Origin of the sequence: Pseudomonas reactans (assembly GCF_013387025.1) — a bacterium.
GTDB lineage: Bacteria > Pseudomonadota > Gammaproteobacteria > Pseudomonadales > Pseudomonadaceae > Aquipseudomonas > Aquipseudomonas reactans.
In genome coordinates this window covers 1-57,671 of the sequence record NZ_JACAQP010000020.1, presented here as the reverse complement: position 1 = coordinate 57,671, position 57,671 = coordinate 1, and the positions used below count along the sequence as shown (strand labels likewise).

Below are 57,671 nucleotides of genomic sequence, written 5' to 3'. Positions count from 1 at the left end.
GCACGCTCGTCAGGTTGCCGGTCTGTATCACGATGGTCTTGGCGAACATGTCGGCCAGGCGGCGGCCGATGCTGGCCAGAATGGTCGGGCGTTTAGCGGTGTTGCTTGCGTCCATGCGGTGTTGCTCCAGCTTTAAGAGGGAAAATTGGTGTCTACAAAGTTTCTGGCAAAGTCTTCGGCAATTATCGGCACGCCGGCCTGGGCGAATTTTTCCGAATTTGTGCGCCACACGGCTCGGATTTTTTCCTCCAGCGAGGGCGGAAACTCCATCTGAGAGGCGACCACATCAGACCAACTGCCCTGCGTCCCATACAGTTCGTGCAACTTGGGTTCGAGTGCCGTCAAATCGGCGCGTTGCTGGTCGGACAGCGCACCAATGGCCGACAGGACGTAGCATTCAAGAAGACGGAGAAAGGGCTTTCCTGCATATCGATTCATCATCAAAAACGCTCAATGAACATTGAAAAAATCAAAAGGACAAACCGACTGCCTATCCAAGCCCAGCCAGCTTCAAGCGTTTACGGCTGCTTTGAGTCAGCGCAAATTTGCTCCCACCCTTTTTCAATCACACCCGTGTACTTGCCGCACGATGCCCCTTTTAACTGAGACTCCATAAAATCGCGTTCCGGCTCGACCCACAGCAGGCCAACCAGATAGGCCGCACCCGCCGCAAGCATCAGCAGCGCCACTGTCCGAGTCAACATAAACCGGAGCGTGGATGTGGCAGTGCGAGACCGTTCATACACAAACGCGAACAACAGGCCAATGCCGCACCACACAAAGGCGCCGGCCGCCACGCCCAGCATCGACGAACTGCGATCAAGATAGAGCCAGGCCACCATGAATGCGCTGGCGCTGCCGCACATCACCAGCAGGCACAGCCACTGCACAACCCGGCACGCCCCACTCGAAAGGCTCATGGGAACGTCGTCCCGATACGCGCCCGCTCATTTGAGAACCAGATGCCCGTCACCTTGCCCACCACGTCCTTAACCGCGACCTGGCCCATGAAGCGGCTGTCGTTGCTGCTCCAGCGGTTGTCGCCCAGCAAAAAGAGGTGCCCCGGCTCGACCGTGACCGGTGCCATTTCAAGGGATTCAGGCCCTTTTACACGGTCGGCCGGTGCGTGAAACAACCCGAGGTTTTCGCCGTTGTGGATCAGTTCACCGTTCACCAGGGCTAACGTATCCCCGGCAACACCGGCCACGCGCTTGACCGCTTCAGTGCCATTCCAGCGGTACACCACGATATCCCCCACCCTGGGCGGACCGGCCCGCAGGTCCGTCAGGATGTAGTCGCCAATGGACAGCGTCGGCACCATCGATCCGGATGGGATGTAGTAGTTTTTGAACCCCAGTACGGGCACCGGCAATACATCGAGCATCAGTACCGCAATCACCATCACCCCGACGTAAAGAACGTGGAAACGCTTGCGTGGCACATTGGGCGGTCCGTTGTAGCGACGCGCCAGCACGGCGGACAGGATGGCTGAGCCCAGCTTGACGGTGATCAAGAAGGCGAATAGCCCATGCAGCCCAATGGGGGTAGCGACCAGCCCCAGCGCCCCCAGCAACGCGATACCGCCGTACAGCAATATGGCGACCCCGATACCCCACTTGATACGGCCGACATACACCAGGCCCCAACCGGCCACCAGGCAGGACATGAGGAAGGCCAGGAGCGGGAATTTTGCGGATTTCATTGATCATCCTTGTGAGGGTAAAAAGTATCTATAAAACAAGAAAATCCGCGGTTCAACGAACGTTAGACAACCACAGGACAACACCTAGAATAAAGCCAGCCCCAGCCATTTTCAGATAAAGCGGCATATTCTCCTTGATAAGCATGGCGACGTCCTCGCCACCACTCAACCAATACCCGGCAACCTGAAAAAACACACACATGAACAATAGGCCGAACGCACCGGCGCAAGGAAGATATACAGCGGGCCACCAAGGTTCATTTCTTCTCACTACCGTCTCTTTCCTTCCTGAATACGCCAGAATAAGGGACAGATTTATTTAAAATAAATAACCCGCCCCTTTACACTCCCTGATCAGTCGACAAATAGAAACTGCCCACTACCTTGGTCAAGCAAATGACCTTTTAAACACAACTCATTTAATAACGATGACACTTGGCCTTCATCCATGCTTACCCCGCACGATTCAAAAAAATGAAGTAATCGCCAATTATCGATTATTTTCGGCTCATCAAAGCGTTTATGAACATCCACGACCCAATGGGGTTTACGCGACACTCTTTCAAAACGAATGCCTGCACCATGCCTGAGAAATTGCCATTGATCACCCTCAACAAGCATGCCTCCCCTCTTCGGGAAGTCGAGGAGCCAGGTAGAATCTTTTGCATTGGGGTACAGTTCGGCGAACGCAAGAACCAACTGACTCTGAAGCGTTGCAAAGAGAAACGCATAATCCATATTAGTTGGCCTCATAAATTAGTACCTCACCCGAGCTTCAGCAGCTTCTCGCATGAGCTGATCAGCCAATTCAGCAATCCGGTCTAATTTATCAATGTAAAAAATATAGTCTTCGTCTGAGTAAAAACACGCAGACCGGTTGTTTCCCGCTGAATAATGTGCAACGGGATATCCGGCAGTATAACTCTAGGACGGCGAGCCATATAAACCCCAAATAAATAAGAGCTTACAGCTTAGCCGCCCATCACCCGGCCAACAAAATCGAATAATTACAAAAAATAATTAATATTTTAAAAGAGCAATTCTGCTGAACTCTAAAAAGCGCAAAACCGTGGTCTGACCTATATTTTTACTATTTTTTAATTTCAACGCCGCCCAGTTTCGTATTTAAGCAAACCTTGCTCCTCACGCGCCTGTAAATAATTAGCCATACGCTGCGCTTCGACTCCATCAGAAAGGCTAAGTGCAAGTAGGTTTTCTGAAGACCATTCCATTAATGGGTCCATTGCCTCAATCTCTAGCATCAATGCTTCGCGTGTAGTCTTATCGTGGGCACCAAACCACACCCTGAAAGTGGTTTGCCCAGCATGCTGAATAACTCGCTGGACTACAAAGTCAACATCCGTTTCCACTTCGTCGCCTAAAGCGATGTCTTGAGCAAAAAATGGAATACAGCAAAGGATGAATCTGTGGGCGGCTGTTTTTTGACCCCATAATTGCTCCCACTCGTTATTTCCATCCTTGGTCCCAAGGTGAGCGACAAATATGAAATTGGCACGATCACGCCAAACAGGCGCTTGATGAACAGCTTCATATTCTCCGGGCTGATACTTCATATATATTCTCTACTCATTTTTACCAGTGTGAAGGAGGCCATTCACCACGATACCCTGGCGGAGGATTGACAGGAAAATCTCGTGCGCCCTTTGAAGCGTTACAGTGCGGGCACGCCATTTGAGCATTTTCGAGTGTAGCATCTCCCCCTCTAGCCTTTGGAATCGCATGATCAACTTGGGTTCCAGTTCCATCAATACGACAGTACACGCATGTTGAACGTGGATTCTCTGCTTTGGCAGCATCCTTTACAGCTTGTGGGAAGGCCTTACCTGCTGTTTCACCACCGGCAGCGCCAGCTTTGATTTGAGGCACTGCATCTTTCGCCCCAGGCTCCTTTACCGGATGGGCATACGGCATGCCGGCCTCAGCATCCGGCGAGACAGTCGAGGTATATGGCGCCTTTCCTGTGCCCGTCCCTTTTGTCCCACCTAGCGCTTTGCCCAAAGCAATGGCTGCGGCGAACTTTAGAACTTCCTCCCTGCTGGCGCCATTATCGACAAGATTGATCACCCCCGGTACATCTACGGGAGCCAAGTTTGAACCAATTAATCCATCCAGCTGAGCACGCGTAACAATCTTCTCGTCGCTGAGTCCTTGACGCTTCCACTCGGCGATCTTCTCACTAGCCCTAATCGCATCGACGTAAGGATTGCCGATCACTCCCGCCGGCGCCCAATCCGCGCCTGAAAGCGAATATATATCAAGAAAGCCTGCGCCCTCTCCATTGCGCTGCCCTTCTTTCACACCTTCCAGCATGGCGATGGAATAGTCGGCTACAAAAACGTTGTACTCATCCCGTGTCAGCTTCCCTATCTGGTAAAGGCCCAGGAGTTTTTTCCCTGCTTCATTTTCTTGATTGCGGTATTCATTACGAATGTCGCGCTCGCAAGCACCATCACCCGCACAACCCTTGTAGCGTTTTTGCAGATCATCAATGCTGCCTATGTCCGCTTCCTTGAGCTTCTCATAGAGTTCAAGGCTGGCTTTATCCAGCTTTTTTACCCCGTACTTGTTCGCCAACAAGTTATTTTCAACCGCATTCTTCCCAACCTGCGCGGCTGCCACCGCATTTAGCGCGTCCTTGCCAACCAACGATCCGGAGAGCCCAGCCGCCAAGGTCGAGAGACTGGAAATTGTCTGCTTTTGCGCTTCGGACAGGTTTTCGTTACTGACTCCGCCATACAAACTTTCTTTAATCAGCTGTGCGGTTTTCTCCGCAGCCACAGCCCCGGCTGCCCCTGCCAGCGCGGAGTTACCACCGGCCCGCGCCAGCACCGCACCCAGCACCGCATGAGCCATCAGGTTGGCATAAGGGTCGCCTTCAGTTTTCAGTTTGATCTCTTGTGCCAGATACGGCGCTGCCGCCCCCGCCAGAGCACCACCTACGCTGCCCCCCATCGCCGCTTGCACCACGGCAGTCACCGCCTGACTGGCCTTCTGGAAGCTGCTGCCAACGCCGTAATCCTGTTGGGCACGCTGGCTGACTTGTTCCGGTGTCGGGTTGGAGATACCGTCTTCAATCAGCTTCTGCCGCGTAGCTTTGCTGACGTCGCTGTCTGGGTCGTTGGCGGCCTTGATCCGCGCCGCAGCAATCGCATCGCCAATGCCCTTGGTCAGCTCCATCGAACTCTTGATCAGGTCCATGCGTTCCTGCATGGCCTTTTCATCAGGCTTGTCGAGGCGCTGGTTGGCGTTGGCCGTGTCACGGTTAAGGCCGACCAGGTCACCCGCGCCCTCAGGGTTACGCACCACGATCGTGCCTTCGCTGACAGCACTGCGCGTATAGCTGTGGTCCGAATCGTTCAGCGACATGCCATACAAGGCACCCGGCGTGAGGGTACTCGCGCCGCTACTGTAGGAACCGGAGACGCTGACGCCGGCCGATTGGCTCTTGATCTCGCTCTTGTTCTTGATGTCACTGACCAGCAACCGATCGGTGAGCAGCAGGTTCCTGTCGGCCGCAGCCTCGCTGGCAATCACCGCACCTTGCAGGGTGGTGTTTTTGGCCACATCGATGGTGTAGCCACCCTTGCCAGCAAAGAAGCCGCTCTGGTCGGTAACCGCCTGGTAGTCGCTGTTCATCTTCGACGCCGCCAGGTTCGCGGACGCGGTTACCGGGGAGCCATAACAGATCGGCGGAATGCAGATGCTCGCACCGAAGCCCGCGCTGTTCTGCTTGCTCTTGGACGTTTCGGTGTCTTGGCGCGACAGGATGTTGAGGTTGCCGCCGATGTTGGCATCGATACGGTCAGCACGTACCTGCGCGCCGATCAGGCTGGTGTCCTGGCCGCTGCGCAGTACCAGCGAGCCGGTGTCCAACGTGGTGTTGACCTGGGTAACCGAGCCTCCAGAGCCAAGGTTCTTGGCGGTTTGTGCACCGAGGTCGATGGTGAAACCGTTTTGCTCACCGATGTTGAAGCTGGCACCGATAGCGGTCCGGTTGCGCGAACCGTCGTTTTTGCGGTCGGTGGTGTTCTGTGCGCTTTGCATCAGGATGTTGTTTTTCGCGGACAGCAACGTGCTGTCGGCTTTCAACGTGCTGCCGGTAATCGTCAAGTCACCCACAGTGCCCGGCGCATCGCCCGCAGCGATGATCGACAGTTTGCCCCCGGCGTTGAGGTTGCTCTGGTGAGCGGTCTGCGCGGTGTATTCGCTGCTGTTTTTGGTGCGGGTGTTAGCCAGTTCGGTGCCGATCTTGATGAACGAACCGTTGCCGGCGGAGCCACCGGTTTTGTCTTTGAAACCGGTACTTTGTTTAGCGAGATCGCCCGCCTGGTTATTGAGGTTGTACATCGACAACGCCGCCTGGGCGATCTTCACGGCCTTGAGCCGCGGGTCGTCGGAGCTGCGCGCCGCCTCGGCTGCGTCGCGGATGCTGTTGGCGGTGTCGACCACGGTGCCCGCGATCACTCGGCCTACCGCGAGGCTCTTGGAACTGTCCTTACTGGTCTGACTGGCCGTCTCCACACCCGAGGTGACGGTGACATTGGCACCACTCAACTCCATGTTCTTGGTGCTCACCAGATCACTGGCCACCACCTTCAACTCACGCCCAGCGGTCAACGACACATTGCCCGCACTCGAACCAATGGTGCTACCGGTCAAGGTCATTTCATTGGCGGTGCCGTTGTGCTTGGAGCTGTTGATGTACAGCTTCTGGTTGCCGGTCATGTCGTCCAGACCGAGCTTGTTGCCGGTCAACACACCGGTGAGGTCGCGATTTTTTTCCTTGTGCATGTCGGTGCGGGCGAAGGTGTTCTGCGCCGCGTCGATGGTCAGGTCGCGGCCGGCCTGGACGGCGAGGTCGCCGGTGCTGACCAGGTTGGAACCGGTGACGGTGGCGTCGCGCTTGGCGGCGACGGTGACGGTTTCGCCGGAGACCATGCTGCCCAGGGCGGTGGTGCGTTTTTCGTCGACTTTGTCCTGGACCTTGCTCGACTTGAGCCCACCCCAGCTGCTTTTGCTTTCCTTGCGTTCGTGGCGGGCGCTGTCGGCGTTACTGACGGCGAGGATGTTCACGTCCTGGCCGGCCACCAGTTGGGTGGCACCTTTTTCGGCAGTGACGGCACTGCCGGCCAGCAGCAGGTTTTCACCGGCCACGACGGTGCTGTTTTTGCCGGCGCTGACGAGGCTGCCGACGTTGTTCACGGCGTCGGTTTCGTCGAGGCGGAATTTTTTGCCCTGGGCCGTTTTCTTGGTCTTGCTGTAGAAGCTGTAGTCCTGGTTGGCAGCGGCTTTGAGGTCGAGGTTTTTTCCGGACACCAGGTACGCCTCGTTGCCGGCATTCACCTGGCTGGCGACCAGTTGCAGGTTCTGCCCGGCACTCAGGGTGGCGTCGCCGCCGGCCTTGATCACGCTGGACACTTGCTGCGCGTGGTCCTCGATGCTTTTGACCTTTTTTGTGTTGACCGTGGAGTGCTGCTCGTTGGCCGCCGCAATGGCGCTGAGGTCGCGGATGGCAATCAGGTTGACGTCGCGCTTGGCTTCAACCTGGCTGGCCACGGCGCTGATGTCGCGCCCGCCAATCACATGCAGGTCGCGGCCGGCGTCGACCACGGAGCCTTGCTGGGCAATGGTGGTGAAGCTCGAGCGGTTGCCGATGGCGCCGCTGTCGAGGGTTTTCGAGGCGGTGATGTTGACGTCGCCCACGGCCTTGACCGTGGTGTCGGCACCGCTCTTGAGCACGCCGCCGACGCTGTTGAAATTGCCCCCGGCTTGTAAAGTCAAATCGTTGGCCGATTCGATACGCGCGGCGCTGTCGACGAAGTCACTGCGTTCGGTGCGGTAGCTGCTGGCGCTTTCGTGGGTGGTGACGCTGCGTTCGTTGAGCAGGTCGGCGCCAGCGGCGAGGTTGACGTTGCCCGCGCTGATCACACCGCCCGCGCGGTTGCTCAAGTTGTTGCCGCTGAGCAGGTCGAGGCGCCCACCGGCTTCCATCAACCCACTGTTGGTGAGGTTGCCGCCGACGTTTGCCAGCAGGCTGCCAGTCGCGCGCAGGGTACCCGCGTTATTGAGGTTTTTGCCGGTGATCAGGTTGACGTCGCTGCCGGAAATCAACGCGCCATTGGGCGCCAGGCGGTTGCCGGCCTGAGCGAGGTACAGCACCGGCACCAGCACTTGTTGCCCGGCCACAGTGGCGTTTTCCAGCCACACAATGTCGTGGGTCAGGGCCGCGACCTGCTCGGCGGTGAGACTCACACCCACCGCCAGGTTCAGCGCGCTTTTGCTGCCGATGGCGTTGTCCATCAGGTGCTTGAACAGGTCGGCATCGCTGGTCTGGCCGTCGATGAAACGCTGACCGGTGCGGGCAAGCACCGCTTGCTGGATCAGGCGCTGTTCGTAGAAACCGTCACCCAGACGGCGCTGCGCCGTGTCAGGGTCGTAGCCGAGTTTGGTGAGCATGTAGTCCGAGCTCAAGAACTGACGCATGTCGGTGAGCAGCGGGTTGGTTTCAATCAGGTACTTGTGCGGGTTGGCTGCGAACTGGCTGGTCGGCAGGCCGTTCACGCCCTTGCCGTCGTTGAGGTGAAACAACCCGTTCTCACCGGTCGGCAAGTTGAAGCCGGGCAGGCCCAGTGGGTTGACCTGTTGCTGGGCAACGTCCGGCGGCAGTTGGGGGTTGAGGCTGATCTCGGTCGAGAAGCCCGGCGCATTGGAGTTGGCGCCGCTGCCGACGTAGGTGTAGCCACGCTTCACGACGCGGTTATCGATGCCTTCCTGGGCGCTTACGGCTACTGCGCCACCGGCCTGGATGACTGCGGCGTAGCTTTGGTCCGGGACCATCAGTTGGGTCGTTTTGCGCAGGGCGGTTTTTTCACTCTCCATTTTGCCGATGAACGCGGCCATGGCGGCTTCAACCCCGTCCATGTTCTTGCCCGCTGAATAACGCGCAGTGAACGCCGCCGCCTCGCGGTACCAGCCCGCCGGCTTGCGCTCGCGCTCAGAGCTAAAGACACGATCGTATTGCGTGTCGTGGGTCACCAGACCGACGTTGGTCAGTTGGTCGACACGCACGGTCATGTCGCCGCCTGTGGCGATGCTACTGCTGCTGTTGAGTAACGTGCCGCCGGTGAGCTGCATGTTGGCGCCGGAAGTGATGCTGGCGCCGGCCGTGGCGTTGGTGACGATGAAGTGGTCACGCTGGGTGATCTGGAACGGCCGGTTCTGCTTGCCACCTTCACAGTCTCCACCGGTCACGCCATCGATACAGGCGACGGGTGTAATGGAAGCGCTGTAGATGCCCGACTCGGTGGTGAGCACGGTGCGGATGTTATCGATCGTGCTGGCCGCCAGGGCCAGGTTGCGTTCACTTTCGATAGTGCCCGAGCTGTTGATGATGCTGGAAGCCAGCCCGCCCTGACCGTCGCGATCAACGCGCAGGTTGCCCATGGCGTAGATGCTGGCAGCGAGGTTTTTCAGGCGATCGACCCGCAGGTTCATGTCGCCGCCGCTGAAGATCAGGCCATGATCATTGAGCAGGTTGCCCACGGACAGATCGAGGCTGCCTTGGCTGGCGACGGTGCCGCCAACCGTCCAGTCCAGGCCTTTGCCGACCACTGCACGGGTGCCGAGCAGCTTGCCGGTGGCGGTCTGGTTCAGGTTGTCGACATTGACGGTCAGGCGTCCGGCCTGGATCGCGGTGCTGTTGGTCCAGCGGGTTTTGTCGAGGGTCAGGTCGCCGTGGGTCACCAGGCTGCCGCCAACGTCGTCAAGGCTGATGCCGCTGAGATCGAGCACGCCAGTGCCCACGTGCAGTACCTTGCCGCCGGTGTTCTGGAAGGTGCCGGCGGCAAGGCTCAACTGGTCGTTGGCGGTTTCCAGGCTGCCGCTGTTGTTCAGCAAGCCGCCGATGGCGTAGCGGGTTTTACCCACCTGGCCCAATGCACGCATCTGGCCGCTGTTGGTCAGGCTGGCGGTGTCGACCTCCAGGGTCGTGGCGCTTTCGATCAAGCCACGGTTGGTCAGGGCGCCTTGCAGCTTCAGATCAATCTGATTGGCCGCGATCTCACCGCCGTTATCCACATTCAGGCCGCTGAGGCGAATGCGATCACGGGCCAACAGCGCGCCGCTGCCGTTGCTGAAATCGGTGGCGTCGATCAGCGCATCGCCGGCTTTGGCAGCGATGCGCCCGCCGTTGTTTGCGAGGGTGCCGGCGGTGATCGTCACACCGGCCTTTTCACTGTGGATCAGCCCGTTGCCGCCGTTTTGCAGCAAGCCGGTGGTGGTAAGCGCCAGGCCATCGTTGGCGGCCAGCGTCCCGCTGCTCTGGTTATCGACACTGTTGGCGAACAGGGTCAACAGGCCCTGGCTGGCGAGCTTGCCGCCCTGGTTATCCACATGGACGGCGCGTTGAACCAGCAACGGGCCGACGCTCGCCAGCTTGCCGTTGCGGTTGATCAGATCACCAAGCAAATCCACGGTGATGGAGCTTGCGCCCGTGAGGTTACCGGCGCTGTTGTCCAGGCGATTGCCGTAAAGCGCAAAGGCGCCGGTGCTGTCGATGATGCCGCCCTGGCTGTTGTCCAGCAGGCCGCTGACGTTGAGGGTTTGTGCGCCGTCGCTGAGCAGTTGGCCTTTGTTGCGGTTATCGACGCGGGCGGCGGTAACGCTCAGCGCCTGCTTGGCACTCATCGTGGCGCCCTGGTTATCCAGTGTTTGCGCGGCGGTGGCGGTGAGGGTGCGATTGGCGATCACCCGACCGGTGTTGGTGATGTTCTGGCTGTCGAGCGTGACGTCGCCACCGGCATTGCGCGTGTTATCGGCGTTGACGCCGGCTTCGATGATGCCGCTGTTGGTCAACTGGCCGTTGCTGGCCAGGGTGATGCTGTCACGGGCGGCCAGGGTCTTGCGGTTCTTCAGCTCACCCTTGGTCTGCGCCTTGAGCGTGGTGCCGGCGTAGACCGGGCCCTTGGTCTCCAGGCTCGCCGCCTTGATATCCACTGCGCCGCTGGATGCGGCCTGAGCCATGCTCAAGTGGCCGTTGGCGTCCAGTTGGATGTCGCCGCCACTGGCTGCCAGCGTACCGTCAAGCTTCACGCCCACGCCGGCTTCGGTGCCCACCAGCTTGATGGCGCCCGCGTACATGCCGCCGAGCGCCGACGAGTCGATTGCCAATTCCGGTTTGGCGCTGCCGTCATCGGCGCGTACGGTGGTTTTCAGGCTTTGCGCATCGACGTCATTGCGCCCGGCGATCACGGTGAGTTCGCGCGCATTGATCTGCGCGTTGATCTTGGCCGAGCGGGTGATGATCTCGAAACGGTCGACGTTGCTGGCGTTCAGGCCCTTGCCGTCGATGGTCACGGCACCGCCATCCACCTGGTAATGGTCCAGGCGACCGACTTTATCGATGACCGGCTTGCCGGTGGTCAGCGTGACGTTGGGGGTGTTGATAAACCCGCAGCCGTTGCAGCTGATGCCATACGGGTTGGCCACGATGACCTTGGCCGACTGCCCCGCCACTTCGGTATAGCCACGCAACTGGCTGGGGCTGCCGCCGTTGACTTCGTTGAGGATGACGTTCGCCGCGCCGCCCTTGAGGTTCGGGTTGCCGATGATGATGCCGCCCAGTTGTGTGTTCTGCAGCGCACCCGTGGCGTTGTTGAGGATCACGCCATTGGGGCCGACGTTGTAGTCCTTGAACTGGTTATGGGACAGGCCGCTGCCATTGGGCGTGGCGATGTTCACCACCGGAACGCCGTTGCCGGCCTGGCCGAGCGTGGTGCCTGGGCCGCTGACCACGATGCCGTCGGCATTGGCCAGCAGCGGCTGCCAGAACAGCGCGTTGGCCAGGACCAGCGCAAGTCCACGTTGAGTCAGGCTTTTCAGGGCGGCAGCAGGGCGAACATCCATATTCTTAAATCTCAAGGCAGCGGCGTTGAATTACAGGAAGAAATCCAGGCGGAAATAGATCGGCGCTTCGCGCTCGGTCACAACGCCAGGTCGCTCCAGGGAATGGGCAAAGGTCACGCTGGTGCTGACGTATTTGCCGCGGGCGAACAGCTCGACGGAATTACTCGATACCCGTCCGTGCTCGTCATCGTTGTAGCGATCGTTGCGAATCACGCCCTGGTCATAACCGACGCTGGCGCCGTATTCGGCGAAGGCCGGGCGCATCCAGTCCAGGGTGACCGGTCGCGCCCAGCGCACTTCGTTGCGCCAGTAGCCACCGCTGTCGCCGTTCAGTTGCTGGTCCTTGAAACCGCGTACCGAGTAGGAACCACCCAGGCTCATGCGTTGCGGTGAATACAGGACGTCTTCACTGCGTTGCCCAGTGGCAAGGCTGGAAAAACTCAACGACTCACCCCACAACGTGAAGGGTTGCAGGTAGCTCATCGTGGCGGTGTATTTGCGATAGCGCGGCGTCGCCGTGAGGTTGCCCTGGGCGTCCCGCTCTTGCCGATTGCTTTGCGCATCAAACGCACCGATACCGTTTTGCATGCCCACATCCAGGTTGACGAAGGCACTGCCGATCCGCCGCCCGTGGGTGATGCCGACCTGGAACTCGCTGAGACGGTTGCTGCTGGTCGGCAGGCGTGCGTCGAGCACGTAGTTGTTGGTGCGCAGGTGCGTCAGGCCAACGTTGACCGAGGTCTTGCTCACATCGTCGCGATGGATCACACGTTCGGCGCGCAGTTGGTGGTTCTGGCTGTCGCCGTTTTGCTTGAATTTGAAGTCATCGACCCTGCCGAAGGTGCGGTATTCACTCTCGCTGTAGCTGTAGCTGAAGTTCCACCAGCCCCACGGCAGGTTGTAATAGAACATGCTGCTTTTCGAGGTTTTCTGGTGGTCGCTGATGGCGTCGTGTCCACCGCGCAGGATCAGTTGATCGGCCAGTCCCAGTGGGCTGTCCCATTCCAGGCCCGCGCCCCATTGCTGTTCGCCAGTACTTTTCTGACCATCGTTGTTACGCGACAGGCTGGCGCGCCAGGGCTTTTGCGGCACGTTCTTGACCACGACCTCACTGCCGCCGATCTGGCGGCCAGGGGTCAATTCCATCTGTGCCTGTTTGGAGGGCAAGCGGCTGAGTTGGTCCACCAATTGTTCGACTTCGCGCAGGTTGAGTGCTTCCCCCACCTTGCCGGGAAACGCCATGGCCAGTTCGCGGTCGGTCACGCTGCTGCCCTCGGCGCCCTTCAAGGCTTCGAGCTTGCCTTCGACCACGAGTACTTGCAGATGACCGCTGGAAAGATCCTGTTGCGGCAGGTACGCGCGGCTGGTGACCCGGCCCTTGGCGATGTAATAGTCGGTGATGACCTTGAGCAATTCATTGAGCTGCGCCACGCCCAGGCACTGGCCGATGTAGGGTTTGAGCAAGCGTGTGCGGTCGGCTGCGGACAGGCTGTCGGCGCCCTTGAGTTCGATGTCCTGGATGGGAAAGCAACGGGTATCGGCCGGCAGCGCCGGCGCTTGGGGTTGGGTGCCTTTGCCGGGCAGGTCCTGGAGTTCCTCCAGGCGCCGGCGCTGCTCTTCGAGGAGGCGGTTCTGGCGGTCGCGGATCAGGTCCTGGTCTCCAGGCGTAGGGGCGGCCGTGGCGCTGTTCAGACTCAAATAAGCGAGCAGGAAAGTGCACAGCAGATACCGAGTCCGTGGCAATAACAAAGACATGTTCGATCCATCGAAAATCAAGGGCCGGCAAACTAACACCGAACTTCCGACAACTCAAAAATAAAAGTTAGTTGGACATTCGTACTAGTTACTCATGCAAGCACTTGATTAATAACAACTAAAAATAATCAAAGAGATATAACGCCTTTCACCGGAAATATTATTCCGACCAGCGGCAGCACTCTTGATCGCGATTCGTCGGACAACGTTTAAATTGCCATTAGTTGGCCATCAAGTTATTGCCGAGATAGGTTAGTACAGGGAAAAGCAGAAAAGTTCGCGGAAGTTTTGTGAATTGGATCCCATTTGTCGGGATTAAACCGGATCGTTCCCACATTGCATGGGAACGATCTTCCAACACTGTCTCAGCTGGCGTCTTTGTTCTGGTCTTTGCCAGGCACCAAGGTCAGCCCGGGTTTTTCCACATCGCGGGAAACATGGGATTTGACCTGCGCCACACCGCCTTCCTCATCGTTGTGGATCACCAGTACCCCAGGCCGACGCAGTTGCTCCAGGTCACCTTCACCCAGGCTGAAGCTCTCGCTCAGATTCTTATCGGTGAGCGCATTGGCCTCGGCGCGACGCTGGGCAAATTTGCGCCCTTTGCGTTGCTGATAGCGCGCCCAGGTGACCAGGATCACAGCGTTGAACAATGCAATCCACAGGTACACCTGCAAGGTATTGAGCGCGGCAAAGATCGGCGCTTCGATACGCGGTCCACCGTGGGTCTCCAGCATCGAATTGATCCCACGTGCCAGCAGCCAGATCAACCCGGCCCAGGCCATCAGGGTCAGCAGCACATCGATGATCCACATCACCATCCGTTGGCGGGTTCTGACCAGTTTCATGGTCACGCCTCCTCTTCAGTAGGTTTGATGCCGCGATCCGGGCTGACCCAGCGCGCGCGCTTCTGGTGCTGGTTGAACAGCACCTTGGGAAAACTGACCAGGGTGGTGAACAGGCTGACCAGCCAGAACACCATCGGATACCACACCGTCCAGAACAGGGTCTTCCACAGATCCTTCTCGTAGCGGCGGTCGATCATGATGCTCACGGCGAACTGCACCAGGCACACCATGGCCAGCACCAGGCCGGTAAACGCTGGCGGAACCAGGGAGTCCACCGTGATCGCCGCAGGCAACACCATGAACTTGCCGAGCACGTAGAAGATCACCGACAACAGGAAAGTAAACGCCCAGCCGGTGGACAGGCAGTATTCGAACAACAGCGGCCACAGGTAGCGATGACGCCATTGCCAGATACCACGGATATTCTTGAACAGCACTTCCGCCCCACCCTGGGCCCAGCGCAGGCGCTGTTTCCACAGGCCGCCGACGGTTTCAGGCATCAGGATCCAGCACAGGGCACGGGGCTCGTAGAAAATGCTCCAGTGGTCGAGCTGCAGCTTCCAACTGACATCGATGTCCTCGGTGATCATGTCGGTGCTCCAGTAGTCGATGCGGTCCAGCGCCTTTTTACGGAACGCGACCACCACACCTGATACCGTGAAGATCCGGCCAAACACTCGCTGCGTGCGCTTGATCAAGCCGATGATCGAAGAAAACTCACCGACCTGCACACGGCCGATCAAGGTCGAGCGTGTGCGGATGCGCGGGTTGCCGGTCACCGCTCCCAGGCGCGGGTTATCCAGCATCGGCGCAACCATATAAGCCGCCGCGTTTTTATCCAGCAACGCGTCGCCGTCGATGCACACCAGGAATTCACTGCGCGCCGCCACGGCGCCCATGCGCAAAGCCACTGCCTTGCCTTGGTTCTGCGCCAGGTGCAGCACGCGCAGCCGCGGGTTCTCCAGCGCCAGGGCGTCGAGTACCTCGGCGGTATTGTCCTTGGAGCCGTCGTTTACCGCGATCACTTCGATGTTCGGGTAGAGCTGACCCAGTGCCGCATGGATGGTATCGGCGGCATTGTCCCCTTCGTTGTAGCAAGGGATGATGATCGAGATCAGCGGGTTACCGGCCAGCTCGGGGGCCGGCGTGTCCTCTTTCCAGGGCCAATGGCGCTCCCAGTGCAGCCAGAAATACAGGCCGCCCGCGATCCACAGCGCCGACATGAACAGCGGATAGAAAAACACAAAGTCCATCAGGAACTGCCCGGTGACCAGGAAGATCAGGCCCAGGGGCACACCCAATACCAATGCCAGCACGAATAAAGCCAGGATTCTATCGAACATGGTCAAGGGTTCCATTGGTTGGAAAGGGCCGGACGCACTGTCTTCAGGTCCGGGGAGTTTTCCAGGAAGTTGTCCGGGTAGTAGCCAAAACTCGTGACACCCTGGCGCTTGAGTACGCCCATCCATTCAGCCATCTGCTTGGCGTCGATGTCCGGTGCGGCCTTGGTGCGCCAGTCTTTGGCTTGCAGTTCGAACACGGTGCGCTCCATGGCACCGGGGCGCGCCTTGACCGTGGCGACCAGCTTCTCCAGCCAGGCGTTGGAATTGCTGTACTCCTGGCCTTCCATCAGCGGCATGGCCATGGGTGCAGTCCAGTCGTAGGTCTGCAGGAAATCATCGAGGTTCTGCGCAAACCAGGCTTCGCTGCCGGGGTTGAGCATCGGCTCGGCGAAGATATTGCGCGCCGTCATCAACTGCGGCCCACCGATGGCGCGGACCTTGGCGGTCAGCTCCTTGGTGAAGTCGATCAGGTAGCGGCTCTTGAAGCGGGTCCAGCGCTGCATCACGGCCGGATCGGCACGCAGCGCCTCAATGGTGTTCGGCAGGCCAGCAGCGGCATAGGCCTTGAGCGCGGCGGGGCTGGCATCTTCGAAATCGTTGAACACCGCATCGTCGTGGTACAGCACACCGTCGATGGCATTGTTGCGCGCCAGGTCCTCGTAGATCTCACCGATGATCTTGCGCACCTGCGGGTCGAACGGCGAGAGGCGCTTGTATTGGTCTGGGTCGAGGCCAACCTTGCCGGTTTCCGGGTCCCAGCGCGTTACGCGTGGCAGCTTGGGGTCGAGGGCAAAACTGAGTACCGGCATCCAGGCGTACACCGCAGCATGGGCACGGGTGTGCAACTGCCACGAGACGCGGTTGAACAGGTCGGCGCGTACCGGCAAGTGGCGGTTGGGGAAGTACACCGAATGCACCAGGCCGTCCCCCTTGGGATCGGCGAAGGCTTGCAGGAACACAGTGCCCGCACCCATATCCACCACGCGCTGCACAAGCTGGTCGAGGTTGCGTGCCTGTTGAGCCGGATCCGGGTCGTAGACGTTATCCAGGTCCACATGCAACACGCGCATCGGCGCCTTGGTTTGTACCGCGACCATGCTGTTGGCGAAATGCTCGCCATCCGGGTCGGAGGCCACCAGGAAGCGCGGGCTGTTCATCAAGTCGCTGGAGCTGTCGAGGCCATCTTCCAGCGTCAGGGCCATCTGGTAACCCTGCTCGCCAATGATCGCCAGCGAGGTGCCTTTGGCGGCACCGTAAGGCCATACCCACACCCGTGGTTTCTTGCCGGTGACGCTTTGGATCTTGTTGGAGATCGCCACCACATCGGCACGCATCCGCGCATCGAATTGCGCCTGGCTTTCATAACGCCCGGTGGCCGGATCAAAACGCAGCGAGGTCGCTGCCGGCTCCAGGTTGCCCTGGGGGTTGGCCAGGATGCCTTTGTGGTTGTTGTCGGTGTGCGCGGCGATTTCCACCAGGCCTGACTGGGACACTTCACGGATCTGCTGCCAGGTCAGGAACTCGCCACGCGGCCGTGGCTGGCCGGCGAAGTCCACCGGCTGGTTCATCGGCGTGTCGATCCAGTAGCCCACCGGCGCCAGCAAGGCCGGCCAGTGATAGGCACGCAGGATCGGCATCACGCGGGTGTAGAAGCTCGAATAGCCGTCGTCGAAACTGAGCATGATCGCTTTGGGCGGCAACTCAGGCCCGCCGTTGCGCGCCGCCAGGATCTGATCGACGCTGACCGCCTTGTAGCCGTTCTCGCGCAGCCAGGCCAACTGCTCGATCAAACGTTCGGTACGCACCGCCACCACCGCCTGATCGGGGTCGCGATCCTCGACGTCGTGGTAGGCAATGCCCAGGAAATGGTTTTTCGGCCACGGCGCTTCGTTGGCCGGGGTCGGCCGCTCGGCGGGTGGAGTGAAAGGCGCGGGTTGCTGGGCACAGGCACTGGCCAGCATTACGCCCAGAATCAACAAGCATCGGCTGAGGACGGTCATGGTCAGGCTCTTCTAGAAACGGTAAGTGAGGTCGACGAGCAGACGCAGATCGCGTTCGCGATCGCCGTCGTAAGGTCGGCTGATCAGGCTCAGGTTGGCGCCGGCTTCCAGGACATCGTTCCAGCGATAGCGTTGGCCGTAGCCCACCAGACCGATGCCACCCGTGGAATAATCCTGCTGGCTATACGTACCCGCACCGACCTGGAACTGCTGACTCCACTGGGTCTCGTAGCGGTGATAGAGCACATGATTGATGTTGAGGACAGGCAACACGGTGAAATCCGACTTCGGGTTGAAGTAGACCGTGTCTTCCTTGCTGTTGCGGCTGGCGCCGACTTCCAGGCCCAGGTCCACTTGCACCTTCGGCGAGCTGTAGAGGCCTTCGCGGCCGCTGAGCAAGGCTTCGAAGCGGTCGTTGCCGTCACTGAAATGGGACGGGCTGAGGGTCAGTTTCCACTCGCGGCTTTCGTTGGCGCGCCAGCGGATGAAACCGCTGCCGCCGTTGGCCGTGATCCCGTCATTCAAGGCCCGTAATGGGGTGGTGGACAGCAGGTAGCCAAGGCTGCCGCCGTATTGCCAGTTGTCGTTGATGTCACGGGCAATCGACACGGCGGCGCCTTGTTTGGAGCCATCGCCGTAGGAGTGGTTGGAGACCTCGGCTTCAATGGTCATGTCGCGGGTCCGACGCTCTACGCCGACCACTTGCCAACGGTGATGGCCAGTGCCCTCTTCAAAGTCGGCAGTGGCATAACCGGCACCGGCGAACACACGCCAGTCTTCGTCGATGGGCGGCGTGTAGATCCGGCTTTCAATGCCCCAGTCGCGGCTACCCGAGACGGCACCGGCATCACCGTTGTTGCCGCCGCCGAAGCTTTTGCCGGTATAGGCTTCGACCCGCAGCTCGGCCATGTCGTGCACATCACGCAGGCGTTTGAGGCGCTGTACCTGGCGGTTGTCCGGGTTACGGGCGACCACATCGTCGGTGAGAATGTCGAGTTGACGCCATTCCTGCAGGTCCAGGGCCGTGAAGCCTTGGGACATCTCCAGGCCGATGTCACGCGGGCTCTGCGCTTCGGTTTCCTTGAGCGAACGTTCGGCGCGGCGTGGCCAGTCGCGGGCGCGGTACATTTCCGCTTGCGCCAGGCGCAAGCCGATGCTGCCAGGCGCCTTGCCGACCAGTTCTTCCAGGGCCTTTTCGCTGGATGGCAGGTCGGAACCATAGGTGCCGGCCTGGGCGGCCAATTGTTGGGCGTCCATCCATTCATCGTTAGGGTTGCCGATTGGCAGCCCCTTGAGTTCAACCCGGGGTTTCTGGCTGTCGGCCAAATTCTTGGCGACCGCCCGCGCCTCATCCACCTGATCGTTCTCGAGCAAGGCGTAGAACAAAGCGGTGCTGTCTTCAACGCGGTCGCCCACGTCCGCATCGGGTGCGCTCAGCGCTTGGCGATACAACGGCGCCGCCTTTTCCGGCAGGCGCTGGTCGAGGTAGGACGCGGCCACCCAACGCACGGCATAGGTGGGCAACTGCACACCTTCGGCCTGGAGGGTTTCGTACTCGCGGATCACCTCGGCAGTACGCGCCCGCGCCTTGAGCGCACCCAGGCGGTCGATGCGCCAACGCACCACGTCGTCTTTGGCCGTAGGGTCCGGGGTCCAACGGGCAAGGAGCTGGTCGTAGCCCTGTAAGGCGCGATCGGCGATGACATAACGCTCTTTCTCGGTACGCGTGGCGAACTCGGCCATGCGCACGCGTTCGGCGGCCAGGTCACCTTCGAGGCGACGCTGGGTCACCGGGTCGACAAGACCGGGACGCTGGGCGGACAGCCGCAGTGCAGGCTCGGGCAGACGTGCTTTTTGCAAGGCAACAACGTATTCGCGAGCCACTTCCGGCTTGTCACCGGCGCGGGTAAACGCCTGGTCGAACTCAAACAGCGCGTCGTACTGCAAGCCCGCGCGGGTCAGCGCATAACCCAGTGCCATACGTCGGTTGGGATCATCCGGTTTGGCGGCCACCAGCGCGCGAGCGCGTTGCACCGCTTCGCTGGCTTTGCCGCCGTCAGCCTGGGTAAGGGCCAGGCCCAGTTGCAGGTCGACATTGTTCGGCTCACGCAGCAGCGCCTTGCGATAGACCGCCTCGGCCTGCGCCCACTGCTTCTGATTGCGATAAGTCCGCGCGACTGTAGCCAGCGCCTGGGCGGTCAAGTTGCGATTCTGTCCCTGTGCCTCGTACACCTTGAGCACTTCGGCATCCTGGCCGGCCCAACCGGCGATCACCAGGTGATCGCTGATCTGGCCTGGCGTCTGGCGCTCGGCCGGCAGTTGGCGCAGTTGAGTCAGGGCGGGTGTGAAGTTGCCGTTGCGCGCCTGGATGATCAGGGCGTCATAAGCCGGGTCGGCCATGGCGAAGGTGGGCATCAGCAACTGGCTGCACAAGGTTACCCCGATGAGCAGCCGTAACCGGCCTGAGGCACTGAGTGGGAGGTTTCGCAGCATATCGTGAGCTTCCTTACACACGGAAAGCTGTAACGATAGGTGGTCCTGAGCAATTTGCATCAGGGTGTCGGCGTCTCGTGACCCGACCTAGCTTTCCTGTATGAACTATCTCCGAAGCCTGTAGGAAAAAGGACAACTCATAACAATTGTTCAGAATTGAACGCCAAATCTGAAAAACCAATGGGGGAGCAGGTTTGCCTGCGATAAAGGGTGGCTAACCGACATGAGTGTCGACCTTTTGACCTTTATCGCGGGCAACCCCGCTCCCCCATTAATTATTTCTGGGCGATGGCAAAATCTTTACTGCGCGCCGCTGACCGCACCGACTTTGGACATCACGAAGCCGATGAATTGCTCGACGGTCATCTTCTGGCCGTTGAACGTCACTTCATTGTTGGCGTAATGCAGCTTGGACACCACGTCGCTGCCGACCAGGGTTGCCAGTTGCGTGCCGACGGCCATGCCGCTGACCATCTCGCTGGCCATCTGGGATTGCTGCTCGATGGCTTTAGGGTCGGTCACACCACCGACCTGCGCTTGCAGGGCGGCAACGTCAGCGATCATTGGCTTGGACAGGGTCAGGTTGGCGTCCAGCAGCGAGACCATTTGCTTGCCCAACTCTATCGGAGGCAGCTCCATAGAGGTCGGCTTGGCCAGGTCCAGTACCAGGTTGAATTTGCTTTCACCGTGGGTGGTTTTCAGCGACAGGTTTTCCAGCGCCAGATGCGGCTTGGCGGCCAGCAATTGGTTGACGTTGGCTTCTGCCAGGGTCTGCTCGGCTTCGGTCAGTTGCAGCTCAGGCACCGGTTGACCGGCTGCGGCAGCGGCTTGCACCGGCTGCATCTTGTCCTGATACAGCTTGGTCAGCACCAGGCCCGACGGTACGTCGATGTTCTTCAAGCTCAGGGCCATGGCGGCAGAGCCGACCGGTTTGCCCTGATAGCCGATCTCGTCGATCTTGTAGTCGACGCGGCCGGACATGTTGTTGTCTTTGACTTCGCTGGTGTCTTTCTGCTCAAAGCCCTTGAGGGTCAGCACGGCTTTCTGCGGACCGAAGGTGAGCTTGGTATCGGTCAGCTCAACGGTGTTCTGCCCGGTGTAGAAGCCGAAGGTGGATTTTTCCAGGTTGCTGGCCACGGTCAGGCCGGCGAACTCGGCATTGAACGGCGCGCCATTGGCGTCGACTACGTCGAGCTTGAGGCTGTTCATGTAGCCATCCACCTTGACCTTCTTGCCTTCGGCAGTGCTGTCAAAGTCCAGGTTCAAGCCAGAGAAGTTCACCGAGGACGTCACGTCCTTGAACTCCAGCGGCAGCAATTCGAGGTTGCCGGTGACCGAACGGCTGTAGCCGATATTGGCCACGCCTTTGAGCGGCGACACGTCTTTGGCAGCGGCGAACCATTTTTCGGTGGTGGCGTTCTTTTCCAGTTCGAAATGACTGGTGGCCATGACCGGCAGCCACTTCAGCGACACCAGACGCGAGAAGGGCAGCGGGCCGTGTTCGATATGGTCGACAAACAGCAGCTCGGGGTTCGGGTTCTGCTCGCCGAAGAACGAGCCCTGGCCCTTGAGGCGGTAGTGCGCGGTGCTGCTGAACAGGCCACGATCCAAGGACACCAGCTCCAGGTTAACGGTGCCATCGACGCCGGCCATCGAGCGCTGCAGTTCCTTGTTGGCGTCCTGCACCGCCGTTTGCAGCACGGGCTCCAGTTGCTTACCGGTGTACCAGGCACCGCCTGCACTGACGATGCCGACGGCGACAACAAAACCCAAAAGAACAACGGCTGGCTTATTCATGAAGTGACCTGATCAAATCCTGTGAGAAGTGGGCTGTCTTCCTTGAACCCCGTGGGGGATTGGCTCAAGCCCGCCGAAAACGGGGGAAGATTAGCACTGGCGGCCGCGAACGGCCCAGCTTTTCAGAGGGATCAGTTCAGTACTAGTTCAGGAATACTCCAGCTCGATTTCATCCAACTGATGGTCGAAACTCTTCAGGCGGGCCGTCCAGGTGTACACCAGCACCTCAAATTCGCGGTGTATCACGGCATTGCCGGGGGTGTCGGCCTTGGGGTCGCAGAAGTCCAGTTGGTAGCGCTCGCGGGCCATTTGCGTGGCCACATCGGACAGTTCCCGCGCGTTATTCAGCCAGTGCCTACCGTCCGCGACCTGTTGATCGAGCGCCACGCACTGCTTCTTCAGGACTTCGAGGCTTTTTTCCAGGGGCGTGCCGGTCAGGTCGCCCATGACTTCCTGGAAAGTGCGCCCCGGTTGCCAGTAGCTGCCCCAGAAGTAGCGGTCGAACACGGTCTCGACCCGGCGCAACGCAACCTTGGTGTCCCAGATCGCCACGCGGGTCTTGCCTTGTTCGAGGAGTCTTTTCTTCACCCGCTGGTTCTGGTAGGACGCCCAGGCCACGACGCCGATGGACAGGGTGCCGATCACCAGGCAGGCGCTGTCGAGGAACACCATCGCCTTGTCGAGTTGGTGAGCCAGCATGACGCCGTAGAAGTAGGTGGCCGATAACAACACCAGTGCAAAACACACGCACCAGAAAGCGGGAGCATAAGGGTTTTTCATTATTGGAATCCCCATGAGCAAACGCGAACGTTGACCGGCGGGCCATCACGGGAGCCCGCCAGTCAAAGCATAGCTATTTGCTCAGGGTTTGCTGGCCGACGCGGGTTGCGTTCGTCCGCTTTCCCAACCGCCGCCCAGCGCCAGGAACAGATCGATCTGGCTCATGGCGACCTGGGTGTTGGCGGCGGCCAGTTGCGCGCGCATGCTGGTGTGGGTGCCGGTGGCTTGCAGATCGGCCAGGAACGAAGCGCGACCGGCCTGGTAGAAGCGGTGCGTCTGGTCGGCGGCTTCTTCGGACGAGGCTTCGGCTTCGGCCAGCGCATCGCGCCGCTGCAGCAACGCGGTGTACTGCGCCAGCCCGGTCTGGGTCTCGCGAATGGCGTTGAGCACCACCCCATCGAAGTGCGCCAGGGCGCCCTGGGTCGCGGCTTCGGCTTCATGGATACGGGCCCGGGCGCCGTTGGTCGGCACCGTCCAACTGATCAGCGGGCCAAAGCCCCAGCGGTTGGTGGCGGGCTCACCAAGGTTGTCCAGGATACCCACCGTGCCGACTGTGGCACCGATGCTGATGTCCGGGTACAGCGCGCCGGTGGCCACACCGATCCGCGCCGTGGCGGCAGCCAGTTGGCGCTCGGCCTGGCGCACATCGGGACGGCGCTTGAGCAAGGCGGCGCCATCGCCCACCGGCAACAGTTGGGCGATGTGCGGTAACTCGGCGCAGCTACTGGTGCCGGCGGGCAACTGGTCCACCGGTTTGGCCAGCAACATCGACAAGCGAAACAGCCCGGCCTGGCGCGCGGCGTCATAACGCGGCATATCGGCGCGCAACGATTTGAATTGGGTTTGCGAGCGGGTGACCTGGGTTTCGTCGCCACGGCCGGCGTCGCGCAGGCGCTGGGTCAGGCGTGTGCCTTCGGCTTGCAGGTCGAGCGAATGCTGGGCGATAGCCTTTTCTTCGTTGGCGGCGCACACCTGGGTGTAGGAACGCACCACGTCGGCCACCAACGTAATACGCGCAATGTCAGCGGCGGCTTGCGCGGCATCGGCACTGGCCTGGGCGCTTTCGATGCCGCGTTGCAGGGTACCGAACAGGTCGAACTGATACGAGGTGCTGATACCGACACTGCCGATGTTGGCGACCGGCACTTTATCCGCGAGCAAGAACGCTTCGCCCGACTCCTGCAAACGCTGGGCCTCAGCCTTGGCGCCAGCGCTCCAACCGCCTGCGGATTCAGCTTCCTGGGTCTGGAAGCGCGCGCGTTGCAGATTGGCGGCGGCCACGCGCAGATCCGTGTTGGAGGCCATCGCCTGGCGCACCAGCTCATCCAGGCGCGGGTCTTTGTACAACCGCCACCAATCCGCCGGCACCGGCGCGGACACCGCGTTGCTGCCCTCACCGGCGATCGCCCCTTGCAGGTCGCCACGATTGACCGCGGCTTTATCCGGCAGCGAGTAATTCGGGCCCACCGCCTGGCAGGCCGACAGCAACACACCCAGCGCGACGGTGGCCAACAACTGCTTCATGGCTGGGCTCCGTCTTTGACCTTATCGCCGATGATCGAGACGGTGGCCGTACGCCCGGCGATCATGCGGAAGTCCGCCGGCACATCATCAAAGGCGATACGCACCGGAATCCGCTGGGCCAGGCGCACCCAGCTGAACGCCGGGTTGACGTTGGGCAACAGGTTGGAGCCGCTGCTGCGGTCGCGGTCTTCGATACCGGCGACGATGCTCTGCACATGGCCGCGCAGGCGGGCGTTGTCTCCGATCACACGGATGTCCACCGCCATGCCGACGTGGATGCCGTCGAGCTTGGTCTCTTCGAAATAACCATCGATATGGAAAGAATTGCTGTCCACCACCGACAACACCGGGCGCCCGGCGGTGACGAACTCCTGGGTACGCGGTGCGCGGTCGTTGACGTAGCCGTCCACGGGGCTGCGGACTACCGAGCGGTCGAGGTTGAGCTGGGCGGAGTCCACCGTCACCTGGGCTTCGGCCAGGGCCGATTGGGCACGGGCCACGCGTGACTGGCTTTCTTCCAGTTGCTCGCTGGGCACCAGGTTGCCGAGACCACGGTTACGTTTGTACTCGCGCTGAGCCTGGGCCAGGGTTTCCTGGCGATCGGCGACGGCGGCCTGGGCTTGGCGCAGCGCCAGCTTGAAGCGGTCCTGGTCGACGGCAAAGAGCACTTGGCCCTTGGTCACCAACTGGTTGTCGCGCACGTCCACGCGCTGGATCAGCCCGGATACGTCCGGCGCGATCTGCACGATGTCGGCACGGATGTGGCCGTCACGGGTCCAGGGGGCAAACATGTAGTACATGACCATGCGCCACACCACGACGACCGCAAACGTCACGATCAACAGCGTGAGGACTACACGGCCGATGGTCAAAAAAGGTTTTTTCATGTCATCAGGTATCGACTGAGTGAGTCCACCGCGCCCAGCAACAGCGCGTAGAGCCCCACATTGAACAATGCCCGGTGCCAGACCAGGCGATAAAAGTGGAGCCGGGTCAACAACCCGTGCACCACCAGGAACAACACGTACGTAATGCCCATCAGTACCAGCAGCGTGGGCAGGAATACCCCGCTGATATCCAGATCACCGATCATAAAGGCGCTCCATCAGGCAGCGGCGCTTCCATCTCGGTGCCGCCAATAAATTCCACGCCCGGCAGCAGCGACAGGCGCAAGCCCGCCAGCGCATGCAAAAGATGCAGGCGGGTGTCGTCTTCGTCTTGCAGGCCTTGGCCGTTGAGGGCGCGGCGCGTGCGGTCCAGGGTCATCAGCAGACCGCTCGGCGCGGGCAAGCGTTCACCGGCCTTGAGGCACGCCTTGAAGTAACCGCCCACGCCCTCGACCACTTGGTTGAGCAGCACCCGTGGCACGCCGAGGATGCGCGGCGAGTAGGCCAGCAGGTCGAGCAGGTTCAGCGCCACGCGCAAATCGCGCAGGGCGGTGCCGGTGTCCTGGTTGATCAGGGCCAGGCGCGGCAGGTGCTGCATCAGGCGGTCGAGCATTTGCGCGGCCATGTGCCGGTGTTCGGCCAGGGTCGCGGGCTCGGTGAGGCTGACGATGTCGCGCCAGCTGAAACGCGTCAGGCGCTTGGCCGCCAGTTCGGCGCCGAAGGGCCGCGCAATCAGCGTCCACACAAAGGCGAACAGCAACCCCACCGGCCCCGCCAGGTTGACGTTGGCGAAGTTGAGGAAGTCGGCGTCATAGGCGCCCTGGATGCTGATGAACGACGAGGTGTTCACCAGCGTCAGCAACATGCCCAGGTAAAAACGCGGCTGCACGGTGAGCGTGCCGATGCAGATAAACGGCACGGCAAACGCCAGCACCAGCATCGGGAAGTCATGCAGGTTGGGCAGCACCAAAAACAGGTAGAGACTGGCGAACAGCACCGACATGGCGGTCCAGAAAAAGAACCGGTAGATCTGCGGCGCCGGGTCATCCATCGAGGCAAAGAAGCTGCAGGCGACGGCGGCCAGGATTACGGCGCTGCCGCCGTCGGTCCAACCGAGCAGGATCCACAGCACCGAGGCAACGATAATCGCGGTGACCGTTGAAAACGCCGAGTAGAACATCAGCCCACGGTCGAGGAACGGCGTGAGCCGGCCCAGGCGCCAATGACGGTAGACGGCGCGCCAGGTGTCCTGGCTTTCGCACTGGATGGCGGCTTGCAGGCTGCGGCAGTCTTGCCACAGGTCGATCCACTCTGCGAGACGGTAGAGCGCGTTGGAGAACAGCAGCGTGTGCCGGTCGTCCAGCGCTTCGCCCTGGGGTTGAGCGGCGTCGACCTTGTCACGCAGCACGCGCCAGCGTTCCAGAGGCGCTTGCTCGGTGGTGCTTTCCAGCCAGGCGTTGGCTTCGTCCAACAAAGGCTTGAGCTGATCAAGAAACTCCGGTGCGCGATGCTCGATGGCGTACACGGCATCATCCAGTGCATCGATGACCGGCAAGAGGTGAATCATGCGCCCGCGCAGTTCCTTGGTATTGCGTACCGTCTGCGGCCGTGCGCCTTCGTGGGGCAACTGGCCAATCATCAACTCCAGGGTGTTGAAGGTGGCGACCATGCCGCCGCGCAGGGTGCTGATTTCTTCAGGCTCAACCTGGCGCGTCAGAAAGCGTTGGCTGTAGACCTGAGCATCGGCAAACCACTTGGCCACCGAGCCATCGAACACCGGCATCAGGCGGCGCGGCCAGAACATCGCGCCCACCACCGCTGCGACGGCGATGCCGAGGAAGATTTCTTCGGTACGCGCCTCGGCCACATCCCACACCGCCAGCGGGTTATCTACAACGGGCAAGGCGATCAGCGGCAAGGTGTACCCGGCCAGCATCAACGCATAGTTGTTGGCGGTGCGCAGGTGCATGGACAGAAACAACAACGTGCCCGTCCACAAGGCAATCACCACCACCAGCATGTAGGGCGACTGCACGAACATCGGCACAAACAGCACCGCCGCCGCAGCGCCCATGAAGGTGCCGATGGCGCGGTACAGCGCTTTGGAACTGGTAGGGCCGACAAACGGGCTGGAGACGATATACACCGTGGCCATCGCCCAGTACGGACGCGGCATTTGCATGAGCATGGCGATATACAACGCGATCATCGACGCCGCGAAGGTACGTACCCCGTAGAACCAATCACGGGCAGGCGGGAAACCGGTAAAAAATCCGTTCAAAGCGACGCCGCCTCGAAGGCGCGCAGCACACGCAGCGCGGCTTCCATGTCGCTGTGGGGAATATCGGCCAGCACTTCCTTGCGCAGGCGCACCAACTGCACTTCCACCGCTTGCACCAGCTCGCGGCCGCGCTCGGTCAGGCTCAAGGCCTTGGCGCGACGATCATGGACGTCTTCGGTGCGGCACACATAGCCGTCGGTACACAGCCGGTCGAGCAAGCGCACCAGCGACGGGCTTTCCATCCCCGACGCCTGGGCGACCTTGACCTGGTGCACACCATCGCCCAGGCGGCCGATCATCAACAACGGCACGGCGCAGGCTTCGGAGATGCCATAGCTCACCAGCGTGGTCTGGCAGATTTTGCGCCAGTTACGTGCGCCCACCACCATGCTGCTGCTGAGGTTCATCTGGAGTTGTTCGAGGGATTGAGGCACTGGATAGTTCGCATACAGTTAGTTTGCTAACTATCAATATGGTGGATGGATCCAAATGCGTCAAGTTTTGAAACAATTTAGCGGATGGGTGGTGGGCGGTTGGGGTAAGTAAAGCGGGTTTGGGGACGGATGCAGCATTTTCTGACGCTGCAAAATGCCTGCGAGGCAGTGGTCGAGTCGAGATAGAGGCCGACTGGCACTTCGCAATCGCAAGCAGCCAGCGCCCACAGTTCGATCAATTTAGGTTTCAGGACTGCTGTACGCCTGGCCGTCCAGGCGGTGTTGGATTTCGCCCAACATTTCCAAGCGCCCTATTACTCCCCGATTAACCTCAGGGTCTCGTCCTCAATAAACTCAAACACCTCCTCCGCCACGCTGTACTGAAACTGCTTGCGCCGATGCTTCGAAACCTTGCCCTCGTTATCCAGGCACATCATCACCAGCTTCGACAGATCACTGCCGCGCACGTCATAACGCTGGTTCACGGCCTTGATCACGCGGTCGTAGCGGTCGAGGAATTCGGTTTCTTCACGCAGTTCCACTTCCAAGGCGCGTCGAGCCATTTGCAGGGTGAATTCGACACAACGCGTGGCGTCCCAGTAGCGGTAAATCGAGGGGTGGCCGATGAACTCGAAGGCCATTTCGTCGCCATCCAGCCAAGTCACGTTCCAGAATTCCCGCGTGGGCTGGGAGAACGCCTTGAGCGCTTCCAGATAGCCCGCCTCTTCGTGTTTCATCGCAACGGAAACAGGCAACAACAGCCCGTTCTCCAGCGCGCCGTAGTGGCAGAGTGTCTGGTGGATCAGGAAGCGGGACAGGCGCCCGTTACCGTCCATGAATGGATGCAGGAACACAAAGCCGAAAGCCGTGACGGCAGCCGCCACCAATGGGTCAACCTCTCTGACAGGCTGATTGGCGAATGCCATCAACTCTTCCATCAGGTCCCGACAGAGTGCCGGAGCAGGCGGCACATAGCTGACACCCGCTGCGCCACGCAAGCCGTTGTGCAGGTGGTTTTGTTCATGGCGGAATGCGACGGCTTTGTCGAACGGATTGGAAACGGTGCTGTTTTGCAGCTCGACCAAGTAGTCCTCTGTCAGCAGCCGCCCTTCGTGGGCCTGACGTAAAAGCTGGACAAAACGTCGTGATTTTTCTTCGCTGGGCTGTTCTTTTTCGATAGCGAACGAATCGCGGGTTTCGTGGAGATAGGCCCACTGGATCGCGCGGTCCATCATTTCTGGAGGCAGGGTTGCCATGAAAGATCTGGCGCGACCCAACACATCAAGCGCCAACAACGTCTCTAATTCAGGCGTTCTCTCCACAGTCGCGCAGTAATGCAGAGAGCCCAGGCCATTAAAATCAATTCGCCAACGACTGTTGCGGATGCTTGGGCCAGTCACATAGCGCTCGGGATCAAACAAGGCAACTACACGCCCCCGAACAGGTAGTGCGTAATCAAGCGCTCGCCCGCTAAATCCTTCCCACAAATAACAGGCTTTACGGATAAAGGCGCCATGGGGGGATTCCGCCAAACCCGCCAAAAATGGCTCCGGACCAAGACGTTCAAAAACCTGGGCAAGTATGGCGAGATTCACACCCTCATGCTTGAGTGCAAACAGCACGTGCTCAAACAGGGCATGTTGCGCAGGTGCGACGGTATGCGGAACCGCCAGGCAGTTGCCGATCAAGGTGATCCTGGTCACGGGTTTAATCATCGCGACGCGGTGAGGCGGGATGACCTTTAAATCCAGCGATTCGCAGAGATGGGCATATCCGACTGTCGCCAAGGTGAGCTTCCCCAGAAAAAATTCACTTGAGCGATTAAAGCCCAGTTTTTTTTACCTCTCACCATTTTTTTTTACATTATCGTGTTTCAGCAAAGTTTTTTTTACACCCCTCGCCCACCCCGCAACATCAAATTCAGCTCATCCACCACCTCAGCCCAATCCGCATCCTCCAGAATCTCCTCGCGCAAAAACGCCTTCTGGCTGCCCGTCCAGAAAAACGCATCCGCCAGTTTCAACTCCGGCTTGAGCGGCGAATGCACCGCCACAAATTTCTCGATACTCACCGGGTCATCCGGCAAACCCAGCTGTTTGAACAGTGACGGCAAGCTATGCACGGGCGATTCCATGGCGGGCTCCTGATAGAAAAGTGTCAACCCAGTCTAGCGGCAGCCCTCGGGTTGTGCCGACGGCACGTTGCACAGCACGAACAACCGCGCACGCGCGCCGCCGCCATCCTGGCGACTGAGTTCGCGCCAGCCTTCGGGCAGCGGGGCGAAATCGTCGGGGGCTTCGTTGCTGCTGATCAGCCACACGCGGCGGGTCTCGGCGGGCAGTGCAGACAGGCGGTCGAGGTAGATGCGCCCGCCGTCTTGGTCCACCAAGGTGCCGAAGCCATAGGCATTCGGCCGGGTGGGCGTGCCGTCGGGTTTGGGCGGGGTGTAGAGCTGCAACTGGGCGTCGGTCTGGTCGTAATACACGTAGCTGAGGTACCACATCATGTCACTGAGGACGATGCGGTCGTCTTCCTGGTAATTGCGGTTGACGAACTCCACGGGCACGTTGAATTGGTCGTGTTCATCTACCGTGAAGTTGTTCTTCAAGCCCACCAGCTCCACGCCCACAAACAGCACGAACAGTGCTGCCCCCAGCAATGAAAACCGTGATGGCAGGCGATCAATGGCCATCGCCAGCAGGATCGGCAAGGCCAGGGCGTACACCGTCAGGTAACGCTCGATAAACACTGGGGAAATAAACGACACCCCGTAGACCAACAACAGTGGCAACAGGAAAAGCAGCGCCAACAGGCTCGCCGGCCGGTAGCGCTCACGGTCACGCCAAGCGGTGGCAACGACGACAGCCACCAGCAGCAACGGGAACAGCCAGAACAGCGGCGGCCAGAAACCAACACCTTCATCCTGCAGTACGAATTGCCAGATCATCGACGGCAGGGAGAACAGGCTGACCGGCTCTTCCCAGCCAATATCACCGCCCACCTTGAGCTGTTCGACATGTTGCACCAAGTCCAGCAGGTTCGGCAGCCACGGCAGGTACAGCAACACAATCGTGGCGTTGGCCCCCCACCAGGCCGGGCGTGTGATAAGCCGCTGGTCACGCGGCATCGTGCCAGCCAGCACACCCAGATAGGCCCAGTGCACCAACACGCACAGTGCAGTGAAGTAATGGGTGTAGAAACCGGCCGTCATCAAGACGACATACACCGCCAGATACCGCGCGCGCTCGGGTTGGCGCACCCAGTACACCAGCGCCAGCGTGGCGCCCAGCAGCCACACACCCAGCAGCGAATACATGCGCACTTCCTGGCTGTAGCGCACCGCCGTCGGCAACAGCGCCAGCAGTATCCCTGCCAGCACCGCCGCACGGCGGGTGGACAGTTGCCGCGTCAGCCAGATGCCCAAGCCCACGACGACCACGCCGGGAATGGCACTCATGCCGCGAATCGACCAGATGCTGTCGCCGAACAGTTCGATCCAACCGCGCAGTAGGAAAAAATACAACGGCGGGTGCACATCGTGCGCCGCGTGGAACCACAGGTCGCCCAAGGCGTATTCGCTGAGCAGCAGGCTAGAGCCCTCGTCACCCCAAATCGCCGCCGACGTCAGGTTGTAAAAACGCAGGGCCATGGCCAGCCCCAGGATCGGCACCCACCAGAGACGGCTGACCCAGCCGGCACCTTCCCAACTGAAGCGGTTGAGTGCGGGTAACGTCCCGACCTTTTCGTTTTGCTCTACCACAGACCGACGCACCTCGATTCCCCTGATTGCCCAAGCGCAAACACCGCCACTCTAGGACAAAAGACTCAGGCTGGCTGCTGGAATCAGACAAATCAGCAATTTGTGCAGGGCTTCTCCGAAGCAACCGTAGGAACACGCTATTATTGCCCCCCTCCAAGGACTCAGGATCAAGGACACGTCATGCGCATCGGTTTTCTGTCACCTCTGGCACTGGCACTGCTTGCCGGCATCACCCAACAGGCCCAGGCCAGCTCTGACGACTCGTGTTACCCCGATTGGCGCGTCTCGCGTGACAGCCTCGATTCCTGCAGTAACCTGCCCTTCCTCAGCCCCGGCAACGACAGCCGCGTCAATCTGCGCCTGCTGCTGGCGGACAAACAGGCCGAACCGCTTACCCCCAACGCCCTGAGCGAAGATGATCTGTCCCAGGGCTTTGGCCTGGTGCCCTTCCCGGTCTATCGCCTGGCGCCTATTCCCGCGACAAACGATGAACCCGACAACAAGCCGGACAATTCACGCACTGCCGAACTCGACACCCTGCTCAAGCCCCTGGGCATCCAGCGCGACGAGTACAAGACCGCAGGCGAAGCGTTCCTGACTGGCGAAGGCAGCCGTTGCCGCAGCAACGATGATGACAGCGCCACGGCCTTCATCAGCCAGGTGATCAAGGCCGACATGCCGGCAGCCGAGCGTGAGTTGTTGGTAAAGGCGCGCTTGCAACTGCTCAAGGCCTGTTCGTGGGAAGGCCAGGTGGTGGACGTCCAGCAGATCCAGTCCAACGACGGCCAACTGTTCCGCACCTACCTGCAAGCCGCCGCCGACTTCTACAGCGGTCGCTTCGGTGACGCTGAGCGCGGTTTTGCCGCCGCCAGCACCAGCCAGGTGCCTTGGCTGAAGGAAACCGCGCTGTACATGACCGCACGTACGTCCTTGAACCAGGCCCAGGCCGAAGCCTTTGACGAGTACGGCATGCCGCAGCTCGAGCATGTGGATAAGTCCGCCCTGAGCCATGCCGAGGAAGGCTTTCTCGGTTACCTGAAAACTTATCCACAGGGCGACTACCTGGCCTCCGCCCGTGGCCTGTTGCGTCGCGTCTATTGGTTGGCCGGTGACAACACCAAACTCGCCGAGGCCTTCGGCTGGGCGATGACCGAAGCGACTGACGCGCAGCGCAATGTGTCGCTGGATGATCTGGTGGAGGAAGCCGACCTCAAGCTGTTGATGGTCAATAGCGAAGCCGTCACCACGCCGATGATCCAGTTTGTCAGTGACCTGATGGTGATGCGCGGAGGCAACCAGCCCGCCCTCTCTCGCGCCGACCTGGAAAAGCAGAAAGCGGCGTTTTCCAGCGCGCCGGAGCTGTATGACTACTTGCTCGCGGTGTCTGCGCTGTATACCGAGCATCAGCCGGACGCCGCGCTGAAACTATTGCCCCAGAGCGTGCCGTCGAACCTGAATTACTTTGCCTTCAGCCAGCAGACCCTGCGCGCGCTGGCGCTGGAAGCCAAGCAAGACTGGAAAGGCGCCGAAGCGCTCTGGCTGCAACTGCTGCCGCTGGCAAAATTGCCGCTGCAACGCGACCAGTTGGAATTGGCGCTGGCGATGAACTACGAACGCAGCGGCCAGTTGGCCAAGGTGTTTGCCGCCGATTCGCCGATCAGCGCCAAGCCGGTGCGCTACATCCTGCTGCGCAACGTCGCCGGTCCTGAATTGCTGCGCCAGCAGATCGCCCACGCCAGCGACCCGCTGGAGCGCCAGACTGCGCAATTCGTGCTGCTCTACAAAGACCTGCTGCGCGGTCAGTACGCCACCTTCGCCGACGACCTCAAGCAACTGCCGACAACCGCCTCGGAAGACAAACTCGGCACCAGCCTGGGCTACGTCTACAGCGCCAGCCAGACCTTGAAATTGTTCCAGTGGAGCGGCGACAAAGCCGAGTCCGGCTACGCCTGCCCGAGCATCACGCAAATCGCTGCGACCTTGCAGAGCGATGCCAAACACCCACAGGGCCTGAACTGCCTGGGTGAGTTCATCTTGCGCAATGGCCTGGACGGCATGCCATTGGAACAGGCACGCGCCGCCGGCAGCCTGGGTAGCAGTGCATCGGACTTCAAGGGTGAAACCTTCTCGCGCCTGGATGGCTACAAACAGGTGATCGGCAACGCCAAGGCCCCCAAGAATGACAAGGCCTACGCCCTGTTCCGCGCCATCAACTGCTACGGGCCGTCGGGCTACAACAGTTGCGGCGGCGTCGACGTGGAGCCTGCGGTGCGCAAGGCCTGGTTCCGCCAGCTGAAAACCAGCTACGCCGACACGCAGTGGGGCAAATCGCTGCAGTATTACTGGTGAAGCACCTGTGGCTCGGCTTGCTGTTGCTGACAAGCCCGGCCTTCGGCGCCGTCGACGCCCGCGACTATGACGCCTTCTGGCTGTGGAGCGGCGTATCACCACAGCCGGTGCTCAAGCAGGCGAAAACCCTGTACATCCTCCAGGGCCAGATCAACGCCACGCGCCGCGCGCCCCAGCGCGGCGTGCAGATGATTGCCCAAGGCATCAGCGTGCCGCGCCTTACCGAAGGCGACATCTGGATCGTCTACCGCGCCCACACCCTGCACTGGCCCGAGCCGGTCTACCGCCAACTGTTCGGCCAAGTGCAACGCTGGCGCGATGCAGGCAATCCGGTGGTGGGCATTCAGATCGACTTCGACGCCCGCACCCAATACCTGCACGAATACGCCGACTTCCTGCGCGACCTGCGCCAGCGCCTGCCCGCCGACCTGCGCCTGAGCATCACCGGCTTGATGGACTGGAGCAGCAACGCTGACCCGGCTGCCATCGCTCAACTCAAAGGGGTGGTGGATGAGGTGGTGGTGCAAACGTATCAGGGGCGGCACAGCATCCCGGATTACGCGGCGTATCTGCCACGGATGAATCGGCTGGGGCTGCCGTTCAAGATTGGCTTGATTCAGGGTGGAACGTGGGAGGCACCAGGGTATTTGCAGGGGAACGAGTGGTTTCGGGGGTACGTGGTGTTCTTGCAAAACCCATAAGGGTTCACCATGACCTGTAGGAGCGAGCTTGCTCGCGAAAGACGTCAACGATAACGCAGCGTTATCAGGTAGCCGCGCGTCGTCAATACGTTTTTCGCGAGCAAGCTCGCTCCTACAGTGGGTGGGGAACTACCAGTCGTAGGTCAGGCTCGACACCACCGTGCGCCCTTCGCCGTAGTAGCAATCCAGGTCACCGGTGCACTGCGACACGTAGGTCTTGTTGGTGAGGTTCTGCACGTTCATCGCCAGTTTCACGCCTTTGAGTTTGAGCGGCGAACGGCTCAGGTCGTAGCTCAGACTGGCGTCGTAGACGCTATAGGACGGCACGGTAAAGGCGCCTTCGTAGTAGTCGCCCAGGCTTTGACGCGCGTAACGCACGCCCAGGCCTGCGCCGAGGCCGGCCAGCGGCGTGTCGCCGAGCACGCTGTAGTTGACCCACATCGACGCGGTGAGCGGCGAGATGCCGGCCGGGTGGCGACCTTCGCGGCCATCGTTGTCCTTGGTGTATTTGATGTCGTTGCGCGAAGCCGACGCGACGATGTCCCAGGCATCGCTGAGGACGGCCTTGGCTTCCACTTCCACGCCGCGTGAACGCATGGCACCGCTTTGGGTGCTGAAGGTGGTGTCGACCGGGTTGGTGGTGAGCACGTTTTCCTGGTCCAGTTGATAGACCGAGATCTGCACGAAACTCTTCTGCCCAGGCGGCTGGTACTTCACGCCGACTTCATATTGGTTGCCGGTGGACGGCTCGAATGGCTTCTGGTTGGCGTCGGTGCCGGCCAGCGGCAGGAAGGATTCCGTGTAACTGACAAACGGCGCCAGGCCGTTATCAAACAGGTACACCAGGCCTGCACGCCCGGTGAACGCCTGGTCTTTGCTGGCAAAGCGGGTGTCGGTCAACGGTTCTTTATTCACGACGTTGGCCCAGTCATAGCGCCCGCCCAGTACCAATGCCCATTGGTCCCACTTGATCTGGTCCTGTACGTACAGGCCGGTCTGGGTGATGGTGCGGTCCCAGCGATACGGTTGGCCGAAATTCAGACGCTGGCCGTAGACCGGCTTGAACAGGTCGATGATCGGCGGGTTGCGGTCGTACAAGCCGTGGAACTGCGAGTTGGAATGGTAGTAGTCCAGGCCGAAGATCATCGTGTGAGAGAAGGCACCGGTATCAAATTCCGCCTGGGCGATGCTGTCCACACCAAACACTTTGTTGTTCTGCGCCCAGTCCACACCGAAGCGTTGCAGGTAGCGTTGATCCTGTACGCCCGTGGCCGGGTTGGCGACGAAACGGTAGCCGTGTAACGGCGCGGTGTAGCGGTCGTCGACCTCGGCATAACGTGCGTTTTGCTTGAGGGTCCACGTGTCATTCAGGCGATGGGAAATCTCGTAACCCAGTGCGTATTGCTCGCGGTTGTACTGGTTGACGCCAGGCTCGCCGATGAACAGGTCGCGCTTGATCTTGCCGTTGGGGTTGGCCCACAACGTGCCGGATGCCGGCAACCCTTGGGCCTCGGGCACGCCTTTGTCTTTCTGGTACTGGGCGAACACCGTCACACTGGTGTCATCGTTGGGGCGCCAGGTGAGGCTCGGCGCGATGAACTGGCGTTTGTTTTCGACGTAGTTGATTTCGTCCTGGCCGTCATTGGCCAAGCCGGTCAGGCGATACAGAAATTGCCCTTGCTCATCCAGTGGACCGCTCAGGTCGATGGCCGCACTTTTGTGCTCGTAGGTGCCCGCTTCCAGTACCACTTGGTGGATCGGCGCTTCACTGGGGCGCTTGCTGACCATGTTGACGATGCCGCCGGGCTGGTTCTGCCCGTACAGCACGGAGGCCGGGCCCTTGAGCACTTCGATGCGCTCCAGGGAATACGGCTCGATCTGCAACGCGCCGCCGGTGCTGCCGCCGCCATAAGGCAAGTGCAGACCGTCGAGGTACAGGGGCGTAGGCGAGAAGCCGCGAGAGGTCGGCTCATCGAACAGCTTCACCCGATCGGCGAAACCACCCGCGCTCATGCCCGGGGTGTAGAGCAACGCCTGGGTCACACTTTGGGCCCCACGTGCCTTGATCTCGGCGGCGGTGATCACGTTGATGGTCTGGGGAATTTCCACCAGTGCCGAATCGGTCTTGCTGCCCGATGCACTGCGCGTGGCGACAATACCGTCGACCGGGCCCCAGGCATTTTCCTGGGCTTGCTGGCCGCTGATCTGGGTGGCGCCCAGTTGCAAAGGCCCGCCACTGGAAACCGCCTGCAACGACCAACCGCCCTGGGATTGCATCGCCATTAGGCCGCTGCCCGCCAGCAGCCGCTCCAGACCCGACCCGACGCCATAGCGCCCTTGCAGGCCCGCACTGCGCTTGCCTTCGGTCAGCGCGGCATCAACCGACAGCAAAATGCCCGACGCGCTGGCAAAGCGGTTCAGTGCCTGGTCGAGGCTGCCGGCCGGGATGTTGTAGCTGCGCAGCGCCTCGGTACTTTCTTCGGCATGGACCTGCGTCGGCACCATCGGCACCGTCGCCAACAGGCTGACAAACACGCCACGGCGCAGGGCGCGGGCCAAGGGTTGGATTGGGTGGTGCGGCATTGCAGGACTCCCCGTGAGATCGCTTCTTGATTGGCTTTCAAGAGGTATCCCGAACGGGACGCAAAAACCGACAAGCGCAGGTGAAAAAATTTTCAGGCTCGCGCCTTGATCGTCACCCAGTAGCGCGTGACCGCTTGCACCTGTACCGGCAACGAGCGCTCCAAAGCGGCGAGGATGGCGTCGGTATCGTTGAGCGGAAACACGCCCGTCAACAGCAGCCCCGCCACCGCCTGATCACACCGCAGCAGCCCCGGACGGTAACGACTCAGTTGCGCCACGAACTCGCCCAACGGCTGGCGCTCGGCGATCAGGCGGTGTTCGGTCCAACTGCTGGTATTGGCGCTCACCGCTGCCAACGCCGAGCTTTGGCGTTGGTTAAACCACAGGCTGTCACCGGCGTTCATCTGCACGGCTGCGCCCTGTAACGGCGTCACGCGAACGCGGCCTTCGTACAGGTCGACACGGCTGCCATCGGGCAGTTCGCGCACCGTAAAACGGGTGCCCAGCGCCTGCACGTCGCCAGCTGGGGTTTCAACGATCAATGGGCGGACGGGATCGTGGCCGCTGGTCAATAGGATTTCGCCTCGGATAAGGCGGATACGCCGCTCACTGGCGCTGAAACGCAGGTCGACCGCGCTGTCGCTGTTGAGGTCCAGGCGCGTGCCATCGCTGAGGGTGACGTGGCGAATCTCGCCGGTGCGAGTGCGGTACTCAGCGAAGGCGGCTTGCCAGGGCTCGCTGCGTTGCACCAGGTAACCACTGCCGCCAGCCACCAACAGCACGCCGAGCAGCTTGAGCGCAGCGCGGCGCTGGGTGTCCGGCGTGTCGCGCAACACCGCGCGGGCGCTGTCGGCGGGCACGCTGCCGAGGGTTTGCTGCAACTGCTGCAAACGCTGCCAGGCACGGCGATGCTCCGGGTCGGCCGCCTGCCAACGGGCAAAGGCCAGGCGTTGTTCGCCTTGCAGGTCGCCGCCCCATTGCAGCATTAGCCACTCGCTGGCCTGCTCGACAACTGCCGGGGCGATGGGTGCGTCGTGTCTCATTCGGCGTAGGCCACTTGGTAGCAGGCGACGATGGCGCGGGTCATGTACTTCTGCACCGAGCTGACGGAGACGCCCAAGCGCTCCGCGACCTGTACATAACTCAAGCCTTCGAACTGCGACAGCAAAAACGCCTGGCGCACGTTATCGGGCATGCGGTCGAGCATGGCGTCGATCTGCATCAGGGTTTCGAGGATCAGCGCGCGAGTTTCCAGGGAAGGCGACTCCGGCTCGGGCAGGTGCGCGATGCTTTCCAGGTAGGCGCGCTCGATACGCAGGCGCCGCCACTGGTCGATCACCAGGTTGCGGGCAATCTGCGCCAGGTAGCTGCGGCTTTCCTTGTCGCCGGGGAAGCGCCCGGACACCAGCAGACGCAGGAAGGTGTCCTGCGCCACGTCAGCCGCGTGCTCGCGATCGCCCAGGCGTTTGCGCAGCCAGCCTTGCAGCCAGCCGTGATGGTCGCGGTACAGGAGGTGAAGCTGTTGCTGGCCGTCAGTCGCGCTGTCCATGAAAAAGCTCAGATACACTATTGAGAGCAATTATCATTACAGTTTATTTAGCGACTGACAAAAACTCTTTGTACTTAGCGCCCGGCGGTTTGCAGCGGGTACACCGATTCCCAGCCTCCGCCCAACGCCTTGTACAACCCAACCATCGCCAGCGACACGCCCGTCGAGCTTTCCACCCACTGCTCCTGCGTGGCCAGCAGCGCGCTTTGCACGGTGAGCACGTTGACGAAATCCACCACGCCTTCAACGTACTGCTGCTGCGCGGTGCGCAGGGCAATCTGGTTCTGGTGCACGGCTTCGGCGAGGCTGTCACGACGCAGCTGGCTGGCGTTGTAGCGGGTCAGTTGGTCATCGATTTCATGCCAGGCGCGCAGCACGGTTTGCTGGTACGCCAGCGCTGCTTCCTGTTGCTGGGCTTCGCGCAGATTCAACATGCCCTGCAACCGTCCGCCGTTGAACAGCGGCAAGCTGAATTGCGGGCCGAAAGCAAAGGCGCGAGAGCCCCATGAACCGAAATCCGAGAGCTGCATGGCCTGGGAGCCAAGGCTGCCGGACAAGGTAATGCGTGGGTAGAAATCGCCCTTGGCCACACCGATGCTCGCAGTGGCAGCGTGCAAACGCGCCTCGGCCTGGCGGATATCCGGGCGGCGCTCAGCCAGCTCCGAAGGCAGGCCAATCGCGACTTGACGCTGGGTCTGCGGCACCGGCGCGTCCTTGGACAACTGCGCGTGCAGGGCTTGCGGCGGCTCGCCCATCAACAGGCTGAGGGCGTTGATGAGCTGGTCCTGGCGCTGTTGCAGATCGGGCAGGCGCGCCTCGATGGCGGCGACTTGAGCGGCGGCTTCCGCCACGTCCAGGTCCGTGGCCACACCGTCAGCCAGGCGCAACTGCGACAGTTTGAGGCTGTGGCGAGCGACGTCGAGGTTCTGCTCGGTAACGGCGCGGGTGTTCTGCACGCCGCGCAGTTGGATATAGTCCTGGGCGGTCTCGGCGAGTACCGATAACAGCACGGCACGGCGGTCGTCTTCGGCGACTTGCAGGGTGGCGTCGGCGGCTTCGGTTTCGCGTTTGACGCGGCCCCAGAAGTCCAGCTCCCAGGAGGCCGAGAAGCCCATGTCCCACTGGTTGAACGCCGAACGGCCATTGTTGCCGGACGGGTCGCTCAAGCCTTTGCCGCTGTTGCGTTGGCGCAGGTAATCACCGTTGGCATTGACGTTCGGATAGCGCTCGGCGGTGGTCACCTGGCGCACGGCGCGGCTTTGTTGCAGGCGGCTGCTGGCGAGTTTCAGGTCGAGGTTATCGGTGAGCGCGCGGCGTGTAAGCGCCGAGAGTTGTGCGTCCTGGAACACATCCCACCAGAGTTCCTGCAATGGGTCGCTGACCGCACGGCTGGCGGCCAGGCGACCCTGGGGCGCGCTCCATTGGGTCACTTGCGGACTCTGGGGCGTGTGGAAGTCCGGGCCGACCGTGCAGGCGCTCAGGCTGATGAGACTCAAGGTGAGCCAGGCAATTCGCTTCATTGCTGGGCCACCTCACGCTGCTGCGCGGCCGGCGAGGTGTCGACGCTGGCTTCCACCGACATGCCAACCCGCAGGCGCTCGATGTGCGCCTGGTTGGGTTCAAGGACGATCTTCACCGGAATGCGCTGCACCACCTTGGTGAAGTTACCGGTGGCGTTGTCCGGCTTGACCGAGGCAAACGTCACGCCCGTCGCGGGCGCGAGGCTCTCCAGATGACCGTTGAGCAACTCGCCGTCGAGGCTGTCGACGCGCACTTGCACGGCTTGGCCGGCATGCATATGGGAGAGCTGCGTTTCCTGGAAGTTGGCCACCACATAGGCCTCTTCCAGCGGCACGACCGCGAGGATCTTGCTGCCCGGCGTCACATAGGCGCCCACCCGCACTGCACGCTCGCCGACCATGCCATCCACCGGCGCAACGATGCGCGTGTACGACAGTTGAAAACTGGCCAGTTCCAACGCGGCTTGGGCACGTTTGAGCCCACCCTCAGCGGCATCGCGCTGGGCGGTGAGGATTTCCACCTGCTTGCGTTCCGCCGCCAGCACAGCCGTGGCATTCGCCAGGCGCGCGGTGGCCTGGTCGATGCGGGTCTTGGCTTGCTGGGCGTTCTGCACGGTGCCGGCGCCGACTCCGGCGAGGTGGTTGTAGCGGTTCAACTCGTGCTCGGCGAAGGCCATTTCGGCGCGATCTGCCGCGACGGTGGCCTGGGCCTGAGCGATGACCGAACTTTGCCGCTCCAGGGTCGCCGTGGCGTTTTTCAGTTGGGCCTGGGCCACCAAGGTATCGGCGTCGGCCGCCTGGGCGGCGGCGCGGAAGTCGCGGTCATCGATCAGTGCCAGCAGTTGCCCGGCCTTGACGCGCTGGTTGTCTTCCACCAGCACTTCCTTGATAAACCCAGCCACGCGCGGCGCCACCAGGGTGAAGTCAGCGGCGACGAAAGCGTCGTTGGTGGTCTGGCGCTTGCTGCCCAGCACGCTCGGCGCGACCAGGTATACCAACACGCCGACGGCAAATACGGCGATGACGGAGACGGCAATTTTGTCTTTGCGTTTCATGAACAGTCCTTTCTATCAAGTCGGTGCGCGAGGCGGAAAGATCCGCGTGGGCATCCAGAAAATCAGCAGGATCAACGCCACCGCGACCGCGGCCATGACGTAGTACAGATCCGAAGAAGTCAGCACCACGGCCTGCTCGTGCAGGCGGTGCGCCAGGCCCGGCGCGTCACCGTCGGCCAGGGGCGAATTGCCCAGGCGGTCGACCAACATGGTCGAGTGGAAGTGCAGGCGTTGGGTGGTCAAGGTGTCGAGAACGCCGGTAGCAATCACTGCCGCCAGGCCTTTAATGGTGTTGAACCAGGCGGACGCGAACGGCCCGTCCATGGGCTGGATGCTGCCGGTGGAGAGCATCAGCAGCGGCAACACGGCCATCGGTTGCCCGAAGATCTGCAGCAGGTACAGGCCGTAGAAATCGTCACGAATCCACTCTGAGGTCAGGTGCGCACTGCCCACGCAACACAGCACCAGCATGCCCAGGCCGATCCCCAGCACCCAGCGGCAATCGACCCAGCGCAGGTTGCACAGCGCCGCCACCAGCGGCAGCGCGATCAACTGTGGGATCGCCATCAACAGCATCACCGGCGCGGTTTGCAGCGGACGGTAACCCTGGACCTGGGCGAGGAAGCTCGATGGGATGATGATCACCGAGGTCAGCACCATCAGCACGCCCGCCAGCACAATCAACGCGAACGACAGGTTGCGCAGGCCAAGCATCTGCAATTTGAAGAACGGTATCGGCTGCGACCATTCATTCACCATGAACAGCACCAGCAATAGGCTGCCGCCACACAGCAGGAAGGTGATCAGGCCCGACTCGAACCAGTCCAGCCGATTGCCTTGCAGGATGCCGATGACCAGCATGCAGATCGCCGGGAAGCCCAGCAGCAAGCCACGCCAGTTGAACTGCTTGAAGCGCTCCAGGCGCAGCGGATCCTGCGGCAGGCCGTAGGCCACGGCAATCATGGCCAGCAGGCACGGCGCGACGATTTGCCAGAACGCCCACTGCCAGCCGACGTACTCGGTCCACAGCGCCGCCAGGGGCGTGCCGAGGCTCGGGCCGAAGGTGGCCGTGAGCGCGTAGCCAGCCAGGCCGTACAGCTTGACGTTGGCCGGCAGGAAACGCAGGGCCACGGTCATCAGCATCGGCGGCAGCGCGCCACCGGCCAGGCCTTGCACGGTGCGCAGCACCAACAGGCTTTCGTAGTTCGGCGCGAACGGACACAGGATGCCGAGCACCGTGAACAGTCCGATGGCGCACAGCGTGAAGCGACGTAGCGAAAAGGTCACCGAACACCAGGGCGCAAACGCCATGGCCGCCACGGAAGTCGCGGTGTAGGCCGCGACCAGCCAGGTGCCTTCGTCAAAGCCAATGTACAGCGCACCACGGATATCAGCGAGGGCCACCTTGGTGACCATCTCATTGAGGCCGGAGACCAGCACCGCCAGCAACACGCCGACCAACCCGATGATGATGCGCGGGCCGAATACGGGTGGGGTCATGGCAGTGGGTTTGGCTGCAGCCGCAAGGGTGGGGGCAGCGAGGGAGGTCATGAACAGGTAACTCGGAATGTTAAATACCCGAGCAGTTTAATCAGGCACACACATGACAAAAAGTTACTTGTTGGTAGGATATAAGTGCGCCAGACGCAACGATCAGACAGGCTGCGCTTCGAGCCAGGTGGCGTGGCAACTCTCGCGCATGGTTTCGCGCAGCCATTTGTGAGCAGGGTCTTTGTCGAAGCGCGGGTGCCAGGATTGGGCGAGTACCAGTGTTGGCAACGAGATTGGCAGGGCGAACGACCGCAGGGGCAGCTTCAGGCGATTGGCGCTCAACAGCGCTTCCTTGGGCACCGGCAGCAGCAGGTCGGAATCGGGCAGCATGAACATCGCGCCGTGAAAGCCAGGCGCAATCATCGCCACGCGGCGCTCCAGGCCCTGGGCATTCAGCGCGGTGTCGATCGGCCCACGGGCAATGCCGCGCCGCGAGATGCTGATATGGGAATAGCTGGCGAAGCGTGCAGCGGTGATTTCTTCGTCGAACAACGGGTGGTCTTCCCGCGCCAAGCCGACGAAGGTGGTGGAGAACAGGTTCTGCACTTTCACTTCGGGGGTGACCGGCATTGTGTTGCTCACGCGCAAATCCAATCGGCCTTCACGCAGGGCTTCGTCGTCGGTGTCGCCCTCGGGCACGAAGCACAGCTCGCACAATGGCGCCATGCGCTCCATGGTGTCGAACAGGCGACCGCCGTACACGCCGATGAAAAAGTCATTGGCGCGCACGCTGAAGCGACGGCGCAATGTACTCAAATCCACTTGGTCCGCCGAACGGAACAGCAGCGCCGCCTGCTCCACCACGTTGCGCACCTGGCCTTGCAACTGCAGGGCTTTGGGCGTTGGCACCAGGCCGCGACCGGCGCGCACCAGGATCGGGTCGCCGACGGCTTCGCGGATACGCGTAAGAGTGCGGCTCATGGCCGCCGGGCTGAGGTTCATGCGGCGCGCGGCGCCGACCACACTGCCCTCGTCGAGCAAGGCGTCGAGGGCGACCAGCAGGTTCATGTCCGGTAGTTGCATGCCAAGCACTCGTGACCCATGGAGAGTGAACTGGGCGCAATCGTAGCAGGCTTTACAGGTAGCGCTTCACGTTACGGGGCAGGTAGTCCGCGTAAGCAGCTTTGGGATGAGCCTGGCATTTGCGCACGATGTCCGGCAGGGAGTTTTCCAGTTCGTCGGCACGGGTCAGTCCTTCGTTGTAGTCGCTTTTACCGCTTAACGCCGGAAACATTACCGCCACACGGGTAATGGCAAAGCTCTTCATGGCGATCAACGGACGGGTGGGATGCTCACGACGGAACTGGCTTACTTCTTCCGTCAGCGCGCTGCAGGATTGGTAGGTGGTTTGGGTGAAGGTCAGTTGAGTCGTTTCTTTCTTCGGTGGTTCGGGCGTGAAAATCATATCGTTCTGCGCATCGAGCACCGCCGGCCGATCGGCACTGACCGTCCAAGGTTTGAAGCGCCAGAGTGTAGCCGCAGCCACGGCAGCCTCACCAAACGCCGGCTTGGTGGCGCTGAGCGCTTTGACATCGCTGACCGTACCGTTGTTGTGAATATTCAAGCTGATGCGCGCATGCCCTTGGGTGAAGGTCAGGTGACTGGGATAAAGCGGCTTGGGCATGCTGACCACCTCGGGCACGAACTCCGCGAAGACCGAGGTCGACAATAACAAGGCTGCTGCCAAGACAAAAAACCGCATCGTCGTAAATCCTTTTACCGGGTACGCCTGACGCCAGGGCGGCGTCAGATTCGGCCGGCATTATCGGGTTCACGGCGGGCAAAGAGCAATCATTCCTGTTTAGCGCTGCATCCCCCAACGCTTCACGGTCAGGCGCTCAAAGGTGTCAAATACCAGGTTTTCCACCAACAGGCCGATCAGGATCACCACCGCCAGTCCGGCAAACACCTTGTCGGTATACAGCTCGTTGCGGTTCTGGAAGATGTACCACCCCAGGCCGCCCTTGCCGCTGGTGGCCCCGAACACCAACTCGGCAGCGATCAGCGTGCGCCAGGCAAATGCCCAGCCGATCTTGAGGCCTGCGAGGATCGACGGCAGCGCCGCCGGGATCAGGATGAACAGCACAAAACGCATGCCCTTGAGGCCATAGTTGCGCCCGGCCATGCGCAAGGTTTCGGACACGCCGAGGAACCCGGAATAGGTGTTGAGCGCCAGCGCCCACAACACCGAGTGCACCAGCACAAAGATCAGGCTGTTCTGCCCCAGGCCAAACCACAGCAGCGCCAGTGGCAGTAGCGCAATGGCCGGCAGCGGGTTGAACATCGACGTCAGGGTGCTGAGCAGATCGCGGCCCAGTTGGGTCGACACCGCCAAGGTGGTCAGGGCGAACGCCAGCACGATACCGATCAGGTAACCCTTGATCAGCACCACCAGCGAAATGCTGACTTTGCTCAGCAGTTCGCCGCTGAGCAGGCCGTCGTACAGCGCGTGAAAGGTTTGCAGGAAGCTCGGCAACAACAGGTCGTTGTTCTGGTAGCGTGCAACGGCTTCCCAGAGAATCGCGAGTACGATCAGGATCAGGCCCTTGCGCAGCCAGCCTTGTTGCCACAGGCGCTGACGTAGGGGCAGTTCGCGCTCCACAGGGACGCTGAGCAGCGGTTCTAGGGTAATTTCATATTCCTGGCGCATGGATGTTCCCCTTAATACGCGATGCGGATGTCAGCGAAACCCAACTCACGCTCGGCCTCGGGCGCTTCATCGAACAGCAAGCGATGAATGCGCCGCGCCGAGGCCTGGAATTCCACGCCGCCGAGGCTGTGCAGGTCGTATTGATGGCTGTGGATTTCGGCGCGCACGCGCCCCGGATGGGGCGACAGCAACAGGATGCGATTGCCCACCACCAGCGCTTCTTCGATGGAGTGGGTGACGAACAACAGGGTGAAGCGCACCTCTTCCCAGAGCAGCAGCAATTCTTCCTGCATCTTGCGCCGGGTCAGCGCGTCGAGGGCCGCGAAGGGTTCGTCCATCAGCAGGATTTTCGGCTGCATGGCCAAGGCACGGGCGATGGCGACACGGGCTTTCATCCCGCCGGACAGGGTGTGTGGGTAGGCGTCGGCAAAGGCGGTGAGACCGACTTTGTCGAGGTAGTGCAGCGCGCGCTCTTCAGCTTCGGCGCGCTTCAAGGTTTTCGAGGCCAGCAGCGGAAACATCACGTTCTGTTTGACGGTTTTCCACGGTGGTAGCTGGTCGAATTCCTGGAACACTACGATGCGGTCCGGGCCCGGTTGTTCGACCTTTTGCCCCAACAGGCGAATCTCGCCTTCGCAGGGTTTGATAAACCCGGCGATGGACTTGAGCAACGTGGATTTGCCGCAGCCCGACGGGCCGAGCAGCACGTAGCGGTCGGCCGGGTCGATCTCGAAACTGACCTGGTGGGTGGCGCGCACCACGCGCTCCGGGGTGCGGTATTCCAGGCTGACGTGATCCACCGCCAGCAACGGGGCAGTGGTATGCAGGTTGCTGGCCGTGTGGCCTTGCAAGGGCGCGTTCATTTCAACTTCCTTGCAGGGGCTTGGCGTCCTGGAAGAAGTAGTCCTTCCACGATGCAGGCTTGTTCTTGATGGCGCCGACGCGGTAGAGGAATTCCGCCAGCGGGTAGGTATTTTTCGGTGTGACGCTGAATTCGAACTGCGGGTTGTCGATAATTTTCAGCAGCTCGGCGCGGTCGATCTTGGCCTTGGTCACACGGATGTAGGTATCAGCCGCCGCGCCTTTGTCGTTCTGGGCGAACTGCGCGGCTTCGGTCAACGCTTCCACGAACGCCTTGTAGGTTTTCGGGTTGTCGTTGCGGAATTTCTCAGTCGCGAACAGCACCGTCGGCGAGTTCGGGCCGAGCAGGTCGTAGGTGTTCAGCACCACATGCACGTTCGGATTGGCCAGGGCCTGGTCCTGGAACGGCGGGTTGGAAAAATGCCCGGTCAGCTCGGTGCCGCCGGCGATCAATGCTGCGGTGGCGTCGGGGTGAGGAACGGCGACGGTGTACTTGTCGAGGCGGTTGAATTCCTTGTCGCCCCACTGTTTGGCAGCGGCATATTGCAGGAAGCGCGACTGCACCGACACGCCCACCGCCGGCACGGCAATGCGGTCCTTCTCGGTGAAGTCGGCGATGGTCTTGACCTTAGGGTTGTTGCTCACCAGGTAGTAAGGGAAGTTACCGAGGGACGCGACGGCCTTGACGTTCTGCTTGCCGTGAGTGCGATCCCAGATAGTCAGCAGTGGGCCGACACCGGCACCGGCAATGTCAATGGAACCGGAGAGCAGCGCATCATTGACGGCGGCGCCGCCGGAGAGTTGGGTCCAGTCGACCTTGATGTCGATGCCTTCCTGCTTGCCGTATTTTTCGATCAGGTTCTGGTCGCGCACTACGTTGAGCAACAGGTAAACGATGCCGAACTGTTCGGCGATACGGATCTCACCTTCGGCCTGCGCGGCCGAGGGTGCAACCAGGCTGCCGGCCAACAGGCTGATACCCAGGCCGACAGTCGCGGCCAGTCGTGCGAATGGAATGTTCCTGGACATGGTCATGCTCCGAATCAAAAAGGCGCGTCGCCCTGAATGGTGGTGCGAAACAACTTGCGGCGCAGATGGCTCGGGCAACCGGCTGCCAGGTGGATCAGCGAGCGGTTGTCCCAGAACACCAGGTCATGGGGCTGCCATTGGTGGCGGTAGATGTTTTGCGGCAACACGCTGTGGGCGTAGAGCTGGGCCAGCAGGTCGCGGCTTTCGTCTTCCGGCAGGCCGACGATGCGCGTGGTGAAACCTTCGCTGACGAACAGTGCCTTGCGGCCGTTTTCCGGGTGGGTGCGCACGATGGGGTGCACCACTTCGGCGACTTGGGCGAGCTGTTCGGGGGTCAATGTGGGGCGCCAGTTGCCTTCGAATTTGGTTTCGCTGTAGCGCGCGGTGTAGGAGTGCGCGGCGCTGCGGCCCTCAACGGCCCTGCGCAGGTGCTCGGGCAATTGGTCCCAGGCTTTGTGCATATCGGCGAACAACGTGTCGCCACCTTCAGAGGGCAACTCCTGAGCGTGCAGCATCGAACCCAGGCTCGGCAGTTCCTTATAGGACAGGTCCGAGTGCCAGAACTTACCCGCGTCTCCCAGGCCGATGGACTGGCCGTTTTCGATGATGTTGGAGACGATCAGGATTTCCGGGTGGTTGGGCAGCAGGAACTGCTTGAGTACATGGATCTGCAGCACGCCAAAGCGGCGGCTGAAGGCGATCTGCTGTTCAGGGGTGATACGCTGGTCGCGGAACACTACGACATGATGGTCCAGATGCGCGCGATGGATGCGCACAAAATCCTGGTCGTTGACCGGGCGCGACAAGTCCAGGCCAATGATCTCGGCGCCGACACTGCCAGACAATGGACGAATCTCGAAGGTTTGGGCGGTAGCGGTCGCTGTTGGAACAGTAGAGGTGGCGGACATGAGGTCACTCCCGGTCAGACAGGAGAGTGACTTTATAGATATAAGAACAGCAATTTAAATACCGTTAGCGAATATCGATATACAGGAATGTGCCGCCCAATCCCGGATCGGCTGGCAACCGGAGGGAATAAACCGCAGAGGTAGAGTGTTCAATAGATAGGAACTGCTGCTGCCATTGACGGCTCTTAAGCAGGCTTGATGAACCTGACTGTGTAAGGCGGCATAAATACAGGCTGTGGGCGCGGGGAGCGCGATGTTGAAACGCTTACAAGCCGAAACTGTGCCCGTTTGACAAGCTTACGGGCAGTCTCTAGTGTGCATTGGATCCAATTAAGCACACCCATTTTAATAAGGAGGATAGCGTAACCGTGACGCAGAAGCCGACCCCTTTGAACAGCATAAAGATCAGCGGTCCTATTCCCGCCCATCTCGCTCGCTCAGTAATTGAAGAAACCTTGCGCAACGCCATCCTGGATGGCCGTTTACCCTGTGGTACTGCCATGCGCCAACAAGAGTTGGCGAGCCTGTTCGGGGTCAGTCGCATGCCGGTACGCGAAGCCTTACGCCAGCTGGAATCCCAGTCACTGTTGCATGTAGTGACCCACAAGGGCGCCGTCGTTGCACCGTTGATCGAAGACAATTCGGCCGAGACCTATGAACTGCGGATGTTGCTGGAGTCTGAAGCTCTGCGCCTGTCGATTCCCTTGCTCACCGAAGCCGATATCGTGGAAGCGGAGGCCTTTATTTGTGCGCTCGAACAGGAAAAAGACTACGCCGAGATTGGACGCCTCAATCGTCTTTTCCACATGGCGCTTTATGGCAAGGCCCCAAACCAGCGGCTGCTCAAATTGGTGGAGCACGGCTTGAACGAGGAGGAACGATTCCTGAGGTACAACCTTGAGGCCATGGGTTTGGGCGAGACGTCCCAGGAAGACCACCGCGAACTGCTTAGCCTCGTGGCGCAAAAGAAAACCCAGGAAAGCATCCTGACGCTGCGCAATCACTTGATGCGCGGCATGGAGGTGATCACGGCGTATCTCAATGGCTTGGATGCCCACGGCACGAAATTCACGCAATAGGGTATTGAACGCTCCTCGGCGGACCTTCCAATATTGCGGCTGGCACTAACTAAGCTTAGTGCCAGCTGGCGAAGAGATTTCCCACCACGACCCAAGCAATCAACTTACAAACTATATTATTTAGAAAAACTTCTAATATATTTGTATGCCTGCCAACATAGTTAATACCTCTATCATCATTTATTACTAAACCACTTCGCACGGCATTGCAGCGCCTATCGTTAGGTAGTTCTGCGCGCCGGCAGAGGCTTATACCTGCGCACCTCCCGACAACTACAAACTCATCGCTGTTTTTTCACAGCAGACGCAACATTTTATAGGCATCAACCATGCATCAAACTTTACTTGAAACAGCAAAGCTGCAGTTATGCAGCCATGCGGTATTTTCAGAAATAACTTCCCTGCGTAAGTTACAACTTTTTATGGAAAGTCATGTATTTGCCGTCTGGGACTTCATGACCCTCGCAAAACGCCTGCAACAGGACCTGACCTGCACTCGCCTGCCCTGGCTGCCACCTGCAGACCCGCTGGCAGCGCGGCTGATCAATGAGATCGTGCTGGGTGAGGAGTCAGACGAACATCCCGTGCAAGGCTACTGCAGCCATTTCGAACTGTACTTGGAAGCCATGGCGGAAGTGGGCGCCAACACCTCGTCCATCAACCACTTTGTTGCGCTGCAATGCCAAGGCCTGGGGGCCACGGCAGCCTTGAATCAGGTCGAGCTTCCTCCCGGCGTCAGCCGCTTCGTCAACGACACCTTGCACCTTGCGTTGCATGCGCCGACCCATTGTGTGGCGGCCACCTTCCTGCACGGCCGCGAGCATGTCATCCCAGGGATGTTCGAACGCATCCTGCAATCTGATGAATTCATTCATCGCCAGGCGCCAACCCTGTGCGCCTACCTCAAGCGCCACATCGAATTGGACGCCACGCATCACGGGCCAGCAGCCGAGCAGTTGCTCGATCGCCTGGCCAGCGTAGACCCGACGTATCCGCAACAGGCCAACGACGCCGCACTCGCAGCCGTGCAAAGCCGTCTCGCGTTCTGGGATGAACTTCAGGCCTCGCTGCAAGAGGTGCACCCATGAACGCCGGCGATTACCAAGCCATCGCCGATGACTGGGAGCGCCGCGCAACCATCCGCACACGGCCTCGACGCTTGTTGGAGAGCGATGACAAACTGATCTACCCGCTGTGCCGTCAGCCCCTGGTGCTCTGTTCGACCTTCCTTGAGCACTGCCCCCAGTGGCGCGATTTTGTACTGGTGCAGAGCTTTTACAAATTCATCAATGACGTGGTGATATTCGAGACCGAGATCGTCGACAAGACTGCACGCAGCATCGCCAAGAATCGCTTCGCGGTGCCCTTCCCGCTGGCCTGCCGCGTGGATGCGATGACCGTCGTCGTGGACGAGGATTATCACGCACTGGTTGCGCTGGATTTCCTGCAACAAACCGTGGCCATGACCGGCATACAACCGCTGGAACTGCCCGAAGAAATAGAGCTGAGCCACGCGCTACCAACGGCCCAGGCGTTGGCGCCCGTCCATCTGCGCGATGCTGTCGCGCTGATTGGCGTGGCAATCGCTGAAAACACCGTGACCCACGATGTGGCGGCATTCGCCAAGGACACCAGCGTGAAAGCCTCCATCCGTGGCTTGATGGCCGACCACCTGTTTGATGAGGGCCGCCACGCTCAGTTCTGGGTACGGCTCGTACGCCTGTATTGGCAAACCGCGAGTGAGGAGGACCGCAATGACATCGCCAAGGTGCTGCCGATTTTTCTGGCTCAGTACCTGACAAACGACCTGCAAAAAAACTTCGACCTGTACTTGATCGGACACCTCGACATCAGCGTCAGCCTACGCGACGCGTTACGCGCTGAAGTTGCGGCACAGGCCTTTCCTATCACCCGCCAGCACCCATTGATGGGCAATATCCTTGGTTTCCTGCAACACAGCGGTTTGCTGCAAACGCCGAGCGTGGCGCAGGCGTTGAGCGATTACCTGCCGGTGTCCGGGAGGGTGGCATGAGGCGGCTGAACATTGGATTTTCCGGCGCCAGCAATGCCTTGGAGGCCGTCAGACAAGCGCTGGAACAGTATGGGCATATCACGGGCAACAAGGGCGTCGACCTGTGCATCGATGACGGAGGGCAGTCGGTACAGGACAACACAAGCCCGACCCCAAGATTAAGCCTGCGTGTGGGCGTCGGTCCGATAACAGACTGCGGGCTGCCCGCGCTGCAACTGCGCGCCTATGGGCCAGATCGAACGTTATTGGCAGTACTGGATATAGCCGATGAGCCCAGTGGCAACGGTCAAAGGCTACGCCGGCGCGTCACCCGCGAATTAGTGGAATGGGCCACGCTGCACATCAGTGGCTTCTCGCGAGATCCTGGTTATTTCGAATTGAATGCGCTCGCCAATGACTGGCCCGAACAAAGCCTGGAAACGCTGGAGGCGCTGGCATTCACCCATCGGTTCAATCACACCGCAGACCCTGCCGTGATAGAGGTCGCCCGAGTGCCACTGATCAATCGGTTGCAGGCGAGCCTTCATACTTTTGCCGACCGGCCCGCATTGAAGATCGGTGCCAGTGAAGTGACCTATCGTCAGTTGCACGCTCACGCACTGGCAATTCAGCAGCGCTTGCAGCCCTTGTTGGTGACTGGACAAACACCCGCAGTCGTTGGTGTCTGCCTGGAAAAAACCATCGAAGCGTACGCCAGCATTCTTGCCGTGCTGGGCTGTGGAGCGGCGTACCTGCCGTTGGATCCCGACCACCCTACTCACCGCCATCAGGCCATGCTTGAAAGCGCAGGCGCCCAGGTATTGCTGGACGCCGGTCAGCATCCATTAAGAGCGCGTTTCATCTCATTGGATGTCAGCAGCCATGATCTACACGACGTCGACCTCACACGGTCGTTGGCGAGCCGACACGGTCATGCCGATGCGCCCTGCCTGATGCTCTTTACATCGGGCACCACCGGGCAACCCAAAGGCGTGTTGCTCAGCCAAGCGAACCTGGCACATTTCACGGCCTGGTTCAGGTCCTGTGTGAGCCTGGATGAACAGAGCCGCGTCTTGCAGTTCTCGCCGTTGGGCTTCGACTCATCGCTGATCGATATTTTCCCCGCCTGGATAGCGGGCGCCACGTTGATTGTCCCCAGTGCAGAGCAACGACAAGACCCTCAACAGCTGCTGGACCTGCTCCACCGGCAGCGCGTCACCCACGCCTTTCTTCCGCCTGCGCTGCTGAGCATCCTGCCGCCCGATCGACCGCTGCACCTGAAGCACCTGCTGACGGGTGGAGATGTGTGCGAACCCCATGTGATCGAACGTCTTTCAGCGCAGTGCCAGTTCCATAACCTCTATGGGCCTACAGAGGCCACGGTGCTGATCACCCATCGGACGCTGCGCCCCAGTGACAGCAATCGCAACGTCGGCCACCCCATCGCCAACAGCCAGGTGCTGATCCTCGATGAACACCTGCAACCGGTGGATGAGGAGGTGATGGGTGAGGTGTATATCGTCGGCCCCGGAGTGAGCCTGGGGTATGTGAACGCCTCGTCACAGGCTGCCAATCCTTTTGTGGAGCTGGCCGTGCCAGGCGGCCTGCCGCTGCGGGCTTATCGCAGTGGCGATCTGGCGCAGTGGACCGCCGACGGGATCGTGCTGGGAGGACGGCGAGATGACCAAGTGAAGATCCGTGGTTTTCGGGTAGAACCGCTGGAGATTGAGCAGTGCCTGCGCAGCAGTCGACTGTATCGACAAGTAGCAGTGGTGATCGACCGTGACCGCAGGATCCGTGGCTTTGCCGCGCAACCTGAACCAGGAGCCAGCATGAAGGCGCTGCAACAGCATGCAAGGCAGTGGCTGCCGGACTACATGCAGCCCGGCGCCTGGGATGAGCTGCCATGCATACCGTGTTCCAGTAACGGCAAAATCGACCGTGAGGCGTTGCTGGCACTCCCGCTCCAACCCAATTTGCCGACAGCCCGCAGCACTGCACGAACCCCACTTCAGATTCAACTGACCCGCTTGTGGGTCGAGCTGCTGGCGTTGCCCATGGATGAATTGTCTATCGATGAAAGCTTCTTCGACCTCGGCGGCCATTCGATTTTGCTGTCGACTCTCTTGCTGCGTTTTCGCGAAGAATTCGGCCGTAGCTTTTCATTAAGCCACTTCATCGAGGCACCGACAATTCGTACGCTTGCAGCATGGGTGGAGAATGGCGAACGACCCGAAACACACGCCGGCCAGGCGATTCGCGACGCTCAACAAGAGGGGTCGCTAAACACGCTGCCCGAAACTTGCGCGGGCGATCCTTACAAAATGATCGTTACGGGGGCCAACAGTTTTGTGGGTGTCCACATCGTCGAAGCATTGCTTGCAGCTGGAGCAACCAAGGTAGCGTGCCTGGTACGCGAAAAATCTGGAGAATCGGCAATGGCGCGATTCATCCAAGCGTTGCGCGAATATCACCTGGAACACCTGGACCTGAGCAGAGTGCAGGTACTTGCCGCTGATGTCAGCCTGCCTCGATTGGGTTTGGCCAACGATACCTATGAGGCACTCGCCAAAGATTTTGGGGTGTTGGTACACAACGCGGCACAGGTCAACCACGTGATGGACTATGCGTCGCTGAGCCGGGATAACGTTGTCCCCATCCTCGAATGCCTGCGCCTCTGCGAGACGCACTGCAAGAAGACCTTCAACTTCATCTCGACGCTGTCGGCTTCAAGCAGTATCGACACCCAAGGCTATGTCCTCGAAACGCCCGCCGCGACCGCACTGCCGCTGTACATCAGGAATGGCTACAACCTTTCCAAATGGGTCGCCGAGCGGCAATTGGGACGTGCCGTGGAGCGCGGAGCCTGGGTGAACATCCATCGTCCCGGCAACATCAGTTTCAATAGTCTCACGGGTGTCTGCCAGCCTCAGAAAAATCGCCTGATGTTGATGCTCAAGGGATCACTGCAATTGGGCCTGCTACCGAAGCTGTCGCTGAACTTCGACCTGATGCCGGTGGACTTCCTGGCACGCTTCATCGCATTCCATTGCAACCGTTTTCAAGCCGACAGGAATGTGTTCAACCTGCACAACCCCCAGCCGTTGAGTTGGGCGCACTACCTGGATGCATTTAGCCGCGCGGGACACTGTTTCAAGCGGGTAAGTGTGGCGCAATGGCAGCAATCGCTACGAACGGTCAGCCAGGACAACGCACTGTTTGGCGTGCTTGGTTTTTATCTCGACCGCCTCGACGAAGACATCAGCGATACCTCAATGATTCGCCACGACAACGCGCGACAGGGTGTCCAGCAGATGGGGGCCCGCTATCCCGAAAAAGACCAGGCCCTCTTGAGTAAGGGCTGCAACTACCTGGAGGCCATCGGCTTTCTATGAACGCCTCAGGACGACCTTATGAAAACACTGCAACCCGATACGTTAATTCGCAACCCGATCGGCCTGCCGATAGTGGCCTTTACCGAGGTCGACTGCCCTGCCCCCCAGCTATGGGACGTGGTGGGACAATTTTCCGGCTTCAATGTGTTCATTCCTGCGTTGACGCATATCGAAATGATGGGTACAGGTGTGGGTGCCTTGCGCACAAAGTTTTTCCGCGATGGCAACTGTGTGGTGGAGCAACTCAATAGCCGGGACGAGCAGGCCATGCAGATGACCTGGACCACGATCTACAACACCCTCGGTGTGGCCAGGCTATGGGCGGCGATCTGTGTGGAGGCCCTAGGTGCGCGGCGCTCCAAGGTGACATGGACAATAATTGCCGAGCCCATCGACAGGGCAGACACAGGGTTTGAACAGTTTGTGCAGGGTTTCGCCGATAGCGCCCTGGAGAATGTCCAGCGGATACTGGGCTAAGCGGCAGGAGCGAGATGGCCAGCTCCTGCCTGATCAGTCAGCGGGTCAGATCTTGAAACTGTCGACCAATTGCTTCAGTCGATTAGCCTGCTGCGACAACGCATCGCAATCTTTCAGGGTTTCGTTGAGATTGGCCACGCCCTGCTGGTTCAGCAGGTTGATCTGATTAATGTCGACGTTGAGCGTTTCCACCACGGCCGTCTGTTCTTCAGTCGCCGCCGCGACAGACTGGTTCATGCCGTCGATCTCGACAATCCGCTGCGTTACGCTGACCAGGCGCTCACCGGCCTGGTTCGCGACCTCAACGCTTTCTTCGCTGGAGGTTTGGCTGGCGTTCATGGTGGTGACCGCTTCACGCGAGCCCACTTGCAGCGAAGTGATCATTTTGTGGATCTCTTCGGCCGACTCTTGAGTGCGGTGAGCCAGGTTGCGCACCTCATCGGCAACCACTGCAAAGCCTCGGCCGGCCTCTCCCGCACGGGCCGCTTCGATGGCGGCGTTAAGTGCCAGTAGATTGGTTTGCTGTGAGATGCCTTTGATCACATCCAGAATGTGGCCGATGTTGTCGGTGCTGGCGTTGAGGGTCTCGATCTGAGTGCAGGACAGGCTGATCTTCTGCGACAGCTCCGACATTGCAAGGATGGTTTGCTCCACCACTTTGCGCCCATCGTCGGCTTGCTCACTGGCGCCGCTGGCGTGCTGTGAAGCGTCGGCGGCGTTACGTGCGATTTCCTGGGTAGCGGCGCCCAGTTCGTTGATCGCTGCTGCCACGCTGTTGGTACGCGCGCTCTGCTCGTCGGAACCGATGATCGAGGCATTGGACGAGGCCATCACACGCTGGGACAAATCGTGCACTTGGCGGGTTGCGGAAGACACCTCCGAAATCGAGGCGTGAATGCGTTCTACGAACTGATTGAAGGCACTACCCACTTCGCCGAACTCGTCCTTGCTGGTCACAGCGAGACGGCGGGTGAGGTCACCCTCCCCTTGGGCAATGTCTTGCATCGCTACGCCCATGGTGGTGAGGGGGCGCAACAAGACTTGAATCAGCAAACTCAGGAGCACGGCAATCGCCACCACAGCGATCAACATGGCAATCAGCGCGGAAGTGCGGAACTTGCCCAACGGTGCGTAGGCTTTGTCTTTATCAATCGACAGACCGATGTACCAATCTGCGCCGGGCAAGCCACTTATGGGGGTAAACGACAGAATGCGATCCTGACCATTGAGGACGACATCCTGATTGACCTTCTCGATGCGTACCTGGGTACCGGGGTAAATGTCCTTGAGGTTCTTCATCACCTGGTCCTGATCAGGACTGACGATGACTTGGCCATCGCCGCTGACCAGGAACGCATGGCCGATCCCACCGAAGTCTACCGAGTTGATGATCTTCACCAGGGTCTGCAGGCTCAGGTCGCCACCGACTACACCGAGCAATTCACCATTCTTCTTCACCGGCATGGCGATGGTCACGATCTGACCGCCTACGGCGGCCATGTAGGGCGGGGTAAGCATGGGCTTATCTGCCGCTACTGCCTGTTTGTACCAGGGGCGCTGACGAGGGTCATAACCATCGGGCATTTTTGCGTCTGGACGCTGGGTGAACACACCGTTGGTTTGGCCAACATAGGTGAACTGGAAGTTAGAGGTGAATGCCGGTTGATCGACCAGACCTGGGAGGTCGGCGCCACTGCCTTGGTGGGCAACGTTTTGTGTGAGGCTTTCGAGTACCAGTATTCGCCCACTGAGCCAGTTCTGCACACTGCTGGCGGTGAGCTCACCGGATTGCTGGATGGACGACTCCAGGTTCTGCTTGATAGTGCTGCGTTGCAAGTAGTCGTTGTAGAGGGTGAATAACGCGAAGGCCAGAACCACGACGCCTGACGCGGCCAGCAGAATTTTATGACTGAACTTGAGATTCATTTCATCGACTTCTTTTTGCCAAAGGGGGGTGAGCGTGCCGAGTGGAACATTCCATGTAGCGGTATAGGCGGACTCTCGGGCCGCTCTATTTCGGTGCACGCATGGCTCATCAGGCTTTCGGCCAAGGCTTGGCAAATCTTAGGACTTTGTGAGGTGTTTCCTCTTTTTATGTAGGAAACCGACCAGCGGTACGCCCTGCGTTGCGCCTTTTACCCCTTAAAACGACAAAACCCCTGTCTGCGTTAGCAGACAGGGGTTTCGGAATTTAATCTTGACGATGACCTACTCTCACATGGGGAAACCCCACACTACCATCGGCGATGCATCGTTTCACTACTGAGTTCGGGATGGGATCAGGTGGTTCCAATGCTCTATGGTCGTCAAGAAATTCTGTGTATCGGACCGTTGCGTTAGCGACGTGCCGATGAAATTCATGGACTTCTACATAAACAAAACCCCTGTCTGCGTTAGCAAACAGGGGTTTTGGAATTTAATCTTG

Annotated in this window: 42 protein-coding genes and 1 rRNA gene (1 of these 43 running past the window's edge); 7 read left to right on the top strand and 36 right to left on the bottom strand. The window is 60.3% G+C overall.

All coding sequences use genetic code 11. The features are described from left to right. From HX793_RS20680 to HX793_RS20575, 22 genes are all read right to left on the bottom strand, one after another. A protein-coding gene (locus HX793_RS20680) for a hypothetical protein (protein ID WP_016976668.1) crosses the window boundary here: on the bottom strand, nucleotides 1-115 show its 5' portion. The gene continues 38 nt to the left of window position 1, outside the view; only the first 115 of its 153 coding nucleotides appear in the window; its start codon is at nucleotides 113-115; the stop codon falls past the left edge of the window. Nucleotides 116-132: 17 nt separating this feature from the next. Continuing rightward, the gene (locus HX793_RS20675) at nucleotides 133-441 is read right to left on the bottom strand and encodes a hypothetical protein (protein WP_177051877.1); all 309 of its coding nucleotides are present in this window, start codon (nucleotides 439-441) and stop codon (nucleotides 133-135) included. 77 nt (nucleotides 442-518) lie between these two features. Then, nucleotides 519-920 carry a hypothetical protein gene (locus tag HX793_RS20670; RefSeq protein ID WP_025999764.1) on the bottom strand — a complete coding sequence of 134 codons (402 nt, stop codon included), beginning with the start codon at nucleotides 918-920 and terminating at the stop codon, nucleotides 519-521. Beyond that, nucleotides 917-1,702: a signal peptidase I gene (gene lepB / locus HX793_RS20665; RefSeq protein WP_177094503.1), complete on the bottom strand. Its 786-nt coding sequence runs from the start codon at nucleotides 1,700-1,702 to the stop codon at nucleotides 917-919. The genes HX793_RS20670 and lepB overlap by 4 nt, the downstream gene beginning before the upstream one ends. A gap of 354 nt (nucleotides 1,703-2,056) precedes the next feature. Beyond that, the gene (locus HX793_RS20660; protein WP_177051881.1) at nucleotides 2,057-2,440 is read right to left on the bottom strand and encodes a DUF6896 domain-containing protein; all 384 of its coding nucleotides are present in this window, start codon (nucleotides 2,438-2,440) and stop codon (nucleotides 2,057-2,059) included. A gap of 365 nt (nucleotides 2,441-2,805) precedes the next feature. Beyond that, a complete protein-coding gene (locus HX793_RS20655) occupies nucleotides 2,806-3,276 on the bottom strand; it encodes a DUF4265 domain-containing protein (protein ID WP_016976674.1) in 471 nt (156 codons plus the stop codon). Between the two features lie 19 nt (nucleotides 3,277-3,295). After that, nucleotides 3,296-11,626: a two-partner secretion domain-containing protein gene (locus HX793_RS20650; RefSeq protein WP_177094502.1), complete on the bottom strand. Its 8,331-nt coding sequence runs from the start codon at nucleotides 11,624-11,626 to the stop codon at nucleotides 3,296-3,298. 30 nt (nucleotides 11,627-11,656) lie between these two features. Further along, on the bottom strand, nucleotides 11,657-13,381 hold the full coding sequence (locus HX793_RS20645) for a ShlB/FhaC/HecB family hemolysin secretion/activation protein (protein WP_256348280.1): 1,725 nt from the start codon (nucleotides 13,379-13,381) through the stop codon (nucleotides 11,657-11,659). A 365-nt stretch (nucleotides 13,382-13,746) separates the two neighbouring features. Continuing rightward, a complete protein-coding gene (gene pgaD, locus HX793_RS20640; protein ID WP_177094501.1) occupies nucleotides 13,747-14,229 on the bottom strand; it encodes a poly-beta-1,6-N-acetyl-D-glucosamine biosynthesis protein PgaD in 483 nt (160 codons plus the stop codon). A gap of 2 nt (nucleotides 14,230-14,231) precedes the next feature. Further along, the gene (gene pgaC / locus HX793_RS20635) at nucleotides 14,232-15,572 is read right to left on the bottom strand and encodes a poly-beta-1,6-N-acetyl-D-glucosamine synthase (RefSeq protein ID WP_016976678.1); all 1,341 of its coding nucleotides are present in this window, start codon (nucleotides 15,570-15,572) and stop codon (nucleotides 14,232-14,234) included. A gap of 2 nt (nucleotides 15,573-15,574) precedes the next feature. Further along, a complete protein-coding gene (gene pgaB, locus HX793_RS20630) occupies nucleotides 15,575-17,572 on the bottom strand; it encodes a poly-beta-1,6-N-acetyl-D-glucosamine N-deacetylase PgaB (protein WP_177051885.1) in 1,998 nt (665 codons plus the stop codon). Nucleotides 17,573-17,584: 12 nt separating this feature from the next. Continuing rightward, on the bottom strand, nucleotides 17,585-20,065 hold the full coding sequence (pgaA, locus tag HX793_RS20625) for a poly-beta-1,6 N-acetyl-D-glucosamine export porin PgaA (RefSeq protein WP_177051894.1): 2,481 nt from the start codon (nucleotides 20,063-20,065) through the stop codon (nucleotides 17,585-17,587). Nucleotides 20,066-20,365: 300 nt separating this feature from the next. Beyond that, nucleotides 20,366-21,862, bottom strand: coding sequence for a YdgA family protein (locus tag HX793_RS20620; RefSeq protein ID WP_177094499.1), 1,497 nt, complete (start codon nucleotides 21,860-21,862; stop codon nucleotides 20,366-20,368). A 147-nt stretch (nucleotides 21,863-22,009) separates the two neighbouring features. Next, nucleotides 22,010-22,642: a hypothetical protein gene (locus HX793_RS20615; protein ID WP_025999766.1), complete on the bottom strand. Its 633-nt coding sequence runs from the start codon at nucleotides 22,640-22,642 to the stop codon at nucleotides 22,010-22,012. Between the two features lie 81 nt (nucleotides 22,643-22,723). Further along, nucleotides 22,724-24,166 carry an efflux transporter outer membrane subunit gene (locus HX793_RS20610; RefSeq protein ID WP_177094497.1) on the bottom strand — a complete coding sequence of 481 codons (1,443 nt, stop codon included), beginning with the start codon at nucleotides 24,164-24,166 and terminating at the stop codon, nucleotides 22,724-22,726. After that, a complete protein-coding gene (locus HX793_RS20605) occupies nucleotides 24,163-25,053 on the bottom strand; it encodes an efflux RND transporter periplasmic adaptor subunit (protein WP_177051900.1) in 891 nt (296 codons plus the stop codon). The genes HX793_RS20610 and HX793_RS20605 overlap by 4 nt, the downstream gene beginning before the upstream one ends. Next, a complete protein-coding gene (locus HX793_RS20600; protein ID WP_010214247.1) occupies nucleotides 25,050-25,259 on the bottom strand; it encodes a DUF1656 domain-containing protein in 210 nt (69 codons plus the stop codon). Before HX793_RS20600 ends, HX793_RS20605 begins: the two co-directional genes overlap by 4 nt. After that, complete coding sequence (locus tag HX793_RS20595; protein WP_016976685.1) at nucleotides 25,256-27,334, bottom strand: FUSC family protein; 2,079 nt, start codon at nucleotides 27,332-27,334, stop codon at nucleotides 25,256-25,258. The genes HX793_RS20600 and HX793_RS20595 overlap by 4 nt, the downstream gene beginning before the upstream one ends. Continuing rightward, nucleotides 27,331-27,741, bottom strand: a complete 411-nt coding sequence (locus HX793_RS20590; RefSeq protein ID WP_033900120.1) for a MarR family winged helix-turn-helix transcriptional regulator — start codon at nucleotides 27,739-27,741, stop codon at nucleotides 27,331-27,333. Before HX793_RS20590 ends, HX793_RS20595 begins: the two co-directional genes overlap by 4 nt. Nucleotides 27,742-28,082: 341 nt before the next feature. Further along, nucleotides 28,083-29,555 carry a Fic family protein gene (locus HX793_RS20585; protein WP_177051904.1) on the bottom strand — a complete coding sequence of 491 codons (1,473 nt, stop codon included), beginning with the start codon at nucleotides 29,553-29,555 and terminating at the stop codon, nucleotides 28,083-28,085. Nucleotides 29,556-29,656: 101 nt separating this feature from the next. Further along, complete coding sequence (locus HX793_RS20580) at nucleotides 29,657-29,902, bottom strand: DUF2789 domain-containing protein (RefSeq protein ID WP_042942942.1); 246 nt, start codon at nucleotides 29,900-29,902, stop codon at nucleotides 29,657-29,659. Nucleotides 29,903-29,935: 33 nt separating this feature from the next. Further along, the gene (locus HX793_RS20575; protein ID WP_177094495.1) at nucleotides 29,936-31,540 is read right to left on the bottom strand and encodes a glycosyltransferase family 39 protein; all 1,605 of its coding nucleotides are present in this window, start codon (nucleotides 31,538-31,540) and stop codon (nucleotides 29,936-29,938) included. 168 nt (nucleotides 31,541-31,708) lie between these two features. Between HX793_RS20575 and HX793_RS20570 the strand changes: the two genes are divergently transcribed. Both HX793_RS20570 and HX793_RS20565 read left to right on the top strand, forming a co-directional pair. Continuing rightward, a complete protein-coding gene (locus tag HX793_RS20570; RefSeq protein ID WP_177094494.1) occupies nucleotides 31,709-33,877 on the top strand; it encodes a PA5441 family protein in 2,169 nt (722 codons plus the stop codon). After that, nucleotides 33,874-34,578 (top strand): DUF3142 domain-containing protein, encoded by a 705-nt coding sequence (locus tag HX793_RS20565; protein WP_177094492.1) that lies wholly within the window; start codon nucleotides 33,874-33,876, stop codon nucleotides 34,576-34,578. The genes HX793_RS20570 and HX793_RS20565 overlap by 4 nt, the downstream gene beginning before the upstream one ends. A 129-nt stretch (nucleotides 34,579-34,707) precedes the next feature. On the opposite strand, the gene HX793_RS20560 is transcribed toward HX793_RS20565, so the two are convergent. The 12 genes from HX793_RS20560 to HX793_RS20505 all read right to left on the bottom strand — a co-directional run bounded on the left by HX793_RS20560 (nucleotide 34,708) and on the right by HX793_RS20505 (nucleotide 48,284). Continuing rightward, the gene (locus HX793_RS20560) at nucleotides 34,708-37,161 is read right to left on the bottom strand and encodes a TonB-dependent siderophore receptor (protein WP_177094490.1); all 2,454 of its coding nucleotides are present in this window, start codon (nucleotides 37,159-37,161) and stop codon (nucleotides 34,708-34,710) included. Between the two features lie 92 nt (nucleotides 37,162-37,253). Next, entirely contained in the window at nucleotides 37,254-38,204 is a 951-nt protein-coding gene (locus tag HX793_RS20555; RefSeq protein ID WP_177094488.1) for a FecR domain-containing protein, read from the bottom strand. Next, nucleotides 38,201-38,710, bottom strand: coding sequence for a sigma-70 family RNA polymerase sigma factor (locus HX793_RS20550; RefSeq protein WP_068937692.1), 510 nt, complete (start codon nucleotides 38,708-38,710; stop codon nucleotides 38,201-38,203). The genes HX793_RS20555 and HX793_RS20550 overlap by 4 nt, the downstream gene beginning before the upstream one ends. 74 nt (nucleotides 38,711-38,784) lie before the next feature. After that, complete coding sequence (locus HX793_RS20545) at nucleotides 38,785-40,230, bottom strand: efflux transporter outer membrane subunit (protein WP_177094486.1); 1,446 nt, start codon at nucleotides 40,228-40,230, stop codon at nucleotides 38,785-38,787. Further along, the gene (locus HX793_RS20540) at nucleotides 40,227-41,285 is read right to left on the bottom strand and encodes an HlyD family secretion protein (RefSeq protein WP_177051918.1); all 1,059 of its coding nucleotides are present in this window, start codon (nucleotides 41,283-41,285) and stop codon (nucleotides 40,227-40,229) included. The genes HX793_RS20545 and HX793_RS20540 overlap by 4 nt, the downstream gene beginning before the upstream one ends. A gap of 15 nt (nucleotides 41,286-41,300) precedes the next feature. Then, the gene (locus HX793_RS20535) at nucleotides 41,301-42,836 is read right to left on the bottom strand and encodes an MFS transporter (protein WP_177094484.1); all 1,536 of its coding nucleotides are present in this window, start codon (nucleotides 42,834-42,836) and stop codon (nucleotides 41,301-41,303) included. A gap of 102 nt (nucleotides 42,837-42,938) precedes the next feature. Beyond that, a complete protein-coding gene (locus tag HX793_RS20530; RefSeq protein WP_033900092.1) occupies nucleotides 42,939-43,859 on the bottom strand; it encodes a LysR family transcriptional regulator in 921 nt (306 codons plus the stop codon). Nucleotides 43,860-43,911: 52 nt separating this feature from the next. Then, nucleotides 43,912-44,538 carry a TonB family protein gene (locus HX793_RS20525; protein WP_016976699.1) on the bottom strand — a complete coding sequence of 209 codons (627 nt, stop codon included), beginning with the start codon at nucleotides 44,536-44,538 and terminating at the stop codon, nucleotides 43,912-43,914. Nucleotides 44,539-44,637: 99 nt separating this feature from the next. Continuing rightward, nucleotides 44,638-45,486, bottom strand: a complete 849-nt coding sequence (locus HX793_RS20520) for an ABC transporter permease (protein WP_012721565.1) — start codon at nucleotides 45,484-45,486, stop codon at nucleotides 44,638-44,640. Between the two features lie 11 nt (nucleotides 45,487-45,497). Then, complete coding sequence (locus tag HX793_RS20515) at nucleotides 45,498-46,349, bottom strand: ABC transporter ATP-binding protein (protein ID WP_016976700.1); 852 nt, start codon at nucleotides 46,347-46,349, stop codon at nucleotides 45,498-45,500. A gap of 1 nt (nucleotide 46,350) precedes the next feature. Further along, entirely contained in the window at nucleotides 46,351-47,376 is a 1,026-nt protein-coding gene (locus tag HX793_RS20510) for an ABC transporter substrate-binding protein (protein ID WP_177051924.1), read from the bottom strand. 14 nt (nucleotides 47,377-47,390) lie between these two features. After that, the gene (locus HX793_RS20505; protein ID WP_177051926.1) at nucleotides 47,391-48,284 is read right to left on the bottom strand and encodes a TauD/TfdA dioxygenase family protein; all 894 of its coding nucleotides are present in this window, start codon (nucleotides 48,282-48,284) and stop codon (nucleotides 47,391-47,393) included. Nucleotides 48,285-48,652: 368 nt separating this feature from the next. On the opposite strand from HX793_RS20505, the gene HX793_RS20500 reads away from it, so the two are divergent. From HX793_RS20500 to HX793_RS20480, 5 genes are all read left to right on the top strand, one after another. Further along, entirely contained in the window at nucleotides 48,653-49,363 is a 711-nt protein-coding gene (locus HX793_RS20500) for a GntR family transcriptional regulator (protein ID WP_016976703.1), read from the top strand. A gap of 329 nt (nucleotides 49,364-49,692) precedes the next feature. Continuing rightward, the gene (locus HX793_RS20495; protein WP_177051928.1) at nucleotides 49,693-50,451 is read left to right on the top strand and encodes a DUF3050 domain-containing protein; all 759 of its coding nucleotides are present in this window, start codon (nucleotides 49,693-49,695) and stop codon (nucleotides 50,449-50,451) included. Continuing rightward, a complete protein-coding gene (locus tag HX793_RS20490) occupies nucleotides 50,448-51,395 on the top strand; it encodes a diiron oxygenase (RefSeq protein ID WP_016976705.1) in 948 nt (315 codons plus the stop codon). Before HX793_RS20495 ends, HX793_RS20490 begins: the two co-directional genes overlap by 4 nt. Further along, a complete protein-coding gene (locus tag HX793_RS20485) occupies nucleotides 51,392-54,769 on the top strand; it encodes an amino acid adenylation domain-containing protein (protein WP_177094482.1) in 3,378 nt (1,125 codons plus the stop codon). Before HX793_RS20490 ends, HX793_RS20485 begins: the two co-directional genes overlap by 4 nt. A gap of 18 nt (nucleotides 54,770-54,787) precedes the next feature. Then, nucleotides 54,788-55,246 carry an SRPBCC family protein gene (locus tag HX793_RS20480; protein ID WP_016976707.1) on the top strand — a complete coding sequence of 153 codons (459 nt, stop codon included), beginning with the start codon at nucleotides 54,788-54,790 and terminating at the stop codon, nucleotides 55,244-55,246. Between the two features lie 45 nt (nucleotides 55,247-55,291). On the opposite strand, the gene HX793_RS20475 is transcribed toward HX793_RS20480, so the two are convergent. Both HX793_RS20475 and rrf read right to left on the bottom strand, forming a co-directional pair. Beyond that, nucleotides 55,292-57,172 (bottom strand): methyl-accepting chemotaxis protein, encoded by a 1,881-nt coding sequence (locus HX793_RS20475; RefSeq protein ID WP_016976708.1) that lies wholly within the window; start codon nucleotides 57,170-57,172, stop codon nucleotides 55,292-55,294. Between the two features lie 269 nt (nucleotides 57,173-57,441). After that, nucleotides 57,442-57,557: ribosomal RNA gene (gene rrf / locus HX793_RS20470) — 5S ribosomal RNA — on the bottom strand. Nucleotides 57,558-57,671 lie beyond the last annotated feature (114 nt).

Coding starts and splice junctions, on each gene's coding strand:
- HX793_RS20535 (WP_177094484.1), bottom strand. CDS start 42,836: ATGACCTCCCTCGCTGCCCCCACCCTTGCGGCTGCAGCCAAACCCACT.
- HX793_RS20620 (WP_177094499.1), bottom strand. CDS start 21,862: ATGAATAAGCCAGCCGTTGTTCTTTTGGGTTTTGTTGTCGCCGTCGGC.
- HX793_RS20545 (WP_177094486.1), bottom strand. CDS start 40,230: ATGAAGCGAATTGCCTGGCTCACCTTGAGTCTCATCAGCCTGAGCGCC.
- HX793_RS20590 (WP_033900120.1), bottom strand. CDS start 27,741: ATGAACCTCAGCAGCAGCATGGTGGTGGGCGCACGTAACTGGCGCAAA.
- HX793_RS20540 (WP_177051918.1), bottom strand. CDS start 41,285: ATGAAACGCAAAGACAAAATTGCCGTCTCCGTCATCGCCGTATTTGCC.
- HX793_RS20550 (WP_068937692.1), bottom strand. CDS start 38,710: ATGGACAGCGCGACTGACGGCCAGCAACAGCTTCACCTCCTGTACCGC.
- HX793_RS20525 (WP_016976699.1), bottom strand. CDS start 44,538: ATGCGGTTTTTTGTCTTGGCAGCAGCCTTGTTATTGTCGACCTCGGTC.
- pgaB (WP_177051885.1), bottom strand. CDS start 17,572: ATGACCGTCCTCAGCCGATGCTTGTTGATTCTGGGCGTAATGCTGGCC.
- HX793_RS20515 (WP_016976700.1), bottom strand. CDS start 46,349: ATGAACGCGCCCTTGCAAGGCCACACGGCCAGCAACCTGCATACCACT.
- HX793_RS20600 (WP_010214247.1), bottom strand. CDS start 25,259: ATGATCGGTGATCTGGATATCAGCGGGGTATTCCTGCCCACGCTGCTG.
- HX793_RS20615 (WP_025999766.1), bottom strand. CDS start 22,642: ATGAAAAACCCTTATGCTCCCGCTTTCTGGTGCGTGTGTTTTGCACTG.
- HX793_RS20650 (WP_177094502.1), bottom strand. CDS start 11,626: ATGGATGTTCGCCCTGCTGCCGCCCTGAAAAGCCTGACTCAACGTGGA.
- HX793_RS20475 (WP_016976708.1), bottom strand. CDS start 57,172: ATGAATCTCAAGTTCAGTCATAAAATTCTGCTGGCCGCGTCAGGCGTC.
- HX793_RS20490 (WP_016976705.1), top strand. CDS start 50,448: ATGAACGCCGGCGATTACCAAGCCATCGCCGATGACTGGGAGCGCCGC.
- pgaD (WP_177094501.1), bottom strand. CDS start 14,229: ATGAAACTGGTCAGAACCCGCCAACGGATGGTGATGTGGATCATCGAT.
- HX793_RS20495 (WP_177051928.1), top strand. CDS start 49,693: ATGCATCAAACTTTACTTGAAACAGCAAAGCTGCAGTTATGCAGCCAT.
- HX793_RS20645 (WP_256348280.1), bottom strand. CDS start 13,381: ATGTCTTTGTTATTGCCACGGACTCGGTATCTGCTGTGCACTTTCCTG.
- HX793_RS20570 (WP_177094494.1), top strand. CDS start 31,709: ATGCGCATCGGTTTTCTGTCACCTCTGGCACTGGCACTGCTTGCCGGC.
- HX793_RS20555 (WP_177094488.1), bottom strand. CDS start 38,204: ATGAGACACGACGCACCCATCGCCCCGGCAGTTGTCGAGCAGGCCAGC.
- HX793_RS20660 (WP_177051881.1), bottom strand. CDS start 2,440: ATGGATTATGCGTTTCTCTTTGCAACGCTTCAGAGTCAGTTGGTTCTT.
- HX793_RS20605 (WP_177051900.1), bottom strand. CDS start 25,053: ATGAAAAAACCTTTTTTGACCATCGGCCGTGTAGTCCTCACGCTGTTG.
- HX793_RS20580 (WP_042942942.1), bottom strand. CDS start 29,902: ATGGAATCGCCCGTGCATAGCTTGCCGTCACTGTTCAAACAGCTGGGT.
- HX793_RS20480 (WP_016976707.1), top strand. CDS start 54,788: ATGAAAACACTGCAACCCGATACGTTAATTCGCAACCCGATCGGCCTG.
- lepB (WP_177094503.1), bottom strand. CDS start 1,702: ATGAAATCCGCAAAATTCCCGCTCCTGGCCTTCCTCATGTCCTGCCTG.
- HX793_RS20655 (WP_016976674.1), bottom strand. CDS start 3,276: ATGAAGTATCAGCCCGGAGAATATGAAGCTGTTCATCAAGCGCCTGTT.
- HX793_RS20560 (WP_177094490.1), bottom strand. CDS start 37,161: ATGCCGCACCACCCAATCCAACCCTTGGCCCGCGCCCTGCGCCGTGGC.
- HX793_RS20520 (WP_012721565.1), bottom strand. CDS start 45,486: ATGCGCCAGGAATATGAAATTACCCTAGAACCGCTGCTCAGCGTCCCT.
- HX793_RS20530 (WP_033900092.1), bottom strand. CDS start 43,859: ATGCAACTACCGGACATGAACCTGCTGGTCGCCCTCGACGCCTTGCTC.
- HX793_RS20485 (WP_177094482.1), top strand. CDS start 51,392: ATGAGGCGGCTGAACATTGGATTTTCCGGCGCCAGCAATGCCTTGGAG.
- HX793_RS20505 (WP_177051926.1), bottom strand. CDS start 48,284: ATGTCCGCCACCTCTACTGTTCCAACAGCGACCGCTACCGCCCAAACC.
- HX793_RS20510 (WP_177051924.1), bottom strand. CDS start 47,376: ATGTCCAGGAACATTCCATTCGCACGACTGGCCGCGACTGTCGGCCTG.
- HX793_RS20610 (WP_177094497.1), bottom strand. CDS start 24,166: ATGAAGCAGTTGTTGGCCACCGTCGCGCTGGGTGTGTTGCTGTCGGCC.
- pgaA (WP_177051894.1), bottom strand. CDS start 20,065: ATGCTGCGAAACCTCCCACTCAGTGCCTCAGGCCGGTTACGGCTGCTC.
- pgaC (WP_016976678.1), bottom strand. CDS start 15,572: ATGTTCGATAGAATCCTGGCTTTATTCGTGCTGGCATTGGTATTGGGT.
- HX793_RS20670 (WP_025999764.1), bottom strand. CDS start 920: ATGAGCCTTTCGAGTGGGGCGTGCCGGGTTGTGCAGTGGCTGTGCCTG.
- HX793_RS20675 (WP_177051877.1), bottom strand. CDS start 441: ATGATGAATCGATATGCAGGAAAGCCCTTTCTCCGTCTTCTTGAATGC.